56 protein-coding genes (1 of these 56 running past the window's edge) are annotated in these 57671 nt (G+C 69.2%); 27 read left to right on the plus strand and 29 right to left on the minus strand.

Translation table 11 applies throughout. The features are described from left to right. The coding region (locus VHC63_10575; GenBank protein HVV37036.1) for an amidohydrolase family protein at positions 1-839 on the minus strand (839 nt) is incomplete at its 3' end. A 72-nt stretch (positions 840-911) separates the two neighbouring features. On the opposite strand from VHC63_10575, the gene VHC63_10580 reads away from it, so the two are divergent. From VHC63_10580 to VHC63_10600, 5 genes are all read left to right on the plus strand, one after another. Further along, positions 912-1454 carry a hemerythrin domain-containing protein gene (locus VHC63_10580; protein ID HVV37037.1) on the plus strand — a complete coding sequence of 181 codons (543 nt, stop codon included), beginning with the start codon at positions 912-914 and terminating at the stop codon, positions 1452-1454. 73 nt (positions 1455-1527) lie between these two features. Further along, entirely contained in the window at positions 1528-2169 is a 642-nt protein-coding gene (locus VHC63_10585; GenBank protein ID HVV37038.1) for a ferric reductase-like transmembrane domain-containing protein, read from the plus strand. Positions 2170-2194: 25 nt separating this feature from the next. Beyond that, a complete protein-coding gene (locus VHC63_10590; GenBank protein ID HVV37039.1) occupies positions 2195-2983 on the plus strand; it encodes an ATP-binding protein in 789 nt (262 codons plus the stop codon). After that, positions 2980-4002: a PP2C family protein-serine/threonine phosphatase gene (locus tag VHC63_10595; protein ID HVV37040.1), complete on the plus strand. Its 1023-nt coding sequence runs from the start codon at positions 2980-2982 to the stop codon at positions 4000-4002. Before VHC63_10590 ends, VHC63_10595 begins: the two co-directional genes overlap by 4 nt. A 16-nt stretch (positions 4003-4018) precedes the next feature. Beyond that, positions 4019-4321: an STAS domain-containing protein gene (locus VHC63_10600; GenBank protein ID HVV37041.1), complete on the plus strand. Its 303-nt coding sequence runs from the start codon at positions 4019-4021 to the stop codon at positions 4319-4321. Here the strand turns inward: VHC63_10600 and VHC63_10605 are convergent, their stop codons facing one another. Genes VHC63_10605 through VHC63_10615 form a run of 3 tightly spaced genes read right to left on the minus strand, consistent with a single transcriptional unit; the run spans position 4322 to position 5974 of the window. After that, positions 4322-5221, minus strand: a complete 900-nt coding sequence (locus tag VHC63_10605; GenBank protein HVV37042.1) for an MEDS domain-containing protein — start codon at positions 5219-5221, stop codon at positions 4322-4324. A 48-nt stretch (positions 5222-5269) separates the two neighbouring features. After that, positions 5270-5575 (minus strand): MerR family transcriptional regulator, encoded by a 306-nt coding sequence (locus VHC63_10610; protein ID HVV37043.1) that lies wholly within the window; start codon positions 5573-5575, stop codon positions 5270-5272. Between the two features lie 3 nt (positions 5576-5578). Further along, positions 5579-5974, minus strand: coding sequence for an Hsp20/alpha crystallin family protein (locus tag VHC63_10615; GenBank protein ID HVV37044.1), 396 nt, complete (start codon positions 5972-5974; stop codon positions 5579-5581). A gap of 97 nt (positions 5975-6071) precedes the next feature. On the opposite strand from VHC63_10615, the gene VHC63_10620 reads away from it, so the two are divergent. From VHC63_10620 to VHC63_10640, 5 genes are read left to right on the plus strand one after another with little or no spacing between them, the layout of a single operon-like run. After that, the gene (locus VHC63_10620; GenBank protein HVV37045.1) at positions 6072-6950 is read left to right on the plus strand and encodes a phytanoyl-CoA dioxygenase family protein; all 879 of its coding nucleotides are present in this window, start codon (positions 6072-6074) and stop codon (positions 6948-6950) included. 16 nt (positions 6951-6966) lie between these two features. Further along, on the plus strand, positions 6967-7224 hold the full coding sequence (locus VHC63_10625; protein ID HVV37046.1) for a metal-sensitive transcriptional regulator: 258 nt from the start codon (positions 6967-6969) through the stop codon (positions 7222-7224). Next, positions 7221-8426 (plus strand): permease, encoded by a 1206-nt coding sequence (locus VHC63_10630; GenBank protein HVV37047.1) that lies wholly within the window; start codon positions 7221-7223, stop codon positions 8424-8426. Before VHC63_10625 ends, VHC63_10630 begins: the two co-directional genes overlap by 4 nt. 27 nt (positions 8427-8453) lie before the next feature. Then, positions 8454-8900 carry a sulfocyanin-like copper-binding protein gene (locus tag VHC63_10635; GenBank protein HVV37048.1) on the plus strand — a complete coding sequence of 149 codons (447 nt, stop codon included), beginning with the start codon at positions 8454-8456 and terminating at the stop codon, positions 8898-8900. Between the two features lie 22 nt (positions 8901-8922). Continuing rightward, on the plus strand, positions 8923-9549 hold the full coding sequence (locus VHC63_10640) for a hypothetical protein (GenBank protein HVV37049.1): 627 nt from the start codon (positions 8923-8925) through the stop codon (positions 9547-9549). Here the strand turns inward: VHC63_10640 and VHC63_10645 are convergent, their stop codons facing one another. Genes VHC63_10645 through VHC63_10660 form a run of 4 tightly spaced genes read right to left on the minus strand, consistent with a single transcriptional unit; the run spans position 9550 to position 13210 of the window. Beyond that, complete coding sequence (locus VHC63_10645; protein HVV37050.1) at positions 9550-10449, minus strand: alpha/beta hydrolase; 900 nt, start codon at positions 10447-10449, stop codon at positions 9550-9552. Positions 10450-10458: 9 nt separating this feature from the next. Further along, positions 10459-11259 carry a phytanoyl-CoA dioxygenase family protein gene (locus tag VHC63_10650; GenBank protein ID HVV37051.1) on the minus strand — a complete coding sequence of 267 codons (801 nt, stop codon included), beginning with the start codon at positions 11257-11259 and terminating at the stop codon, positions 10459-10461. Next, the gene (locus VHC63_10655; GenBank protein HVV37052.1) at positions 11256-12266 is read right to left on the minus strand and encodes a hypothetical protein; all 1011 of its coding nucleotides are present in this window, start codon (positions 12264-12266) and stop codon (positions 11256-11258) included. The genes VHC63_10650 and VHC63_10655 overlap by 4 nt, the downstream gene beginning before the upstream one ends. Then, the gene (locus VHC63_10660; protein HVV37053.1) at positions 12266-13210 is read right to left on the minus strand and encodes an MBL fold metallo-hydrolase; all 945 of its coding nucleotides are present in this window, start codon (positions 13208-13210) and stop codon (positions 12266-12268) included. The genes VHC63_10655 and VHC63_10660 overlap by 1 nt, the downstream gene beginning before the upstream one ends. A gap of 30 nt (positions 13211-13240) precedes the next feature. Here VHC63_10660 and VHC63_10665 point away from each other — a divergent pair, with 30 nt between their 5' ends. Further along, entirely contained in the window at positions 13241-13696 is a 456-nt protein-coding gene (locus VHC63_10665; protein HVV37054.1) for an SRPBCC family protein, read from the plus strand. On the opposite strand, the gene VHC63_10670 is transcribed toward VHC63_10665, so the two are convergent. The 4 genes from VHC63_10670 to VHC63_10685 all read right to left on the minus strand — a co-directional run bounded on the left by VHC63_10670 (position 13693) and on the right by VHC63_10685 (position 16796). Then, positions 13693-14475: a hypothetical protein gene (locus VHC63_10670; GenBank protein ID HVV37055.1), complete on the minus strand. Its 783-nt coding sequence runs from the start codon at positions 14473-14475 to the stop codon at positions 13693-13695. The genes VHC63_10665 and VHC63_10670 overlap by 4 nt on opposite strands. Before the next feature lie 97 nt (positions 14476-14572). Next, entirely contained in the window at positions 14573-14878 is a 306-nt protein-coding gene (locus VHC63_10675; GenBank protein ID HVV37056.1) for an antibiotic biosynthesis monooxygenase, read from the minus strand. Further along, positions 14878-16095 carry a formate-dependent phosphoribosylglycinamide formyltransferase gene (gene purT / locus VHC63_10680; GenBank protein ID HVV37057.1) on the minus strand — a complete coding sequence of 406 codons (1218 nt, stop codon included), beginning with the start codon at positions 16093-16095 and terminating at the stop codon, positions 14878-14880. The genes VHC63_10675 and purT overlap by 1 nt, the downstream gene beginning before the upstream one ends. After that, on the minus strand, positions 16092-16796 hold the full coding sequence (locus VHC63_10685; protein HVV37058.1) for a DNA alkylation repair protein: 705 nt from the start codon (positions 16794-16796) through the stop codon (positions 16092-16094). The genes purT and VHC63_10685 overlap by 4 nt, the downstream gene beginning before the upstream one ends. Before the next feature lie 46 nt (positions 16797-16842). On the opposite strand from VHC63_10685, the gene VHC63_10690 reads away from it, so the two are divergent. Beyond that, positions 16843-19248 carry a PD-(D/E)XK nuclease family protein gene (locus tag VHC63_10690; protein ID HVV37059.1) on the plus strand — a complete coding sequence of 802 codons (2406 nt, stop codon included), beginning with the start codon at positions 16843-16845 and terminating at the stop codon, positions 19246-19248. Then, positions 19245-22223, plus strand: coding sequence for an ATP-dependent DNA helicase (locus VHC63_10695; GenBank protein ID HVV37060.1), 2979 nt, complete (start codon positions 19245-19247; stop codon positions 22221-22223). The genes VHC63_10690 and VHC63_10695 overlap by 4 nt, the downstream gene beginning before the upstream one ends. Before the next feature lie 175 nt (positions 22224-22398). Here the strand turns inward: VHC63_10695 and VHC63_10700 are convergent, their stop codons facing one another. Continuing rightward, positions 22399-23244, minus strand: a complete 846-nt coding sequence (locus VHC63_10700; GenBank protein HVV37061.1) for an MBL fold metallo-hydrolase — start codon at positions 23242-23244, stop codon at positions 22399-22401. Between the two features lie 74 nt (positions 23245-23318). Between VHC63_10700 and VHC63_10705 the strand changes: the two genes are divergently transcribed. Together VHC63_10705 and VHC63_10710 are read left to right on the plus strand one after the other, a co-directional pair. Beyond that, positions 23319-24347 (plus strand): Gfo/Idh/MocA family oxidoreductase, encoded by a 1029-nt coding sequence (locus tag VHC63_10705; GenBank protein HVV37062.1) that lies wholly within the window; start codon positions 23319-23321, stop codon positions 24345-24347. Next, positions 24344-25804 carry an NAD(P)/FAD-dependent oxidoreductase gene (locus VHC63_10710; protein ID HVV37063.1) on the plus strand — a complete coding sequence of 487 codons (1461 nt, stop codon included), beginning with the start codon at positions 24344-24346 and terminating at the stop codon, positions 25802-25804. Before VHC63_10705 ends, VHC63_10710 begins: the two co-directional genes overlap by 4 nt. Positions 25805-25941: 137 nt before the next feature. Here the strand turns inward: VHC63_10710 and VHC63_10715 are convergent, their stop codons facing one another. Continuing rightward, on the minus strand, positions 25942-26961 hold the full coding sequence (locus VHC63_10715) for a hypothetical protein (protein ID HVV37064.1): 1020 nt from the start codon (positions 26959-26961) through the stop codon (positions 25942-25944). Continuing rightward, positions 26958-28346 carry an MFS transporter gene (locus VHC63_10720; GenBank protein HVV37065.1) on the minus strand — a complete coding sequence of 463 codons (1389 nt, stop codon included), beginning with the start codon at positions 28344-28346 and terminating at the stop codon, positions 26958-26960. The genes VHC63_10715 and VHC63_10720 overlap by 4 nt, the downstream gene beginning before the upstream one ends. A gap of 81 nt (positions 28347-28427) precedes the next feature. Here VHC63_10720 and VHC63_10725 point away from each other — a divergent pair, with 81 nt between their 5' ends. The 4 genes from VHC63_10725 to VHC63_10740 are packed head-to-tail and all read left to right on the plus strand — an operon-like array spanning position 28428 to position 37096. Continuing rightward, positions 28428-29747: a hypothetical protein gene (locus VHC63_10725; protein ID HVV37066.1), complete on the plus strand. Its 1320-nt coding sequence runs from the start codon at positions 28428-28430 to the stop codon at positions 29745-29747. Then, entirely contained in the window at positions 29744-31357 is a 1614-nt protein-coding gene (locus VHC63_10730; GenBank protein HVV37067.1) for a hypothetical protein, read from the plus strand. Before VHC63_10725 ends, VHC63_10730 begins: the two co-directional genes overlap by 4 nt. A gap of 2 nt (positions 31358-31359) precedes the next feature. Next, a complete protein-coding gene (locus tag VHC63_10735; protein HVV37068.1) occupies positions 31360-35097 on the plus strand; it encodes an ATP-binding cassette domain-containing protein in 3738 nt (1245 codons plus the stop codon). Then, a complete protein-coding gene (locus VHC63_10740; GenBank protein ID HVV37069.1) occupies positions 35054-37096 on the plus strand; it encodes a prolyl oligopeptidase family serine peptidase in 2043 nt (680 codons plus the stop codon). The genes VHC63_10735 and VHC63_10740 overlap by 44 nt, the downstream gene beginning before the upstream one ends. A gap of 48 nt (positions 37097-37144) precedes the next feature. Here the strand turns inward: VHC63_10740 and VHC63_10745 are convergent, their stop codons facing one another. Then, a complete protein-coding gene (locus VHC63_10745) occupies positions 37145-37717 on the minus strand; it encodes an HAD family phosphatase (GenBank protein HVV37070.1) in 573 nt (190 codons plus the stop codon). Positions 37718-37738: 21 nt separating this feature from the next. Between VHC63_10745 and VHC63_10750 the strand changes: the two genes are divergently transcribed. Beyond that, positions 37739-38401, plus strand: coding sequence for an SOS response-associated peptidase (locus tag VHC63_10750; GenBank protein ID HVV37071.1), 663 nt, complete (start codon positions 37739-37741; stop codon positions 38399-38401). A 24-nt stretch (positions 38402-38425) separates the two neighbouring features. On the opposite strand, the gene VHC63_10755 is transcribed toward VHC63_10750, so the two are convergent. From VHC63_10755 to VHC63_10770, 4 genes are read right to left on the minus strand one after another with little or no spacing between them, the layout of a single operon-like run. Further along, positions 38426-39175, minus strand: coding sequence for a maleylpyruvate isomerase N-terminal domain-containing protein (locus VHC63_10755; protein ID HVV37072.1), 750 nt, complete (start codon positions 39173-39175; stop codon positions 38426-38428). Continuing rightward, entirely contained in the window at positions 39168-39941 is a 774-nt protein-coding gene (locus VHC63_10760; protein ID HVV37073.1) for an inositol monophosphatase family protein, read from the minus strand. Before VHC63_10760 ends, VHC63_10755 begins: the two co-directional genes overlap by 8 nt. Before the next feature lie 11 nt (positions 39942-39952). Then, a complete protein-coding gene (gene dxs / locus VHC63_10765; protein ID HVV37074.1) occupies positions 39953-41830 on the minus strand; it encodes a 1-deoxy-D-xylulose-5-phosphate synthase in 1878 nt (625 codons plus the stop codon). A gap of 26 nt (positions 41831-41856) precedes the next feature. Next, a complete protein-coding gene (locus VHC63_10770; protein ID HVV37075.1) occupies positions 41857-42909 on the minus strand; it encodes a polyprenyl synthetase family protein in 1053 nt (350 codons plus the stop codon). Between the two features lie 23 nt (positions 42910-42932). On the opposite strand from VHC63_10770, the gene VHC63_10775 reads away from it, so the two are divergent. Together VHC63_10775 and VHC63_10780 are read left to right on the plus strand one after the other, a co-directional pair. Further along, positions 42933-43739, plus strand: a complete 807-nt coding sequence (locus tag VHC63_10775) for an adenylate/guanylate cyclase domain-containing protein (GenBank protein HVV37076.1) — start codon at positions 42933-42935, stop codon at positions 43737-43739. Positions 43740-43748: 9 nt separating this feature from the next. Further along, on the plus strand, positions 43749-44234 hold the full coding sequence (locus tag VHC63_10780) for a glutathione peroxidase (GenBank protein ID HVV37077.1): 486 nt from the start codon (positions 43749-43751) through the stop codon (positions 44232-44234). 110 nt (positions 44235-44344) lie between these two features. Here VHC63_10780 and VHC63_10785 read toward each other — a convergent pair whose 3' ends face one another. Both VHC63_10785 and VHC63_10790 read right to left on the minus strand, forming a co-directional pair. Beyond that, positions 44345-44674: a hypothetical protein gene (locus VHC63_10785; GenBank protein ID HVV37078.1), complete on the minus strand. Its 330-nt coding sequence runs from the start codon at positions 44672-44674 to the stop codon at positions 44345-44347. 59 nt (positions 44675-44733) lie between these two features. After that, the gene (locus tag VHC63_10790) at positions 44734-45525 is read right to left on the minus strand and encodes an SDR family oxidoreductase (protein HVV37079.1); all 792 of its coding nucleotides are present in this window, start codon (positions 45523-45525) and stop codon (positions 44734-44736) included. 28 nt (positions 45526-45553) lie between these two features. Here VHC63_10790 and VHC63_10795 point away from each other — a divergent pair, with 28 nt between their 5' ends. After that, positions 45554-46327: a hypothetical protein gene (locus VHC63_10795; protein ID HVV37080.1), complete on the plus strand. Its 774-nt coding sequence runs from the start codon at positions 45554-45556 to the stop codon at positions 46325-46327. Between the two features lie 16 nt (positions 46328-46343). On the opposite strand, the gene VHC63_10800 is transcribed toward VHC63_10795, so the two are convergent. Together VHC63_10800 and VHC63_10805 are read right to left on the minus strand one after the other, a co-directional pair. Next, positions 46344-47135, minus strand: a complete 792-nt coding sequence (locus VHC63_10800; GenBank protein ID HVV37081.1) for a phosphatase PAP2 family protein — start codon at positions 47133-47135, stop codon at positions 46344-46346. Next, positions 47132-48070 (minus strand): lysylphosphatidylglycerol synthase transmembrane domain-containing protein, encoded by a 939-nt coding sequence (locus VHC63_10805; protein HVV37082.1) that lies wholly within the window; start codon positions 48068-48070, stop codon positions 47132-47134. The genes VHC63_10800 and VHC63_10805 overlap by 4 nt, the downstream gene beginning before the upstream one ends. 43 nt (positions 48071-48113) lie before the next feature. Between VHC63_10805 and VHC63_10810 the strand changes: the two genes are divergently transcribed. Next, the gene (locus VHC63_10810) at positions 48114-48707 is read left to right on the plus strand and encodes a hypothetical protein (GenBank protein ID HVV37083.1); all 594 of its coding nucleotides are present in this window, start codon (positions 48114-48116) and stop codon (positions 48705-48707) included. Next, on the plus strand, positions 48707-49543 hold the full coding sequence (locus tag VHC63_10815) for an alpha/beta hydrolase (protein HVV37084.1): 837 nt from the start codon (positions 48707-48709) through the stop codon (positions 49541-49543). Before VHC63_10810 ends, VHC63_10815 begins: the two co-directional genes overlap by 1 nt. Here the strand turns inward: VHC63_10815 and VHC63_10820 are convergent. The 5 genes from VHC63_10820 to VHC63_10840 are packed head-to-tail and all read right to left on the minus strand — an operon-like array spanning position 49540 to position 55781. Next, on the minus strand, positions 49540-50184 hold the full coding sequence (locus VHC63_10820) for a hypothetical protein (protein HVV37085.1): 645 nt from the start codon (positions 50182-50184) through the stop codon (positions 49540-49542). The genes VHC63_10815 and VHC63_10820 overlap by 4 nt on opposite strands. Further along, entirely contained in the window at positions 50181-51575 is a 1395-nt protein-coding gene (locus VHC63_10825; GenBank protein ID HVV37086.1) for a hypothetical protein, read from the minus strand. Before VHC63_10825 ends, VHC63_10820 begins: the two co-directional genes overlap by 4 nt. 33 nt (positions 51576-51608) lie before the next feature. After that, a complete protein-coding gene (locus VHC63_10830) occupies positions 51609-52997 on the minus strand; it encodes a hypothetical protein (protein HVV37087.1) in 1389 nt (462 codons plus the stop codon). Positions 52998-53013: 16 nt separating this feature from the next. After that, positions 53014-54015, minus strand: a complete 1002-nt coding sequence (locus tag VHC63_10835) for a hypothetical protein (GenBank protein HVV37088.1) — start codon at positions 54013-54015, stop codon at positions 53014-53016. Continuing rightward, positions 54015-55781, minus strand: a complete 1767-nt coding sequence (locus VHC63_10840; GenBank protein HVV37089.1) for a hypothetical protein — start codon at positions 55779-55781, stop codon at positions 54015-54017. The genes VHC63_10835 and VHC63_10840 overlap by 1 nt, the downstream gene beginning before the upstream one ends. Positions 55782-56100: 319 nt before the next feature. On the opposite strand from VHC63_10840, the gene VHC63_10845 reads away from it, so the two are divergent. Further along, positions 56101-57054 (plus strand): MoxR family ATPase, encoded by a 954-nt coding sequence (locus VHC63_10845; protein ID HVV37090.1) that lies wholly within the window; start codon positions 56101-56103, stop codon positions 57052-57054. A gap of 25 nt (positions 57055-57079) precedes the next feature. Then, positions 57080-57671: the start of a DUF58 domain-containing protein gene (locus VHC63_10850; GenBank protein HVV37091.1), read on the plus strand. The gene runs 728 nt beyond the window's last position; only the first 592 of its 1320 coding nucleotides appear in the window; the start codon lies at positions 57080-57082; its stop codon lies off the right edge, out of view.

The raw sequence follows: 57671 nt of genomic DNA on the forward strand, positions 1-57671 counted from the left end.
CCGCCCGCGTCGGTGCCCGCGAAGACGGGCACCCCCGCCTCCGCGGCGCGGCGCACGACGTCGGCCGCGGTGCGGTGCAGGTCGCGCATGTGTGCCGCGTACGCCGGGTACCGGGAGGCGCGGTCGGCGATCGACGGGAACGTGTCGACGTTGATCAGCGTCGGCACCAGCGCGGTCCCCCGGCGGGCCATCTCGTCGATCAGCTCGTCGGTGAGGCCGGTGCCGTGCTCGATGCAATCGATTCCGGCCTTGATCAGGCCGGGCATGGCGTCGTCGCCGAAGACGTGGGCGGTGACGCGGGCGCCGTGCGCGTGGGCCGTGTCGACGGCGGCTTTGAGCACGTCGTCGGACCACAGCGGGGCGAGGTCGCCGACGCCGCGGTCGATCCAGTCGCCGACGAGCTTGATCCAGCCGTCGCCGCGCGCCACCTCGTGCTCGACGGTGTGCACCAACTCCGACGGCTCGACCTCGAGGCCGATTTCGCGAGTGTGACGCTTCGGGCGCGCGATGTGGCGGCCGTGCCGGATGATCTGAGGCAGGTCGTGGCGGTGGTCGACCCAGTGCGTGTCGACCGGCACGCCGCAGTCGCGCAGCGTGAGCGCGCCGGCGTCGCGATCGGCGATCGCCTGCTCTTCGACCTCCTCGTCGCTCGCCGCGCCGTGCGTGGTCAGGCCGACGTGGCAGTGGGCATCGACCAGGCCGGGTACCAGCCATACGTCGTCGGCGACGAGGGTGGCGTCGCGCACGGGTTCGAACGTGACGTGGCCATCGGCGACGTACACGTCGCGTTGGCCGCCGTCGGGAAGCACGACGCCACGGAAGTGCAAAGACTCACGCATCGCGCCGAAGCGTACGGGTCAGCGCGGCACGGCGCCGGTTAAACATCGCGCCGCGCGGGGTACCTGCCGTCCATGGACGCAGTGACTTTTCTGACCAAAGAACACGAGAAGGCGAAGGCACTCTTCGACCGGATCAAGGCGACCGACGACGTCAACCAGCGCCAGCAGCTGACGGCGCAGGTGATCAAGGAACTGCGGGCGCACACCAAGATCGAAGAAGAAGTGCTCTACCCGCTCGTGCGTGAAGACCTCAAGGGTGGCTCGAAGATGTTCGAAGAAGCCATGCAGGAGCACCAGGAAGCCAAAGAGGCGATGAAGGAACTCGAGTCCATGTCGCCGACGGATCCGGAGTGGATGGACAAGTTCGACATCCTCATGCACGGCGTGCTCCACCACGCCGGCGAAGAGGAGACCGAGATGTTCCCGATGCTCCAGGAGTTGCTGTCCGAGCAGCGCCTCAACGAGCTCGGCGAGCAACTCGAGGCCGACGAGCGGGGCCTTCTCGTGATCGACCTGTCGAAGGACGAGCTGCTCGCGCAGGCCAAGGCAGCTGATATCGACGGCCGGTCGAAGATGGACAAGGCCGAGCTTGAAGAGGCGCTCGGGCACCGCTAGGCCCTGAGGCCTCACAGCAACTTCGCAGACGACGCGCAGGGCGGCACCAACCGGGTGCCGCATCCTGCGTGCGATGCACAACCTCCCCTGGTACATCGCCCGCTCGAGCGGCCTCGTCGCCTGGGTCATCCTTGCCGCCTCGATGGTGTGGGGCCTGTCGATCTCGTCGCGGGCCGCCTTCGGCCGCCGGCGTGATGGCACGCTGCGCCGCCCGCACCCGGCGTGGCAGCTCGACCTGCACCGCTACCTCGGCGGCCTCGCCACCGTCCTCGTGGTCCTCCACGTCCTCGCGGCGATCGCCGACAGCTACCTCCACTTCACCATCGCCGGCGTCCTCGTTCCCTTCGCCAGCGCGTGGCGTCCCGCGGCGGTGGCGTGGGGAGTGGTCGGGCTCTATCTGCTCGTGGCCGTCGAGGTGTCGTCGCTGGCCAAGAAGCACATGCCGAAGTCGACGTGGAAGGCCATCCATTTCGCCAGCTACCCGCTGTTCCTCGTCTCCACGATCCACGGCGTCACCGCCGGTACCGACGCCCGCGGCTGGATCGTGCGGCTGTTCGTGTCGGCCACCTTTGCAGTGATCTCCGGGCTCACGGCCCTGCGCGCGCAGCCTCCGGCGCCTAAGGTTTTGCCGGGTGGTCCACGTTCGGCCGAGGTAGACGCTGACGCAGCTACGACAATCGCAAACCTTCGTCGCCCGGCCTCTCTCGACGCGTGAGGCGCGGCGGTTCGTCGGTGACTGGCTGACGGAACACGGCTTCGACTCGTTCGCCGCCCGCGCCTGCTTGTGCATCTCAGAGCTCACGGCCAACGCGGTGTTGCACACCGCACGGCCCTTCACCGTCTCGGTGCAGGGTTCCAGCGGGCGGGTGCGGATCGAAGTCGTCGACTCCGCGCCCCACCTCACCCCGGTGCGGGTCCCGGTGCGCGGGACGGCGGCCGATCTCACCGCGCTGAGCGAAACTGGGCGCGGCCTGCAGATCGTCAGCGCCATCGCCAACCGGTGGGGCGTCACGCTCGCCCAGAACGTGAAAGCGGTGTGGTGCGAGTTCTACGGCGACGAGCCGGCCGCGCCCACCGAACCCGTCGTCGACGACGAGCGCCCCGCCACGCCCAAGGCCCCCAACGTGCACCGCTTCGAGTTCCTCGGCTTGCCAGTGCGCGCCGCCATCGCCAGCGGGATCAACGTCGAGGAAGCGATCCTCGACGTCCAGTCAGAAGACGCCCGGTTGACCTCGCCCGAAACGCGGGAATTGCTCGCGCTCGTCGATCGCACGGCCTCGTTGCGCCTCGCCGGCCGCCACGCCGCGCTCGACGCCTCGGCTCGGAACGAGGTGGAGTTCGACCTCGAAGTGGAGACCACGAGCGAAGAGATGGCGGCGACGGCGCGTCTCAACGAGGCGTTGGCGGCGCGCGGCGCGCATCGCCCGAGCGACGAAGTGACGCGCTTCCGGCGTTGGATCGTCGAGGAGACGGGCCGCCAGCGCGATGGCAAGCCGCCCTCGCGCTACGGCGAAAGCGGACCGCCGTGAGTCCGCCGCTCGAGTGGCTGTGGGATCAGGCCGGCGCCGGCTACGGCGTGTTCGCCCTCGACGGCTCGGTCGTCCGCATGAACGAGACGCTGCGGGAGTGGTGCGGTGTGGCGCCGGCCGACGCCTTGGCCGATCTCGCCCGCACCGTCCGGGCCGAGGGCCGCGTGGTCGACGCCGAAGTGCGACTGGCGGGTCCTGGCGGCGAGGTGCGCGTCGTCGTCACCGCCATCCTCGAGACCGACGACGCGGGGACGCCCGTCGCCATGCACTGCGTGGTCCGCCGGCCGGCGTCGTCGAAGCAGGACACCGACGAGCTCATCCGGGCGCTCCAGCAAACGCTGATCCCGCCGGCGCCGCCGGCGGTGCCCGGCCTCGACGTCGCCGCCGTGTACCACCCGGCGCAGGGTGACGTCGGCGGTGATTTCTACGACGTGTTCGAGGTAGCGGAGGGCGACTGGTGTGCCGTGCTGGGCGACGTGAGCGGCAAGGGGATCGAAGCCGCCATCGTGACGTCGACGGCGCGCCACGCCGTGCGCAGCGCCGCGCTGCGCGAACCCGTCCCCAGCGGACTCATGGCGGCGCTCAACCGAGCCCTGCTCGCCAAGGGGTCGACGCGCTTCTGCACGGTGGCGCTGTTGCGCGTGCAGCACCGCGACGGATCGTGGGTGGCGACGCTCACGTCGGGCGGCCACCCGTTCCCGCTGCTGGTGCGCCACGGCACGGCGACGCGCCTCGGCCGCGCCGGCTCGTTGCTCGGCATGTTCGCGGACGTGTCGTTTCACGACGTGTCGATCAAGCTGGCGGCGGGCGACGCCCTCGTGCTCTACACCGACGGCGTGACCGAGGCTCGGAACGCGGCGGGAGAGTTCTACGGCGAGGAGCGGATGCACGACGCCATCGCGTCGGCCGGGTCTTCGGCGCAGGCGATCGTCGACGCGGTGGTGTCGAGCGTGCTGGCGTTTCAGGAGGGTGCCGCCGATGACATCGCCCTTGTGGTTATCCGCCGGCCGAGCCTGTGAAACAATGCGGCCGCCCATGGAACCGCTCGTCGTCCGCCTCCAGACGCTCAACGGGAAGCATGCCGAACTCGCCCTGAAGGGCGAGCTCGACGTCGGCACCTGCGACGCCGTGCGCGATCAGCTCGTCGAGCTCGTCGACAAGGGCGCCACCGACATCGTGCTCGACCTCGCCGATCTGTCGTTCCTCGACTCGAGCGGCCTGCGCGGGCTCATCGAGGGTGTCCACCGCGGCGCGCAGCTGCGCCTACGCCACCTTCAGCCCGCGGTGCAGCTGGTCTTCGACATCGTCGAGATCCCCGGCGTCACCATCGAGCGTTAGCTAGCGCGACAGCGGCAGTTCGGCCCACACCGTCTTGCCGACGGCGTGGCGCTCGATGCCCCAGCGGGTGCTGAGGGCGGCGATGGTCGCGATGCCGCGCCCCGACTCGGCGGCGTTGCCCGCCATCGGCAGCAGCCGCGGCGTCAGCGCGCTGCTGTCGCGCACGCCGACGCGCAGCCGGTCGGCGCTGAGCGCCACGGACACGGCGAACACACCGCCGGTGTGGTGCACGGCGTTGGAGCACAACTCGGAGGTGACCAGCAGCACGTCGTCGACGGTCCGGCCGTCGTGGCCGATGCAGGCGCGCACGAAGTGACGCGCCTCGCGCACGGCCTGCGGCGTGGCCGGATACACCCGCATGCTGACGGCCGATCCGTCGTCGCCGATGTGGATCTCGCCGTGCAGCTCGCACACGGTGCGGACGGGACCTTGCAGGTCGGCGTCGATCGTGAGGGCGGACGGGTAGGCGCACAAGAGCGTGAACTCGCACGTGTCGCGCAGGTCGCACCACAGGGCTTCGATCTCGATCGCCTCGCGCACGCCGCCGTCGGCCCACAGCAGCGCGACCATCTCGCCGAAGATGCGCACGGTGCCCTTGGCGGCGGTGGTGCGTACGAGGTCGCCGATGGTGGCGTCGAACGCGGCGCGATCGATCGTGCCGTTGTGCTGGAAGCGCGCGAGCGCGGTGGCGGCGTCGAAGCTCGACAGCCGAGCGGAGTCCGCGCCGGTGGCGGCGATGCCGCGTTCGATGTCGGCGAGGTGATCGGGCGTGCCGACCAGCAGGACGTATTCGCCGGCGCGCAGTCCGTCGACGGCAAAAGTGACGACGCGGTCGATGAGTTGCTGACGTTCGTCGTAGAACGCCACGAGGTGGTCATCGGGCGCGGTCCTACATTCCATTGCAGGTTTTTGGTTCCCCGGATGACGGTTTCCCAAACCCGAAATGAATCAGCCCTTCGGCCGTCGGCTGCCCCGGGCGGCATCGAGTTGGCGGCGCAAATCGGCTACTTCGGCCTCGAGGGAAAGAATCCGGCGAATCCCCGGGAGCGTCATGCCCTCGCCGGCCATGCTCCAGACCTGCTGGACCGTGGCGATCTCGGCGCGGCTGTACCGGCGCTGGCCGCCGTCGGAGCGCGCGGGGGTGACCACCTGCTCGGTGTCCAGCCGACGCAGGAACGCCGGTTGAACACCGAGCATCGACGCGACCTGCCCCACGGTGTAGAGCGGGGCGGCTTCGTCGTCGAAGGGCAGCACGAGTTAGTTCGACGCCGCCGCGCCGACGAACGCGTCGGCGGACACCTCAGCGGAGTGGGTGTCGATGGCGTCGGGCGACGCGGCGCCTACCGAAACCGGAATGCGGCGCGGCTTGGCCTTGTCGGCGACCGGAAGACGCACGGTCAGCACACCGTCGGCGTAGCTGGCTGCGAGACGGTCGGTGTCGAGCGAGTCACCGAGGAAGATCGTGCGGGTGAACACGCCGTGGGGGCGCTCGCGGGCGATCCAGTCGACACTGGCCTGCTCGCTGCGGCTGCGCTGGGCCTTCAGCGTCAGCACGTTGTTCTCGACCGACAGGTCGATGGCGTCAGCGGCGACGCCGGGAAGGTCGAACTGGATCACGAACTCGTCGCCCTGGCGATAGGCGTCCGAACGCATGAGCACTGCGAAGGCTCCTTTCTGGTGAGTCGAGTACCTACGTATCGAGATAGTACAAACCTATAACTCAAATTGCAAGGTTGGTAGCGTGCGGCTTATGGCCGAACTCCAGCGTTTCGACGTCACGACCGACCCCGCCGCGGTGTGCGCGGCCATCGCGGCGGACGGCGGCGTCATCGTCGAGAACCTGCTGAGCCGCGAGGTGGTGGCGCGGGTGAACGCCGAGGTCGAGGACGAGGTGGCCCTCGCCGATCCCGACCAAGAGATGTTCAACCCGATGCTCAAGCTCTTCCACGGCGCCCAGACCAAGCAGGTGGCGGGCATGCCGGGCCTCTCGCCCACGTTCGCCATCGACGTGATGTGCCACCCGATGCTGCTGGCCGTGGCCGACCATTTCCTGTCGCCGTCCTGCGCCCGCTTCCAGCTCAACCTCGGCCATCTCATCCAGCGCGGCCCGGGCTCGGAGGACCAACTGCTGCATCGCGACGAAGTCGTGTGGAGCGACGTGCCCCGTCCGCACCCCGAACTGCAACTGGCGTCGGTGATCGCCTTCGTCGACTTCACCCGCGCCAACGGCGCCACCCGCGTCGTGCCCGGCAGTCACAAGGCGCCCGAGCGCGAGCTGTCGGCGATGGAGCAGCTGATGACGCCGCCGCCGACGCCCGACGAGATCGCCTATGCCGAGATGCCGGCAGGCTCGGCGGTGGTCTACCTCGGGGGCACGATTCACGGCGGCAGCGCCAACACCACCGACGTTGCGCGCCGCGGGGTGCACCTCAGCTACTGCCTCGGGTGGCTGCGCACCGAGGAGAACAACTTCCTCTCCACGCCGCCCGAGGTGGCGGCGAAGCTGCCGCGCCAGGCGCAGGAACTGCTCGGCTACAGCGTGCACGACAGTATGCCGAGCGGCGGCGGGTACCTCGGCATGGTGCGTATGCAGGATCCGGCTGAACTGCTGGCGCGGGGCGAACTCTAAGATACCCTAGGGGGGTATGCCCCAGGGTTACGCCGACGACAAGCAAACCATCCAGAAGCGACTGCGCCGCATCGAGGGTCAGGTCCGCGGCCTCCAGCGCATGGTCGACGAGGACAAGTACTGCATCGACATCCTCGACCAGGTGTCGGCGGCGACCAAGGCGCTCCAAGCCGTGGCGTTGCAGTTGCTCGACGACCACCTGACGCACTGCGTCACCAACGCCGACAAGGTCGCCGAGGCGTCGGCCGCGATCGCGCGCCTGGTGAAGTCGTGAGCAGCGTCTTGGACAGCCTGCGCGAGGGCTTCTTCATGTTCTGGGAGACGCTGTGGGCGCTCGTGCTCGGCTTCGGCCTCTCCGGCATCGTGCAGGCGTTCGTCTCCAAGGACCAGATGCAGCGGGTGATGGGCGACCACCGCCCGCCGGCGGTGCTGCGGGCGTCGGGCTTCGGCATGGTGTCGTCGTCGTGCTCGTACGCCGCCACCGCGATGGCGAAGTCGCTGTACCAGAAGGGCGCCGACTTTGTGACCGCGCTGGTCTTCATGTTCGCGTCGACCAACCTCGTCATCGAACTCGGCGTCGTGCTGCTGATCCTGCTTGGCTGGCAGTTCGCCGCCGCCGAGTTCATCGGGGGCGCGGTGATGATCGTGCTGTTCGTGCTGGTCGGATCGGTCGCGTTCCGCGGCGTCACGTCGGGCGGCGCCGCCCAGCCCGACGACGCGCCCTTCACCCGGGGGTCGTGGGGCGACGCCGCCAGCTACGCCATCGCCGATCTCACCATGCTGCGCAAGGAGTTGGTGATCGGTTACGGCGTCGCCGGCTTCCTCGCGGTGTTGGTGCCGATGCACGCGTGGAACGACGTGTTCCTCACCGGCCACGGGTTCTGGACGACGCTCGAGAACGTCATCGTCGGACCCTTCATCGCCTGCATCAGCTTCGTGTGCTCGGTGGGCAACGTGCCGATGGCCGCGGCGCTGTGGCACGGCGGCATCAGCTTCGGCGGCGTGGTCGCCTTCGTCTTCGCCGACCTCATCTCGCTGCCGCTCGTGCTCATCTACCGGAAGTACTACGGGACGAAGCTGGCACTGCGGATCTTCGGCGTCTTCTATCTCGTGATGGCAACGGCTGGTCTGGTCGTGGAGGGCGTCTTCGCCGTCTTCGGCGCGGTGCCCACCGAGCGCCACACCGAGATCGTGCCGACGCACTTCCAGTGGAACTACACGACGTTTCTCAACATCGCGTTCCTGCTCGCCTTCGCCGGCATGTACTGGCTGTACCGCACGCGAGCGCGCGGCGAGGGCTTCGCCATCGATCCGGTCTGCGGCATGCAGGTGCAGACGGCCAACGCCCCGGCGCACGCGCGCCACGACGGCCGTGACTACTGGTTCTGCTCTGACCGGTGCCGCGAACGCTTCGCCGCGGGCCGAGACGAGCAGGGTCCAGTGCAGATCCGGCAGGGCCGAAAGCCTCTACTTTGACGTGCGTCGAGCTCCAACGCTGGGGTCATGGAAAAGACCCAGCGGGTGCGGGCTGCGGCGGCAGCGGCGGTGTGCGTGATCGCGGCGGCAAGCGCTGCGTGCGCCGGCGATTCCACCCCGCCGGCAGCCACCGGAACGCAGTTGCATGCGACGGAGAAGGAGTTTTCGATCTCCCTCGACACGCACACGGTGCACGCCGGTGACATCAAGGTCACCGTCACCAATCACGGTGCGCTCACCCACGAGTTCGTGGCGTTCGGGACGAAACTCGCCGACGATCGGCTGCCGCTCAAGGACGGCGACGTCGACGAGAACGGCGCCGGCGTCACGCACTTCGATCCCGAGGCCGAGAACATCAGGCCCGGCGCGTCGAAGACGATCACGTTGCATCTGCCCGCCGGTCAGTACGTCTTGATCTGCAACATCCCTGGTCACTACAAGGCCGGCATGCACACCGAGCTGACCGTCAGCTAGCACCTCCGCCCTACGATGCGGCGTGGCTGACTGGCAGACCATCAGCGCGCTGGCAACCGCGGGCGGCACGCTCGTGCTCGCCGTCGCCACCTTCGGCGCCATCCGCTCGGCCAACCGTTCGGCGCGGGTGTCCGAGCGTGCCCTGCTCGCCGGCATGCGGCCGCTGCTCGTCCAGTCGCTCAACACCGACCCGGTGCAGAAGGCGCTGTGGAGCGATCGCCATGTGGCCAAGGTCGAGGGTGGGCGCGCCGTCGCCGAGCACGTCGACGACGTCATCTACCTCGTGATCAGCGTGCGCAACGTCGGCGCCGGCATCGCGCTGCTCCACGCCTGGAACATCTGGCCCGACGTCTACCGCGGCGACCCGCTCGCACCCGAGGCGTTCCGACGGCTGGCCATCGACTCCTACGTCGGGTCGAACGCCGCGGGCATCTGGGAGTCGGCGCTGCGCGATCCGAGCGAAGAGGCGTTCATCGGTATGGCGCAGCGCATCCGCGAGCGTGAGCCGTTCACCGTCGATCTCCTCTACGGCGACCAGGAAGGTGGGCAGCGCACGATCACCCGCTTCATGGTGCTGCCCTACGGCGACGACGGCTGGTTCGCTCAGGCGCCGCGGCACTGGAACATCGACAACCCCGCGCCGCGGTAATCAGGCGACGACGCGCTCGATCCACGCGAGCACCGCGGCCTGCACTTCGTCGCGGTTGATCTCGTTGAGCAGCTCGTGGCGCGCCTCGGGGTAGTAGAGCGCCGTCACGTCCTGCATGCCGTGGTCGCGGTAGCGCTGTTCGAGCAGGCGCACCGTCGACGCGTTCTCCGACACCGGGTCCATTTCGCCGGTGATGAACAGCACCGGCAGGTCCTTGCGCAGCGACGCCTCGTTCTGCCACGCGTTGTGGAGGCACGCGAGCATGCCGCGGGCGAAGCCGAGCGACAGCGGCATGTCGTCGCCGCAGAACGGATCGGCGATGTACTTGTCGACTTCGTCGGGGTCACGGCTGAGCCAGTCAAAGTCGGTGCGCACGGGTGCGAACTGTTCGTTGAAGGTGGCGAAGGTCGGCGCGGGGGAGTCGGCGCCGGCGTCGGGAATGATCGCGTCGAGCAGCTCGAGCGTGCCCTTCACGTCGCCCATCGAGCCGGCTGACCCCGACAGCACGAGCCCGTCGATCTCGTCGCCGTACTTCTGGATGTAACCCTGGGCGATGAACGACCCCATCGAGTGGGCGAACAGCACCACCTTCACGCCGGGCACCGCGGCGCGGGCGAGCTGCACGAGCTCGTGTTGGTCGTCGAGGATCGCGTCCCAGTCACCGGGACCCGCGATGCCGATGCCGGTCGTCTTGGCGGTGTTGCCGTGGCCGCGGTGGTCCTGGGCGAACACGGCGTATCCGTGTTCGGCGAGGAAGGTGGCGAAGCGGTCGTAGCGTGCACCGTGCTCCGAGGCGCCGTGCGCGATCAACACGACGGCCTTCGGCTCGCCCGCAGGCATCCAGCGGTAGTACGCGACGTCGACGCCGTGCGCGTCGGTGAAGAAGGCAGTGGCGGGCATCGCTCGAATCTAGCGACGGACGGGTTCGCTGATGTAGCGACGCGGGTGGCGGCCGTCGACGTAGCCGACGAAGGCGGGGAAGATGTTGTAGCCGAGCAGTTCCTGGAGCCGCTCGGGTAACTCGGCGACCGTCTCGCGGGGCACGGCGAGGATGTGGTTCTCCTGGGCCCGCAGCCACGAGGCCACGTACTCGAGGATGACGCCGAGACGCGGCTTGCTCGTCGTGTTCGCCCCGCCCGAGTGCCAGGCGTTGCCGGGATAGAACATCACCGAGCCCGCCGGCATCTCGGCGTAGACGAACTTCTCCTTGCCCGTCGGGATGCGGTCGGTCCACTTGTGGCTCTTGGGGATCAGGCGGGTGGCGCCGTTCTCGCGGGTGAAGTCGTCGAAGGCCCACATGGTGTTGACGACCACCGGCCGGAAGTCGTTCGGCAGCGGATACACCGACTGGTCCTTGTGCAGGCCCTGCGCCTTCTCGCCCGCGCCGATGAAGATGCCGACGGGCGCCGAGAGTTGGTAGTAGCCGAGGATCTCGTCGAGCACGCCGAGCAGCAACGGGTGGATCGCCCACTGGTCGAACAGGCGCGTCTTGGCGAACAGCGCGTAGATGCGTTGGGTGGCGAAGCCCTCGAAGTCGTTGCGACCCGTGGGCGTGTAGCCGAGGATGTCGAGCAGGTCGGCCTTCGTGTCCTTGACCTGTTTCTTGGTCAGCATGTGCTCGACGATGCAGTAGCCCTCGGCGCGCATCGCCTTGACCACGCCCTCGACCGTTGCCTCCTTGGCGCCGAAACGCGTCTGGACGGGGCTCATACCGGCGTGGGCTCGGGGAACACGATGTATTCGTCGATGATCATGAGCGCCAGCTCGGACTTGCTCGGGATCGGTCCGAGGATGCGCTCGCGGGCGCGCAGGTCGGCGATGAAGCGGTTGAGCACGACGTCGACGTTGAGGTCGTCGGTGTTGGACCGCCAGGCATCGCGCTGGGCCGCGTCTTCGAAGCAGTACGCCTTCCACGACACCGAGAAACGCAGTTCGTCCCAGCGGTAGCGCACCACCTCGTTGCCGTCCTCGGCGACGACGACCCATTGCTTGTCACCGACGTAGGTGAGGTGCATGCCGGGCTTGAGCGGCGGCATGTCCTCGGAACTCGACGCGATGCGGTCGACGCCGTGGAACACCGAGTCGGCGTCGAAGACCAGCGCGGTGTTGGCGTGGACCTGGTGGGCGACGGCGGGCGCGTCGGCGCCGTCGGGGTAGTAGGCGAACTCGCCGCCGTCGCAGTCGTGGAACCAGGCGACGCCGGTGGCGATCGGCATGTTCCAGGGCTCGAACATGCCGGAGTGGTGCATGGCAACGAGCAGCCACTGCGGCATGACCTTGCGGTTGGCGCCGCGGAACTCGGGCACGTCGGTGTGGGTGGCCAGTTCCTGGCCCGGCACCATCAGGTTGGCGAAGACGATGGCCGGTTCGATCAGCGGCCGGCCGTGCACCTGGCGCGCCGCGTCGACGAACGCGGCGTGGTTCAGGAACGGCTCGATGCCCTCGATCAGCACCCGCTGGCCGTAGGCGTACTCCTCACGGAAGTAGTTGGTGCGCCGCGCCAGGGTCTTGAGGTCCTCGTGGCGGCCGAAGCGACCGCCCGTCTTGACGAAGTTGAGCACGCTGTCGTGGCGCTGGCCGATGCCGCGCCCGATGTCGGACTCCACGTGCTCCTGCGAGTACATCCCGTAGCGGCCGAAGCGCTCGCACAATTCGACCATGGCGCCGGGCCCGTCCGGAAACAGCGGGTCGACGACGACGGCGGGGTAGTGGGCCACTAGCGGGCCGCCTCGTACTCGGCCATCTGGGTGAACAGGGTCATGACGTTCTCCGGTTGCATCGTCGGGTCGAGGTCGCGGTAGATGTTGTGGACGTTGACCACGATGCGGCCCTTGTCGCCGAGGTCGGCGAACGGGCCGAGGTCGATGTCGTTGGCCGCGTCGAGGTAGTGCATGCCCGCGGCGTGGCGGGTGGTGGCCTCGTCACGCACGAAGGCCAGATAGTCGCGGGTTTCGCGCACCCCGGCGGGATCGGTCACGGGGCCGTGGCCGGGCACGACGACGGTTGGGTGCAACGAGCAGATGCGGTCGCAGGCGGCGATCCAGTTGTCCACCGGGCCCGCCCACATGATGGGCGTGCCCTTGTGGAACACGATGTCGCCGGTGAAGACCACTGCGGCGTCGGGCACGTGCACGATGACGTCGCCGGCCGTGTGTGCCGGGCCCACCTCGACCAGCTCGACGGCGCGGTCGCCCACGGCGATCGACAGCGTGCCGTCGAAGGTCGTGGTCGGCGGTCGCAGCTCCACACCGGCGAAGTTGTAGGGACCGAACGCGGCGGTGATCCAGCGCCCGAGCACCGGGTCCATCTGGGGGGCGGCCGCCACCATCGCGGCGAGCATCGCCGGCGGCGTCTCGTCCATCTCCTTGGCGGCGGCCGCCGACGCCACGACCTCGGCGCCGGGCACCAGTGCGTTGCCGTAGCAGTGGTCGCCGTTGGCGTGGGTGTTGACGACGGTGCCGATCGGTGCCGCCGTGGTCAGCCCGCGCATGGCGTCGAGCATCTCGCCGGTGAGGTCGAGGTCGAACAACGTGTCGACGAGCAGGCTGGCCTCGCCAGAGCGCACGAGTCCGGCGTTGCTCAGCCCCCACCCGCCGTCGGGCAGGAGCCAGGCGTGCACACCGTCGGCGACCTCGTGCAGCCCGCGCGTATAGGGAACCATCGCCGTGAATCTATGACTACCGTGCCGCCCATGGACGAAGAGTCGATCGACATCAACGCTCCGCGCGCCAAGGTCTGGGACTTGGTGGCCGACTTCTCCAACATGGGACGGTGGAGCCCTGAGCTGCGCCGGATCGTGTGGCTCGGCGGCGCCAAGGGTCCGAGCGTGGGCGCCCGCTTCGTCGGTGTGAACCGCCACGGCCCGGTGCCGTGGGCGACGTTCTCGAAGGTCTCGAAGTGCGACGACGAGTCGGCCATCGAATGGGAGGTGTCGACGTCGGGCACCCGCTGGGGTTACCGCTTCGAGGACGCGCCCGGCGGCGGCACCCGCGTCACCGAATACCGCGAGCCGTTCAGGGACACGAACGCGCTCGTCAAGGCGGTGCAGCGCAGCGGCCTCATCGGCCGCAACCGGGAAGACCTCCTGCGCGCCGGCATGCGCACCACGCTCGAGCGAGTGAAGGCCGCCGCCGAGGCTGCCGGTTAGGTCTCTTCGCGCGCTGCGGCGATGAAGCACTGGAGGAGGTAGTCCCAGGCCTCGGGCGTACACGCCGGTTTCGCGCCGTTCATCGCCACCTGCGGGTCGGCCATCTCGCCGAGCATGAAGCGGGCGAACATGCCCGCGTCCATCCACGTGGCCACGGCGCCGTCCATGTGCAGGTTGCCGCCCGCCTGCACCACCCGCCACCGCTCGTCTTCCCACGACAACGGTCGGGCGTCGATGAGGGCGTCGATTTCGTCGACGCCGACCACCGTGCCGCCCGCCGACGGATGCCGGCGCGCCACGAGCTGCTGGAGCACGCGGTCGAACCAGTACGGCACGAGCTGCGCTTCGTTGCCCGGGTCCGTCGGCAAGTCGAGGGCGCGCCGCACGCAGTCGGCGACACGGCCCGGTGTCTGCTGGTCGCGCATCAACGTGCCCTCGGACTCGCCGGCGAAGCGCAGCACCGACGCCTCCTCGCCGTTGCGGCTGGCCACGAAGATGGCGCGGACGCGCCGGCGCTGGCCCCGGCGCGGGCCGGCGTAGTGCGTGCCCCAGCCGGGGGCGATGACGCCGAACACCTCCCAGCCGAGCGGCGCGTCGAAGCCCAGCAGGGCGTCGAAGGGGTGCTCGCCGTCGAGCGACCGCACGGCGATCTCGCCGGTGTTGGTGACCCGCACGATCTGCGCCGACTCACCGGTGGGCAGCTCGTCGACCTCGCCGAGGTCGAGATCGATCATCTGCGCCAGCCGTTCGAGGCTGGCCGTCGACGTGTTGATTGACATGGACACACTTCTCCCCGTGATGGAACACACGGGGGAAGTGCGTGGGGGAAGGTCTACACGAGGGGTGTAACGCGTTCGCTGGCGCGATCGCGCCAGATCACCGGGACCAGTTGCGGTCGCTCGTGACGTCGGCCACGACGATGCGGTACTCGGCGTAGAACGCGTCGCGGCCCTCGCGCTGCGCGGCCCGGTGCTCGACGTCGCGCGCCCACGCCTGGTGCGACTCGGCCGAGTCGAACTGGATGATCGACACGCGCTCGCCGTCGGGCGCGGTGAACGACTTGAACTCGACGAACCCCGGCATCGCGCGCGCCCGCTGCAACATCTCCTCGGCGCGCGCCTCGTAGCCGGCGTCGTAGGCGCCGTCGGCCAGCCGCGACCGGAACACCGTCAGCACCGCCACTAGGAGAATTCCACCCGCACGTGCGCGGCGGCGGCGAGGGCGCGTGCCACGGCTTCGTCGGTCGAAGACCCGGCGGCGAGCGCGACGCCCAGCCGGCGTTTCTTGGGCGCGTCCGGCTTGCCGAAGATGCGCACTTGGGCCGTGGGCACGCGCAGCGCGTCGTCGAGCCCGTCATAGGTCGGCGCGCCCGAGCCACCCGCCAGCACGACGGCCGACGCCCCGGCGCCGCCGGGCGCCACGATCGCAACGTTGTCGTCGGTGATCGGCAGCCCGAGGATGGCGCGGGCGTGGAGCGCGAACTCCGACAGCGGCTGGCTGATCATGGTCACCATGCCGGTGTCATGGGGGCGCGGCGACACCTCGCTGAACAGCACCTCGTCGCCGCGCACGAACAACTCGACGCCGAACACGCCCCAACCGCCCAGCGCTTCGGTCACCCTGGCCGCCACGTTCTGCGCGGCCGCCAGCGCCGCCGCCGACATCGCCTGGGGCTGCCAGCTCTCGCGGTAATCGCCGTCTTCCTGACGATGGCCGATCGGCGGGCAGAAGGTCACGCCGTCGACGTGGCGCACCGTCAGCAATGTGATCTCGTAGTCGAACTCGACGAAGCCCTCGACGATGACCGGCTGCCCGGGCACGCGGGCGTTGGCCCGCGCGTAGTCCCACGCGGCGCGCGCCGAAGCCAGCGCAGTCACGGTCGACTGGCCCTTGCCCGACGACGACATCACCGGCTTGACCACGCACGGCACGCCGATCTCGGCGATCGCGGCGTCGTATTCGTCCTCGCTCGACGCGAAGCGGTACGGCGAAGTGGGCAGGCCGAGTTCCTCGGCTGCCAGGCGCCGGATGCCTTCGCGGTTCATTGTCAGCCGCGTGGCGCGCGCCGTCGGCACGACGCGTTGGCCCTCGGCTTCGAGTCGCTCCAACTCGTCGGTGGCGATCGCCTCGACTTCCGGCACCACGAGGTGCGGCTGCTCCTCGGTGATGACCTTGCGGATGGCGGCGCCGTCGAGCATGTCGACGACGTGGCACCGATGCGCCACCTGCATCGCGGGCGCGTCGGCGTAGCGGTCGACCGCGATCACTTCGACGCCGAGACGCTGCAGTTCGATCACCACTTCCTTGCCCAACTCGCCCGACCCGAGCAGCAGCACGCGGACGGCCTGCTTCGTCAGCGGCGTGCCGATAGGAGTAATGGGGACGAGCGGCGCGGTCACTTCCGTAGTTTGCCGATGTTCTTCAGCGCTTCGCGCTTCGAGAGTCCCGACAACCGGTCGGCGTTCGCCGCGACGTAGCGCTCGACTTCGCCCGGGTTGAGCCACGCATGGGAGCGCAGCGCCCAGCCGATGGCCTTGCGGATGAAGAACTCCTTGTCGGCCATGTTGGGTTCGATGCAGTCGTAGAGGAGGCCGAGGTCGACGTCGCCCTTGGCGGAGACCTGGCAGATGATCGACGCCCGCCGCTTCCACATGTCGGCATCCGTCGACCAGGCGCGCACGATCGGCTCGATCTCGTCGCGGTAGGCGACGAGCAGCGGCCCGATGCGGTGGATGGCGACCAGGTCGACGTAGTCCCACCACGCCCCGTCCACGACGAATTCTTCGTACATCGGCATGCAGCCGGAGGTCTGGAAACGCTGGTAGGGCTTGTGGCCGGTGAGCTCGAGCGCGGCGTAGCGCTCGTCGCGGTATTCCGCCTTGCGCCACAGCGCGAGGCAGGTGGCGCGCCACGTGTCGGCGTCGCCCATCACATGGGCCTTCGACACGTCCTTGGTGATGCGCCGCATGACGGGCACCGTGAGGCCGAGGAACGGCATCGAGGATTTCATGTAGGCCTGTGCGCCCGCGGCGCGTGACGGGTCGGCTTCGGCCCGGAGCGCGGCCCGCAGCTCCTTGATCAGCGCCCGGTCCGCCGCCACCGCCGCCGATCGTACGTGTCACACCCGCCGGGTACCTTCACCTCTCGTGGAGTTGACCGCCGACCAGCGCGCCGTAGTAGAGGCCGATGGTCCGCCGCGCGTCGCCGGACCGGCGGGGGCGGGCAAGACCGCCGCGCTCGTCGCCCGCTGGCGGCGGCTGGCCGACCTCCACGGGCCGGGCCGGGTGTTGTATCTCGTCGCCCATCCGGGCGCGGCCGCCGACGTACGCCGCCGCATGGTGACGGCCTCGGGCGGCACCGGGTTCGGGCCGCTGCTCGTGTCCACGCCGGTGGGTTTGGCGCTCGACCTCGTGCGCCGGAACGTGCCGGCGCGGGCCGACGCCACGGCCGTGGGCGGCGCGGCGCGCCGGGCGGCCATCGCCGACGCCTTCGTGGCCGCCGACTGGCCGACCGCCGGCGCGCTCGCCACCCGGCGGGCGTTCGTCGCCGCGGTGCAGGACGGCATCGACGCCCTGGCCCACGCCGAGGTCTCAACCGAGGCGGCGCTCACCAACGCCGAGGCCGTAGGGGCGCGGGCGCGGTGGGACAAACTCGTCGCCTTTCGCAGGCGCTACGCCGACGCGCTGCGGGCGCACGACCGCATCGACCTAAGCGACGCGTTGCGCATTGCGCTCGACCACGTCGAGCCTGATCGCTTCGCCGAGATCATCGTCGACGACGCCCACGCGCTGACCTTCGCCGAAGCCGAACTCGTCGATGGTTACGCCGCGCGCGGCTGTGAGGTCACCCGCGCGCTCAGGAGCGACACCACCGTCGACGACGCCGTCAACCTGGCGCCGCGGCCGGCGGCCGCACCGCACCTGGTGTGGTGCCGGCATCCCTCGATGGAGGCCGACGCGGTCGTCGGCACCCTGCTGGAGGCGAGGGCCGACGCCGTGGCGTGGGAGGACATGGTCGTCGTCGTCCCGCGTCGCAGCGCGCCGATCGCGCGCGCCGTCACGCGGGCGCTCCAGCGCCGGGAGATCCCGGTGCAGATCCGCCTGGCCGACGGCGACGCCGAACCCGTCGTGCGCCGCCTGCGCGCCGCGCTGGCCCAGGCCGACGGCGCCGCGCCCGCCGGCCCGTTCGTCGAGGACTGGATCGCGGGCGCGCTGCGCGACCTGGCGGCCCAGGCCGACCTCGTCGCGCCCGAACCGACCGTCGACCGGGCGCTCAACGCGCTGTGCGCCTTCGATCGCGCCACGCAACGCTGGGTGGCGGGCCGCGCCGGCACGAGCGCCACCATCCTCGAGTTGGCCACCGCCCTGGCCGAGGACGACTTCACCCTCTGGTACGACGCGCCGGGCGAATCGGGCGTGGCCGTCGTGACGCCCGAAGAAGCCGTCGGCGTCCACTGGCAGTTCGCGGCCGTCGCCGGGTGCGTCGAAGGTGAATATCCGCGCCCGGTCGGCGACGGCGGATGGTTCGACGCCGCGGTCACGCGGCGCGACTTCGCCCTCGACGCGCCGGCGCGGCGCCGCGCCGCCATCGCCGCCCAGCGCGAACGGTTCCGGGTGGCGATGTCGCGCGCGCCGCGCGTCGCCTGCGTCGCCGCCCCGCAACCCGGCGTGCTCGTGAGTCGCTACGTGGAGCAGCTGCCGTTCACCGAAGCGGCACCGGCGTGGGCGCAGCCGCGGCCGTACCCCGCGCGGCCCTTGACCTACACCGCGACGCCGATTCACCCCTCGCGGCGACTGCGGCTGTCGGCGTCGCAACTCCAGACCTTCGAGGACTGCCCGCGGCGCTGGTTCTACGACAGCGTGCTGCGCCTCGCCGACTCCACGTCGGTGTGGGCCGACTTCGGCAGCCTGGTCCACGACGTGCTCGAGCGGTTCCTGTCGCCCGGCTCGACCGTCGAATACTCCTTCGAAGCGCTGCTCGACCTCGCCGACGAGTTGTGGAGCGACGACATCGCCCCGTTCGCGCCGCAGCGCGACCAGGCGCGGCGCGAACTGCGCGACGTGCTGACCACGTGGTGGCAGATGGAAGGCCAGCGCTTCGACCGCGCCGACGTGGTCGAGGTCGAGCACGAGTTCGACGTCGCCGTCGGCGACCACACCGTGCGGGGCCGCATCGACCGCGTCGACTGGGACCACACCACCGACGGCCTCGCCATCGTCGACTACAAGACGGGTCGCCACGCCCCCAAGGAGTCCGAGGTCGCCGACGATCTCCAACTCGCCGTGTACTACCTCGCGGCGTTGCGGTCGCCCGAACTGGCGGCCAAGGGCACCCCGACGCGCCTCGAGTTGCGCTACATCCGGCTCAACAAGACCTTCAGCCAGCCCATCACCGCCGACCACGAGACGCGGGCCGAGGGGCGCATTCTCGACGCCGCCACCCAGATGCTGGCCGAGCAACTCGAGCCGTTGCCCACCGCCGACTGCGACCACTGCGACTACCACCGCCTGTGCCCGCTGCAGCGCGCCGGGCGCGACGTGGGGGCCCGATGAGCGAGTTCGTCCCTACTGAGGAACAGCGAGCCGTCATCGAGCACGCCCCCGACTCGTCAATGCTGGTGATCGCCGGCGCCGGGTCGGGCAAGACCGAGTCGATCGCCCGGCGTATCGAGCACCTCGTCGCGCACGGCGCCGACCCGTCCGAGATCCTCGCCCTCACGTTCACCAACAAGGCGGCCGCCGAGTTGGCCAAGCGCGTGCGCGGCCGCCTCGGCGCCGACACCGACGTGCTCGTGTCGACGTACCACGGCTTCGCGGCGTCGCTCGTCGAACAGCACCTGCTCGAACTCGACCTGCCGCCGCGGACGCGCCTGATCAACCGCGGCCAGGCGTGGCAGCTGTGCCTCGCCGAGTACGACAGCTACACCTTCGAAGAGCGCAGTTCCTTTTTCCCCGCCTCGGTCATCACCGACGCCCTCGCCCTGGCGGCGCGTATCGACGACTTCCTCGTCGACGTCGACAAGGTGCTCGCCGACTGCAAGGCCACGCTCAAGAGCAACGCGTCGCGCCAGCACATTCACAAGACGGCGCGCAGCCGCGCCGAGCTGTGCCAGGTCGTCGAAAGGTACGCGGCGGCCAAGAAGCGCCTCGGTCTGCTCGACTTCGGCGACCAGATCCGCCTCGCCGTCGAACTGGTACAGACGTATCCCGACATTGCCGCCGGCATCGCCCAGCAGCGCAAGTACGCGCTCCTCGACGAATACCAGGACACCAACTACGCGCAGCGCGTGCTGCTCACGTCGATCTACCAGCACGGGGGCGTGGTCTCGGCCGTCGGCGACGACATGCAGTCGATCTACGCGTTCCGCGGCGCGCACGTGCGCAACATCGTCGAGTTCGCCGACCACTTCGCGCCCACGCAGCTGCGGGCGCTCACGCTCAACCGCCGCAGCGGCTCGCACATCGTCGCCTTCGCCAACCGCATCCAGGGGCTCGTCGCCGGGGCGCTGCCCAAGACGCTGTTCCCGCACGACGCCGCCGCGCCCGATGCCATCGAGTGCTTCCTGGCGGCGAGCGAGGTCGAGGAGGCGAATCAGATCGCCACCGACGTCGAAGCTGCCGTGCGCGAGGGCCGCACGACGTGGTCGGAGTGCGCCGTCCTGTGCCGCACGCGTTCGCTGATCGCGCCGATCACCGGCGCATTGGAACGGCGCAACATCCCCGTCGAGGTGATCGGCATCGGCGGGTTGCTGGAGCGTCCCGAAATCGTCGACCTGCTGGCCTGGCTCGAACTGCTCGCCGACCGGCGGCGCAACGTGCCGCTGGTGCGCCTCCTGCGCGGACCTGCCATGCGGATCGGCGATCGCGACATCGCGGCGCTGGCCCGCCACGCCCGCGGCCTCATCGACGAGTCGATCGTGAACGGCGATCGCGCCCCGATGGTGCTGGCCGACGCCGTGCGCGACCGGACGAACGTCGAGGGCCTGTCCCATGCCGCCGTCGTGCGCCTCGACGAACTGTGTGCCATGTGGGACGACCTGGCCGCGGCGGCCGAGCGCGTGCCGCTCGCCGAGTTGTGCGACGAGATCGCCCGGCGCACCGACCTGTGGGCCGTGTGCGACGACACCGCGCGCGAGAACCTGCTGCGCTTCGGCGACCTGGCGCAGCGCTACGCCCCGATCGAAGGCGCGGGCGGCATCGGCGAGTTTGTCGAGTACATCGCCATGGTCATGGAGTCCGAGGAGGAGCTCGGCGAGGCCACGCCGGGCAAGGTCGACGCCGTCAAGGTCATGACCGTGCACCAGGCCAAGGGTCTCGAGTTCGACGAAGTGTGGGTGCCCGGGCTTGCCGGCAAGAAGTTCCCGTCGCCCAGCCGCGGTGGTGACAACCCCGAGTCGTCGGCCGCGGCGCTGCCGTGGTGGGTGCGCGAGGACACCGAGGGGCTGCCGCACTGGAGTCAGGTGTCGAGCGGCGCGGCGATGACCGACATCGTGCGCAAGCGCAACCTCGACGAGGAGCGGCGGCTGTTCTACGTCGCCTGCACGCGGGCCCGCAAACGCCTCGTGCTCTCTGCCGCGCAGTGGTACAGCGGGCCGGCAACGCCGCAGGGCCCGTCCGAGTTCTACGAGTTCGCCGCCGCGCAACGCGACCTCGTGGTGGAGCGCTACCGCCACGACCCGACCGAACGCGATCCGCGCGTCGTGGCCATGGAAGCCAATCAACGCGAGGCGGTCGCCGCGGTTGTGCCGCCGCCGGCGCCGCCCGCCAAGCGCGGGCGCAAGGCGCCGGAGGGCCCAGCCGAGCTCCCGATGACGTTGTTCGACGTCGCCGCTGCGCCCGTGGCCGCGCCGCCACCACCACCGCTGGGTCTGTCGGTGAGCTCGCTCGTGTCCTTCGCCCGCTGCCCGCGCCAGTTCCACTGGTCGACGGTGCGCCCGCTGCCGCGCCGCGCCTCGGTGGCCGCCGCCGTCGGCACGATCGTGCACCGCTGGATCGAGACGCGCCACGGCCCCCAAGGCGTGCTCCTCGACACCGACTACGCCGAGTCGCAGGGGATCGTGGCGGGCTTGCAGCAGTCCTTCGCCGCTTCGCCTTACGCCGCGCTGGTGCCCGCCGCGGTCGAGGCACCCTTCGAGCTGCTCGTGGGCGGCCACATCATCCGGGGCCGCGTCGACGGGGTGTACGCCCACGCCGAGGGCCACGTCGAGCTGGTCGACTTCAAGACCGGCCGCCCACCGGCCGACGGCGACCCCTCGGCGCGTACCCAGCTGCACGTGTACGCCGTGGCGGCCGTCGACGCCTGGGGGCACAAGGCCGACTCGTTGCGCGCCTCGTTCGTCTACCTGCACCGCGACGGCACGCCGGCGACGACCGTTGACGTGCCGCTGTCGCCCGAGATCGTCGACACCGCCCGCCGCGAGCTGGCGGCGAGCGCCGGCCGTATCGACAACCACGACGCCGCCACCAACCCCGGCGCCTGGTGCACCCGCTGCGATTTCGCCGCGGTGTGTCCTAGTGCCGCTTCCTGAGGTTCGTTCCGGGTCCTCTCGGGAGTTTGGGGACGCACAAGACTCACGCCCGTTTGTCGGGGTGAAACCGGTGCTCGGAGCCGAATTCGCCCCCAGAAAGCGTCGCCAAAGTGCCGTTACGGGAAAGCGGCCGACCGGCTGACGTTGCCGGGCATTGCTGCTCGAGAGAAAACAGTCAGTGCCGCTTCCTGAGGTCGAGTGAGAGACCTTCGGCCGCCGCGATCACCGGCACGGCGTGGTGCTGGTTGACGGCGACCACGGCGTCGAGTTGGTCGTCGGTGCGCGATGGGTCGTGGTGGAACAACACCACCTTGCCGACCTTGGCGCGCTCGCCGAGTTCGATGGCGTAGTCGATCGTCGAATGACCGAAGTGGGCGCGGGCGGGGAACTCGGCGCGGGTGTACTGCGCGTCGTGGATCAGCAGGTCGACGTCGTCGGCGAGCTCGAGGGCGGTGGCGTGGAACTCGCCTTCGCCGTGGGGGCCGGGTCCGTAGTCGAGCGGCCAGTGATCGGAGAGATACGCGATGGTCGAGCGGCCGTCGGAGATACGGAACCCGAAGGTGCGCCCGCCACGGTGGGGGATCTCACGCGCCTCGACGTCGAAGCCCTCGATTTGGTGATGGCCTTCTTCCATCGGCTCGAAGGCCCAGTGGCCGCGTAGCTCGGTCGGCGGGATGGGGAAGTGGGGCGGGCTCATCACGCGGGTGAGCACTTCGATCGGATCACCCTGCGCGGGTTGGTAGACGACGCCATAGGCGTCAGGGTTGTCACCGGCGGGAAAGAAGGGCAGGCCGTGCGTGTGGTCCCAGTGCAGGTGCCCGAGCAGGATCGATCCGCGGAAGGGCTGGCCGTGCAGGTCGGCGGACAGCCGGCTGAGTCCGGTGCCGGCGTCGAGCACGAGCGTCGGCAATTCGTCTTCGGCCGCGGTGATGGCGACGCACGACGTGTTACCGCCATAGCGGGCGAAGAGGTGCCCGGGAGCCGGCGTTGAGCCCCGTACGCCGCAGAATGTGACTCGCAAGGAGACAAACGTTATGCGCTCGAACACCTAAGTTTGGCGAAGGTGTCAAAAGTCACACGGGGACGGGGGAGACGATGACGATCCGGCTGGGGTTCTACGGTGCCGGCCTCATCAGCGGTGTGCACACGTGGATGCTGCGCGACGTCGACGTGGCGCACAAGATCGTCGCCGTCTGCGACCCCGATCGCGAGCGTGCCAGCGTGATGGCGCAACGTTTCGGGGCCGACGTCGTCGACGAGGACGCCCTGCTTGACATGGTCGACGCCGTGTTCATCACCACGTGGACCGCCGAGCACGAACGGCTGGTAGCGAAAGCGGCGGCCAAGGGCCGTGCCATCTTCTGCGAGAAGCCGCTCGCCTTCGACGCCGCGGCGGCGACGCGCATGGCCGAGACCGTCGAAGCGGCCGGAGTCGTCAACCAGGTCGGTCTCGTGCTGCGGACGTCGCCGGCGTTCCGTGTCCTCAAGCAGCTCGTGAACGACCCGCGCGCCGGCAAGACGATCGCCGTCGTGTTCCGCGACGATCAGTACATCCCGAACCAGGGGTTCTATGCCTCGACGTGGCGGGTCGACTCGTCGCTGGCCGGGCGCGGCACCCTGCTCGAGCACTCGATCCACGACGTCGACATGCTCCAGTGGATCTTCGGCCCCGTCGCCGCCGTGTCGGCGACGTGCCGTTACCACCACGGCTACGACCGCATCGACGATCTCGCCGCGGCCCGCCTCGAGTTCGCCAACGGCACGGTGGTGCAGCTGACGTCGGTGTGGCACGACATACTCGAGCGTGGCAGCCTCCGCCACGTCGAAGTGTTCTGCGACCACCTCTACGTCAAGCTCGAAGGCGACCGGCTCGGTCCGGTGCGGTGGCAGTTCACCGGCGAGGCCGAGCACGTCGTCGACGGCGAGGACACCCTCGCGTTCCTGCACGCCGCCGGCGACGACATGCCGTCGCTCGAGCAGGACTTCCTCGCCGCCGTGCGCGACGCCGGCGCGGCGACGCCGACGCTGCGTGACGCCATCGCCGCGCATCAGATCGTCGACGCCCTGTACGCCTCAGCCGACGGGGGCGGCAACGTCGTGACCGACGTGTACCGCAACCGGTGATCACCCGGCGCCAGTTCCTCGGCGGCGCCCTCGCCGGGGTGGCGGCGGCGCGCGTGCCGCGGGTGTTCACCGCGGAGCCCCGCGCCGTGACGGCGCGGCGCGTCGCCGTCATCGGCGCCGGCCTCGCCGGGCTCACGGCCGCACTCGACCTCGTCGAGGTGGGGTGGGACGTCGTCGTGCTCGAGGCGCGCGACCGCGTCGGCGGGCGCGTCTTCACCGCGTACGAACCGTTCTCGGATGGGCTGCACGCGGAACTCGGTGGCGAGTCGATCGACGAAGGCCACCACGCGCTGCTGAACCTCGTGCACCGGTTCGGCCTGCTCACCGATCGTCGCCCACCGCAGAAGCCCTACGACGCCGTCGTGTATCGCAATGGGGCGCGCACGCGGCTGCCGCTCATGCTGGCGCGCCGCAACGGCGGCGTGTTGCGCGACGTCCTGCGCTATTACGACGCCGAGTCGGCGCTCGGCGACGGCGTCGATCCCACGTACCCCGAGCACTCGCGCCGCGCCGAGCAGCTCGACGCCACGTCACTGGAGCAGTTCCTGCGCGCCCAGCGGTTGAGCCCCGAGGCCGAGTTCCTGATGCGCGTGCAGCTGCGCGGCCTCTACAACGCCGAGCCGCGCGACGTGTCGTTGCTGTTCATCGCCCAGCAGGCGGCGCAGTCCGCGACCGAGGCCGTCACGCCCGTCGACGACGACATCTTCAGCGAGACCCGCCGCATCCGCGGCGGCAACAGCCGGCTACCCAAAGCGATGGCGCACGCCCTCGGGTCACGGGTGCGGCTCAACCAGGCGGTGCGCCGCGTCGAGCATCGTGCCGACGGCGTGCGCGTCACGACGGCGGACGGCTCGGTCATCGACGCGGCGTGGGCGGTGGTCGCCGCGCCGCCGCGGCCGCTACGGGCGATCACGTTCGCGCCTGCGCTTCCATCCGCACTGGCCGCGGCGGTCGCCGGTCTCGACCTCGGTGACGCGGTGAAGGTCGTGCGCGAGTACAAACGGGCGTTCTGGACGCCGGAGGCGTACTCCGGGTTCACCGTCAGCGACCTGCCCTTTGCCATCGCGTGGTCGGAGACCGACTCACGGGCGGCGGCCTTGCGCGGCGTCATGGCGCAGTTCGTCACCGGCGACGCGGCGCGCCACGCGGCGTCGCTGTCGGACGCGGCGCGTGTCGCGGAGTTCACCCGGCAGGTCGACATCGTGTACCCCGAGGCCCGGTCGCTCGCCACCCGGCGCACGGCCACCCACGCGTGGCACAACGACCCGTTCACCGGCGGTGGCTACGCCGTGTTCAAACCCGGTCAGATGGCGCCGTTCTTCAACGCGTTCCGCCACGGAGCCGGGCGCCTGCGCTTCGCCGGCGAGCACACGTGCAACCTCGCGGGCTACATGGAGAGCGCGGTGCGCAGCGGCCACCGCGTCGCCGCCGAAATCGGCTCCCCGCTGGCCGGTTAGCGAAGTAGTCAGCGGGGATTCCGGGCCGACGACGAGAACGCCGTGGCTGCCAGCTCAGGAATCTCGGAAGAGGATCCAGGCCCGGAAGTCGCCCGCTGCGTTGGATCCACATACCCGCCGGCACCGGCGGATAAACGTCAGTCTCCGGGCAAGTTGTCGGAGCGGCGGACCGGGAAGAAGTGGTGGTGGTACGCCCCGGTGCACTCGTAGATGGCGGTACCGACGCGACCGTCGCTTGTCTCGACGCTGACCTCGCTCAGCCCGCCGCCGACGGGGCCGTAGCGCTGCGCCCACCGGCCCGCCGTCGTGTCGATCGCGACCTTCTGCCCGTCCTCGAAGGCGAAGTCGACGTGGCCGGCGATGCCGGTGACCTGTTCGCCGTCGCGTTCATACGAGACGGCGTTGCCTGATTCGTCGATCCAGTCGAGGTCGTAGGAGAAGTCGGTGAGGGGGACGGGCGCGCCCCCGTCGGCCGGGCAAAAGGCGCCGTCGCGGAACACGAGCGAGCCGTCGGGCATCTCCCAGTTCCACACGCCGATCATCCCGTCGGGCAACTGGATCGCCAGCCACATCCACATCGGGCAGCGGGCGTGATCGCGGATACCCCACGAATGGTCGCGCTGGCCCCACCAGTTCTTGAGTTCGATGTCGCGGCCCTGGTGGCGCACGGTCCCGTTGAACCACCCGCTCTGGATCATGTGGCTCTGGTCCCAGATGGTTTCGTCGCGGTACTTCATCGTGCCGCGGCGCAAGGCGTAGTGCGGCGTGCGGGCGCTGAACGTGAGGTCGAGGGCGACGGGCGCGGCGGGGTCCTCGTCGACGTGGAGTTGCACGGTCTTGAACGGCTCGACGATGTCGATCTTGACCGGCCCGGCCACCAGCGCGTGGGGGTCGTCGCCGAGGTGGCGGACGTGGCGGCCCCACGTGTGGGCGTCGCCGATGCGGCCGAGTTGCAGCGCGTCCATCTCGCCCCGCGTCGGGAACGACGCCAGCGTCAGGATGACCACGTCGTCGAGTCGCTCGGGGTTGTGCACGATGAAGAACAGCGATTCGCGCCAGTGCGGATGATCCGTGAACGGCGTCGGGAACGGCTCGGGGATCTGGTGGCACAGGCCCTCGTCGAGAGCAGTGAGCTTGGGGCGAGGGATTTCGGTCACTTGTCGCTTTCTTCGTCGATCTCGAGCACAACGGCCGGCGTCACATGGTCGTCTACCACGACGACGTGCGCCGCTTCGTACTCGGCGCGGGCGGCTTCGGCCTCGGCGTGCGACTTCAGCATCGCCGCCTGTACGTCGCCCTCGACGTACTTGTGGGCGCTGTAGGCCACCATGCCGCCGACGAAGAACCACGGCGCGAGCACGCCGACACCCCAGCGCAAGCCGTGGGCGTCGGCGATCTTCGCCAGACCGAGCCCGTAGAACACCACGACGCCGAGCACGAGGAAGATGGCACCGAAGCTGAACGCCAGGCTGCGTTCGCGGGCGGGGCTCACCAACGCCTGGATGGCGGCGAGGGGCGCGGAGAACATGCCGATGATGTAGTTGGTCGCCATGGCGAACGCGAGCGACAGCGGGAGCCACGGCGACGCGGCGAACAGGGCCACACCTCCGCCGATGGCCGCCAGCACGATGCCGATGCGCTTGACGGGCACGCCCATTCCCTGGGCGAACCAGCCGGCGGTGCGCTTGCCGCCCTCTTGAATGCCAAGGTACGCGAACACCGCGGACACCGACCCGAGCGCCCCGCGCTCCATGACGCTCAGGTGGTACACCTTCTCGAAGTAGAGGGCGATATAGCCCACGAGCGGGATGATCCCGGCGCCGATGAAGACGGCGGCGACGAACGAGCGGCGCAGTGTCTTGACGCCCCACAGCACCTTGGCCGCTTCCCAGAACTTGGGCGGTAGCGCGAACTCGCGCAGTTCACCGCCGCCCACGTCCGTCGCGCCCCGCACCGGTTCGTCGAGGCGCGTGGCGATGATCGTGACGATGAGGACGGGGATGAACAGCAAGAAGAACGCGGCGCGCCAGCCGAACTGCCACGCGATCAGTCCGGCGACCGCGGGGGCGATGACAGCGGCCACCTGCACGGCGTTGGCGTGATTGGCGTACACCGTCGGACGGGCGTCAGGCGTGTAGTAGTCGGCCAGCAGCGAGTTGTGCACCGGCACGTTGGCCAGCAGGCCCACGCCGTTGCCGAAACGGGCGAAGGTCAACAGCGCGACGGTGCCGGCGATACCCGTCCCGAAACTGAAGATGCCGGCGACGATGCCCGAGTACACGACGAGGCGCGTGCGGTTGACGCGGTCGCCGAGGTAGCCGACGGGCACCGCGAGCAGCACGGTCACCGACACGTTGATGATGATCAGCTTGGTGAAGTCGTCGACCGAGAGGTGAAACGCATGGCGGATCTCGGGGGCCAGCGTGCCGAACGCGGAGGTGTCGAACTCGTCGAAGAAGTACAGCGCCGAGAGCACGACCAGCGGGAAGATGAGTTGACCCTTGGTGTCGCTTTCGAATTTGCGGCGTAGGTACGACAGCATTTCAAATCCCCCCGGTATCTGAAACGCTCAACCTAGCGCTAACGTTCGTCTGGAAACGGGGGGACCGACAAGGTGCGACGAGTGCGAGCAGTCGCAGTCGGCTGGGGGATTGCACTCACCGCCGGCGCGGTGGGAATGACACTGGGGCCCATCACGGGAGCCGGCGCGTCCGCGGCCACGAGCGAACCGAGCTTCGGTCATTCGTTCGCCCAGACGCTCCAGCTCGACCCGCGCACGGCCGGGTTGTCCTACGCCGTCACCTTCGGCGCCGCCCTGGCCGACCACACCAACAACGTCGCCCGCGCCCAGGCGCAGATGGTGAACTTCGGCGTCATCGGCACCGCGGCCACCACGGCGTCGTGCCCCAACTCCGAACCGCCGATCGACCCGAAGTACCTGCCGAAGCCAACGCGTGTCGACTCGCGCGAGCCCGGCGCCGAGGACGGCAAGACCACCAAGAACGGACCATTCGAGGAAGACGCCCGGGCGTCGTCGCGGCCATTCGCCGACGCGGCCTCGACCATCGCGCCGCTCGACCTCGCCGGCGTGATCACCTTCGCCAACTCGAAGGCGGAGTCGACCAGCGGCGTCGACACCGCGGGCCGGACCATCGCTACCGGGCAGGTCGACGTCGGTTCGGTCTCGCTGGTCAACGGCCTGGTGAAGTTGGAGGGCTTGCACTGGCGGTCGGCGTCCGAGCCGGGCAAGGCCGACCCGTCATCGAAGTTCTGGATCGACCGCGTCGCCATCGCGGGCGTCCCCGTGCCGCAGTCCGACGCCTTCGCCACGCTCGACCGCGTTAACACGGCACTCGCCCCGCTCGGTCTGGTGGTCTCGCTGCCGAAGATCCACACCGACAACGACACCACCTTCGTGGACCCGCTGCGCATCGGGATCGTGCCGAGCGCGACGCGCGACCAACTGGCGCGGCCGGTCATCAACGGCGCGCAGCCGGTGCGCCAGGCGGTGTTTCAATACCTGCTCGACCACACGCCGTGTGCGTACTCGCCGGCGTCGATCATCCTCGTCGCCGACGTGCTCACGCTGGCGGCCACCGGCGGCGGCTCGATGAACGTCAACATCGGCGGCACGCAGGCGCAGACGAAGGACCTGCCGCCCGTCACCGGCTTCGACTTCGCCGCCGGCGCGGCGCCGAGGACGAACGTGAGCGCGGCCGACATTGCGACCACGCCGCCGCCCGCCGAGTTCGTGTCGCCGCCGGCGTTGTACCTCGGTGATGCCCCGAAGGAGCCGCCGGGCCGGACGCGGGCCGCGCTGCCGGCGGTGCGCACCAAGCCGGCCGACAACGCCTGGTGGGTCGCGCTCGCCGTTATCGGGCTCGGTGCGGTGCTGGTCGAGGGTGAGTTGCGGCTGCGCCGCCGGCGCGAGGTCGCGTCGTGACTGCGCCGCGCTCGCCGCGGCCCACGAGCATCCTGCGCGGCTACGGGCCGTTCTTCATGCTGGCGATGCTCGTGCTGATGATGGCGGTGTTCGTGCCCTCAAAGGTCCAGTCGGTACGCGACCAGTCGCTGTCGGCCGACCAGGCGCCCGGAGACACCGGCAGCGACGTGACGGCGCCGGGCGAAACTGCCACCACCGTCGCCGGCGCCACCGGCAACGTCGCCGCCAAGGCGACGCCGCCGCGCACCAACCCGTGCACCGACCGTGCGCAGCAGATTCCGGGCGATCCGTACTCACCCCCGTGCGCCACCTTCAGCGGGAGCAACGGCGGCGCCACGACGCGAGGTGTCACCGGGACCGAGGTCCACCTTGCCATCCGGCAGACGTCGGACGCGTCGCTCGACGACGCCATCGCCGAAGTCGTCGGTACCGACATCGCCGACACACCCGACGACGTGAAGCGCACCCTCGACGTCCTCGCCGAGTACTTCAACAAGCACTTCCAGTTCTACGGACGCCACATCGTCCTCGACTACTTCCAAGGCCAGGGTTCGCTCGCCGCCGAACTGCTCGGCAACGGTCGTGACAAGGCCGAAGTCGACGCCACCCGGGTCGCTACCGAACTCAAGTCGTTCGCCGATCTCACCGCACTGACCGAGCCCTACGCCGACGCGCTGGCGCGCCAGAAGGTCATGAACTTCGGATCGCTCCTGATGTCGCGCGAGTGGTACACGCAGCGGCGGCCGTATTCGTGGAGCCCGCTGCCCGACTGCTCGACGGTGGTCGAGGACGCCACCGAGTACGTCCTCAAGCGCCTGTCGGGTGGCAACGCCGACCTCGCCGGCGGCGACATCAAAGGCAAGCCGCGGCGCATCACGATTATCGCCCCGGAGAACGCCTGGTACCAGGAGTGTGTCAAGGCGGCCGAAAAGGTCTTCGCCGCCGCCGGTCACCCTCTCGAGGTCGATCCGATCGCGTACCAGCTCGACATCTCGACGTTCTCCAACCAGGCCACGAACATCGTGGCCAAGCTGCGCAGTGAGAACGTCACGACGATCCTGTGCGGTTGCGATCCGATCTTTCCGATCTTCCTCTCAGGTGACGCATCGCGCGACAACTACTTCCCCGAGTTCGTGTCGGGGTACGAACTCGACATCGTCGGTCAGCTGTGGGACGCCGAGTTCACGAAGCACTCGTTCGGTATCAGCCCGCTCGGACCGAACGTGAGCCAGCCGCCGTACTCGACCATCGGGTACGCGGCGTACAAGTCGCTGCGCAGCGACGAGCCGGCGCACTCCGTCGACTCGCTGTACTACCAGATGTACCTCTTCGCCATCGGCGTGCAGCTGGCTGGGCCGAACTTGACGCCGGCCACGTTCGAGAAGGGCATGTTCACCTACGGCGATCACCTTGGGCCCGCGGGTTTGTGGAACTTCGGGCCCGGTGACTACACGCCGATGGACGACTTCCACGAGATCTACTGGGACCCGAACAAGATCTCGCCCTACAACTCCAAACCTGGTGCCTGGGCTGATCCGGAGCCGGGGAAGCGCTACCGCCACGGCGCGAATCAGATGACGCCCGGCCCGCCCAAGATCCCGCAGAGCTGACGGTGACGGGCGCGACGTCGCGACGCGGCCGGCTCGTCGCCGCGGTGCCGGTGCTGTACGCGCTGGCGTACGCACTCCCCGGAACGGGACCAAAGCTGGCGCGCACGGCGCCGCCGGCGGTGGTCGCCATCGGGGTGATCTTCGGGACCGTCACCGCCCTCGGCGCCATGGCGCTGATCCTGACGTATCGCAGCAACCGCTTCGTCAACTTCGCCTTCGGCTCCATGGGCAGCCTCGTCGGTGTACTGGCCATCGGGATGTACCGCCAGCACCACGTGCCGTTCTTCGTCGTGCTCCCGGTCGGCGTGGCGCTCGGCGCGGTGATGGGCGGCGCCGTCGAATACGTCGTGCTGCGCCGATTCCGCAACTCGTCGCGCCTCGTCCTCACCGTCGCGTCGATCGGATTGACCCAGGTGCTCGGCGGCTTCGAGATCATCGGGTCGCGCGCCATCAACTTCGTCTCGGTGACCGGCGCCTTCAAGGTGCCCCTCGGGCTGTCGATCGACCTCGGCGTCAAGACGCTGGGCGGCGACGAGATGCTCATCGTGATCGTGGCGCCCTTCGTGCTCGTCGGGCTGCTGTGGTTCCTGGCGCGCACCGATGTCGGCGTCGCAGTGCGCGCCGCGGCCGAGAACGAAAGCCGCGCCCTGCTACTTGGGGTCCCCGTGCGCCGCAACACGACGATCGTGTGGGTCCTCGTCGGTGGTCTCGCCACGCTGACGTTCATCCTCAAGGCGCCGTTCTCGGGGGTGACGCCCGGCGTGGCGAGCAACGGCCCGCAGGTGTTGCTGCCGGCGCTCGCCGCCGCGGTGGTCGCCCGCATGGACTCGTTGCCCACCGCCCTCGTCGCCGGCATCGGCCTCGGCATCCTCGAACAGGTCGTGCGCTGGAACTCGACGGGATCGCCGTCGGTCATCAACGTCGTGTTCCTCGTCGTCATCGTCGGCGCACTCGTACTCCAGCGCAACGCCTTCTCGCGGGCGACCGAGGGCGGCGAGGCGGCGTGGTCGGCGACGGGCCTCATCCGCCCGATCCCCGACGCGCTGCGCCGGCTGCCCGAGGTTCGCGTCGCCCGGGTGGCGTTGATCGTGGTGGCGGGTGCGGGACTCGTGTTCGTGCCCAAGCTGTGGTCGCCGAGCACGCAGCTGCTGGCGGCCTTCGCCATCGTGTGGGCCATCGTCGGCGTGTCGCTCGTGATGCTCACGGGCTGGGGCGGCAACATCAGTCTCGGCCAGTTCGGCGTCGTGGGCGCCGGCGCCATGGTGGCGGGCAACCTCATCGCTCGCAACAACATGGACCTGCTGTTCGTGCTGATCCTGTCGGGGTTGACCGGCGCCGTCGTGGCGCTGGTGATCGGACTGCCGGCGCTGCGCATACGCGGTCTGTTCCTGGCGGTGACCACGATCGCTTTCGCCGTCGCCCTCGACGGCTACTTCCTCAACCTCAACAACTTCCCGCAGTGGATTCCTTCGCAGGTACCCCGGCCCCTGCTCTTCGGCCGCTTCGACCTCGAGAACCAGTACACGATGTACTTGCTGTGCGTCGCCGTCCTCGGCGTGTGGCTCGTGGTGGCGGCCAACCTGCGCCGGGCGCGCACCGGCCGCAGCCTCATCGCCACACGCGACAACGAGCGCGCCGCGTCGGCGGCGTCGTTGTCGGTCGTTCGCCTGAAGCTGAGCGGCTTCATGCTCGCCGGCGCGGTTGCCGGCGTCGCCGGGGCGCTGCACGTGCAGCTGCTGCATAGCCTCAGCCCCGGCAGTTACCCGGTGACCGACAGCATCACCGTGTTCTCGACCACCGTGATCGGCGGCTTGGGCTCGCTCACGGGTGCGGTGACCGGCGTGCTGCTGTTCCGGTGGATCGAGTCGATTCAGGCGCTGGGGCAGCTGCGCCTCGTCGTCACCGGTGCCGGTCTGCTGTTCGTCCTCCTGGCCTTACCCGGAGGCATCGGCCAAGTCCTCGTCGCCGTGCGTGATCGCGCCCTGCGGGCGGTAGCGGCGCGCCGCGGGCTCGACGTGCCGGAGTTCGGCAACGCGCGCCTCGACGAGTCGTCCGCGCTGGCCGACACGCCGGTGCCGGCCGAGCCGACGCGTGCCGCGCGGCCGATCGTCGACCCGATCCTCGCATGCACCGGGCTCGACCTCGCCTACGGGCAGCGCCAAATCGTGTTCGACCTCGACTTCGCCGTCGGCCGCGGCGAGATGGTGGCGCTGCTCGGTACCAACGGTGCGGGCAAGTCGACGCTGCTCAAGGGGATCTCCGGTCTCCTGCCGCCGACAGGCGGGAGCGTGCACTACGACGGCGACGCGATTACGGGCGAGGCCGCGGATCGCACGACGAGGCGGGGCGTGTCGCTGATGCTCGGCGGCGCGTCCGTGTTCCCGACGCTCACCGTGGCCGACAACCTGCGCATGGCGACATGGCTGTTCCGCAAAGACGTGGCGCGCGTCGACGCCGCGCTGGCCGAGGCGTACGCGCTGTTCCCGGTTTTGGGGGAGCGCAAGCGGCAACTCGCCGGCGACTTGTCCGGCGGCGAGCAACAGATGCTGGCGCTCGCCGGCGCGCTCATGGGCCGGCCGCAACTGCTGATGATCGACGAACTCTCGCTCGGTCTCGCCCCAACGGTGGTCGCCGAGTTGCTCGACGTGGTGCGCGCCGTCCACGCCCGCGGCGTGACGGTCGTCATCGTCGAGCAGTCAGTCAACGTTGCCTTGGAGTTAGCCGAGCGCGCGGTGTTCATGGAGCGCGGCCAGATTCGTTTCGAGGGCAAGACGCGCGACCTGCTCGCTCGCCCTGACCTGTTGCGCTCGGTGTTCATCGCCGGCACCGCCGAGGTACCAGCTCGCACACGCGCGTCGGCGGCAACGTCCGCGGACGCCTCGGCACCGGCGCTCGAAGTCCGCGGCGTGGCCAAGCGCTACGGCGGCATCACGGCCGTCGACGACGTGGACTTCGTCGTGCAGCCCGGCGAGATCGTGGGCGTCATCGGCCACAACGGTGCGGGGAAGACGACGCTGATGGACTGCATCTCGGGCTTCACCCCGCTCGACGGGGGCACCATCCGCGTGGGGGGCGTCGAGGTGAACGAGACCGGGCCGCGCCAGCGCGCCGGGCTCGGGCTCGGGCGCTCGTTCCAAGAGGCCCGCCTGTTCCCGACGCTGACGGTGGCCGAGACCCTCGCCGTCGCCTGCGAGCGTCACGTGCGGTCGCGCAGCATTCTCGCCGACGCGCTGCAACTGCCGGCCGCCGTCGAGGCGCAGGTCGACGTGCACGCCACCGTCGAAGAACTCGTCGCCACGATGGGCCTGGCGCCCTACCGCGGCAAGCTCATCGGCGAGTTGTCGACCGGTACCCGCCGCGTTGTCGACCTCGCCTGCATTCTCGCCCAGCAGCCAGCCGTGGTCCTGCTCGACGAGCCGTCGAGTGGGGTGGCCCAGCGCGAAACCGAGGCGCTCGTCGGACTGCTCGAACGCGTGCGCGCCGAGACGGGCTGCGCCATGGTGATCATCGAACACGACATGCCGCTGCTGCGCGCCGTGTGCGACCGCATGGTGGCGCTCGAGCTGGGCCGCGTTATCGCCACCGGCACGCCCGAGGAGGTGCTGGCGCACCCGCGGGTGATCGAGTCGTACCTCGGTACGAACGCGGCGACGATTTCGCGGTCGGGAGCGCGCCGCAAGCCCGTACGATCCGGCGATGCCAAGCCCAAAGGTCGTGTACCCACCGGCACGACGCGCTGACGTCGTCGACGACTACCACGGCACCAAGGTCCCCGATCCGTACCGGTGGATGGAGGAACGCGACGACAACCCCGAGCTCGACGCGTGGCTGGCGGCGCAGGACGCGCTGTGCCAACCGTGGCTGGCCGCCTTGCCGGGACGGGACAAGTGGCGCGCCGCGCAAGCGCGGCTGCTGCCCGGCACGATCGGCCCGCCGGCCGTGCGCGGCGAGCGGTTGTACTTCAGCCGCCGCGAACCGGGCGAGCAGCACGCCAAGCTGTTCCTGCGCGAACCCGACGGCTCCGAGCGCGTGCTGTTCGATCCGATGGCCGAGGACGCGTCCGGACTCACCACGCTCGACGTGGTGTCGGTGTCGCCCGACGGCGATCGCATCGTCATCGGCGTCTCGTCGGGCGGCGACGAGGACACCGCTATTCGCGTGCTCGACGTTGCCACCCTCGCGGTGGTCGACGGACCGATCGAGCGCACGCGTTACACGTCGGTGGCGTGGCTGCCTGACGGCTCGGGTTTCTTCTACGTGCGACGGCTCACTCCCGAGCCGTTCAACCGTCGCGTGTGGCGCCACGTCGTCGGCGCGTCCGCCGACGACGATCAGCTCGTCTTCGGTGAAGGACGCGATCCGTCGACCTACTACAGCGTCGACCTGTCGAACGACGGCCGGTGGCTCCTCATCGCGGCGAGCATCGGGACCGAACCCCGCAACGATCTCTACATCGCCGACCTCGCCGGCGATGCGTCGGTCAGGCCCGTCGTCGAAGGCGTCGACGCCGAGACCTACGGCAGCGTGATCCTGGGCCGGCTGTACCTGCACACCTCTCTCGACGCGCCGAAGAAGCGGATGGTGGTGACCGATCCAACGCGCCCCGGGCCCGAGAACTGGACCGATGTCGTGCCCGAAAGCGACGGCGTCCTCGTTACCGCCGAACCGACCGAGGGCGGCATAGTCGTGGCCCGCGAACAGCACGCGGTGACGACGCTGGCCGTGCGCGATCCCGCCACCGGCGACGAGCGTGCCGTCGCTCTGCCCGGCGCCGGCACCGCGATGGTGATGGCCCAGCGCGATCACAGCGCCAACGCCTGGATCCACTACACCGACTTCGTCAACGCCGGCACGGTGTTGCACCTCGCGGTCGACACCGCGACGGCGACGACGTGGGCGACGACGCCCGGCGCATTGCCGCCGTCGTCGGACGTGCTCGTGCGCCAGCACACCTACCAGTCCCACGACGGCGTCGACGTGCGCATGTTCGTCATCGCCAAGGGCGACGCGTCGGTAGGTCCGCGCCCGACGATCCTCTACGGCTACGGCGGGTTCAACATTTCACTGTCGCCGGCGTACTCGTCGCTGATCCAGACCTGGGTCGACGCCGGCGGCGTGTACGCGTACGCCAACCTGCGCGGCGGCTCAGAAGAAGGCGAGGAGTGGCACCGTGCCGGCATGCGCGAGAACAAGCAGAACGTATTCGAGGACTTCATCGCGGCGGCGCGCTACCTGAAGGCCGAGGGGTGGACGACCACCGGACAACTAGGTATCTACGGCGGCTCGAACGGCGGTCTGCTCGTCGGCGCCACGCTCACGCAGTGGCCCGACGAGATGAGCGCCGTGATCTGCTCGGCGCCGCTGCTTGACATGCTGCGCTACGAACACTTCGGTCTCGGGATCACCTGGAACGACGAATACGGGACGGCCGACGACCCCGTCGAGTTCCAATGGCTCTACGGCTTCTCGCCATATCACAAGGTGCGCGCCGGCGTGGCCTACCCGTCCGTGCTGTTCACGTCGTTCGACAACGACTCGCGCACCGACGTCATGCACCCGCGCAAGATGTGCGCCGCGCTCCAGTTCGCCACATCATCGGACCCCGACGCCAAGCCGATCCTGTTCCGGCGCGAGGCCGACGTCGGCCACAGCGTCCGGTCGACCGAGCGCACCCTCGACCTCGGCGCCGACCAGCTCAGCTACTTCGCCCACCAGTTGGGACTAGCCCCGCCCCGCTAACCCCACGCCTTCTGTGAAGGAATTCCCGTGCTCCGCACGGAAATTCCTTCACAGAAGTGCGGCGGCGGTGAGTTCCGTCCGCAGCGAAGCGGCGTCGGTGAAGAGGATGGCGTTCCAACCGCACTCGCGGGCACCGGCGACGTTGGCGGCGTTGTCGTCGACGAACCACGTGCGCGCCGGCGTGAGGCCGAACTGTTCCGCCGTGTGTTCGTAGATCTCACGGCTCGGCTTGAGCAGCCCGACGGCGCCCGACACGACCACGCCGTCCAGCTCGGCGAACACCCGCTGCACCTCGGCCGAGCGCGGGGCGTTCTCCATCGACGAGTTGGTCAGCCCGAACACGCCCACGCCCCGCGCCTTGAGCTCGCGCACGATGGCGAGCACGTCGGCGTCGACCGCGCCCAGCGTCTCGAGCCAGCGCTCCTGGAAGACGGCGACTTCCTCGGCGTGGTTCGGGTGCGCGGCGGCCCAGCGCGCCGCCACGTCGTCGAAGGGCACGCCGCGGTCGAGCTCGGCGTTCCAGGCGTGAAAGTCGGCGCCCTCGACGAAGGCCGCGCTGACGACACGAAGCGGGTCCCACTCGATCAGCACATTGCCCAAGTCGAATACGACGGCGTCCATCTCGGTTAACACTAAGGAACCATGTGTGGGCGTTACGTATCGGCGACCGCGGCCTCGAAGCTGGCCGAAGAGTTCCACGTCGACGAGGTCGTCGCCGAGGATCTGGGCGAGCGCTACAACGTGGCGCCGACCCTCGACGTGTACACGATCGTCACCACCAAGGAAGGCCAGCGCCGCATGGGCGCACTGCGGTGGGGACTCGTGCCCGGCTTCGCCAAGGACGAGTCGATCGGCAATCGCATGATCAACCTGCGCGCCGAGACCGTCACGTCGAAGGGCGGGTTCCGGCGCCTGCTCGACCGGCGGCGCTGCATCGTGCCCGCCGACGGCTTCTACGAATGGCAGAAGCCGGAGAAGCAGCCGTTCTACATCACCTCCGCCGACGGCGGCCCGCTCGCCTTCGCCGCGCTGTGGGACGTGTGGAAGCCGAAGGACCTGCGCACCGTCACCTTGATCACCGGTGAACCCAACGACCTCGTCGCCAAGATCCACGACCGCATGGTGGTGTGCCTCCCCGAAGAGGCGTGGGACCCGTGGCTCGACCCGACCGTCGGCGCCGAAGAAGCGGCGAAGCTGCTCGTGCCGCTCCCGTCAGAGAAGATGCGCGCCTATCCCGTCACCAAACTCGTGAGCAACGTGAAGAACGAAGGCCCCGAACTCCTCGAGCCCCTCGCCGGCCACTAGCCCCTTACCGATTCGTGGTCGGGGTCAGATGGCGGCGGCCGCTTGGAAGCGAGACCACACGTCGGGCTCGCCGAAGACGGCGACGCCCACCTCTTCGGGGTCGACGCGCCCCCAGATCGTGAGCAGCAGGTCGCTCGCCTCGCCGGTGAGCGCCACGTCGCCCTTGCCGTGTTCGCGGGTGACGGCGGGCGCGTGGTCACCGCAGCGCACGAGCCACTCACCTGCAGCGTCGCCGGCGGCGTGGAGGTGGATCGTGAGCTCCCCGATGCGAATCGGTGTGCGCCCGTCGACGCGGGGGACGAACAGGTCGAAGTACTCGTCGATGCCGTCGACGGCGATCGCCGGATCGAGCGCCTCGGCGACGCCGGTCGCCGCCATCTCGGCGTCATAGCGGTGGACGGCGAGTTCGTGCGCCTGCCGGCGCACCCACGTGCCGATCGTCTGCGGGGCGTTGGGGAAGAACGTCCAGCACGCTTCGTCGTCGGGACGAGCGCGCAGCGCCGCTTCGAGCGCCGCCGCGCCTTCGGCGAACCAGTCGGCGAACCGCGCGCGATCTTCGGGCGCGCTCGGCCAGCCGCCCGTCGGTTTGCCGCCGCTCTCGATGCCGGCGGTGATGTAGCGCTGCAGCGTGCCGAGGTGTTCGACGAGCGCGCCGAGATCCCACTCGGGGCAACCGTCGACGGGCTGGGTCAGATCGCCGCCGGCGCGCACCGCCGCTTCGAACAGTTCGGCGTCGCGGTGCAACGAGTCGAGGAACTGCTCACGGCTAGGCACGCAGCGCCTCCACCACCGCATCATGCAGCACGCCGTTGGTGGCGATGCAGGATCCACCGCCCGGACCGGGGTTGCCGGCGAGATCGCTGAAGCGCCCGCCCGCCGCTTCGACGATGACCGACGAAGCCGCGAGATCCCACAGCGTCACCTCGGGCTCGACGGCGATGTCGACGGCGCCCTCGGCCACGAGCATGTGCGACCAGAAGTCGCCAAAGCCGCGCGTGCGCGCGCAGCGCGCCACCAGCGCGTCGAAGGCGTCACCGCGTGCGGGGCCGTGCTGCCGGAACGTGGTGTAGCTGTCCGACGACAGGAACGCCTCCTCGATCGTCGCGGTGTCGCTGACGTGGATCGCCTCGCCGTTGCGCCACGCGCCCTCGCCGCGCACGCCCCACCACCGGTAGCCGAGGGCGGGCGCCGACACGACACCGACTTCGAGCGCGCCGTCGCATTCGAGCGCGATCAGCGTCGCCCACACCGGCACGCCGCGCACGTAGTTCTTGGTGCCGTCGATCGGGTCGATCACGAAACGCGTGCCGCCGCTGCTCGCCTCGAGCACGCCGAACTCTTCGCCGATGATGCCGCTGTCGCTGTGCTTCTTCGAGATGAGCTTGCGCAGCTTCTCCTCGACCTCGCGGTCGGCGACGGACACCGGCGTGTCGTCGGGTTTCGCCTCGACGGGCAGGTCCTTGGCGCGGAACCACTTGGTCGAGATCTTGTCGGCCGCGTCGGCCAGCGAGAGCACGAAGTCGAGTTCGGAATGGGCCACGGCCCTGAAAACTACGCCAGGCTGGAGGCGTTGAGCGCCGCTCGCACCGTGTCGGCGACGCCGGGGCCGTCGAGACCCAGGCGCGACAGGATGGCGTCGGCTTTGGCCTGCGGGATGTACTCGTCGGGCACGCCGAGCGTGATCACCGTCGGTGCGCCGGCGCCGCCCAGCGCGTCGAGCGCGGTGGCGATCGACGAACCGATGCCGCCGGTGCGGAAACCGTCTTCGACGGTGACGACGACGCTGTGCACGACCGCGTCGGCGAGCATCGCCGGGTCGAGCGGCTTGACGACGCGGGGGTCCCACACCGTCGCCTCGATGCCGTCTTCGGCGAGGAGGTCGGCGGCGGACAGCGCGGCGGCGAGCATCTTGCCGACGCCGATGATGGCGACCTGACGCGACTCGCCCGAGCGCCACCGCTTGGCCTCGAGGCCGGAGCCGACGTCGGACGCGTCGACCTGACGGGCGACGCCCTTGGGGAAGCGGATCACGCACGGGCCGTCGAGTGACAGCGCGGTCTTGAGCATCGTCGGCACTTCCTGCACCGACGACGGGGCGAACATCGTCATGCCCGGGATCGTCTGGCACAGCACCATGTCGAGCACGCCGTGGTGCGACGGCCCGTCGTCGCCGGTGATGCCGGCGCGGTCGAGGGCGAACACCACCGGCAGGCCGTGCAGGCCGACGTCGAGGTTCGCCTGGTCGAAGGCGCGGCTGAAGAACGTCGAGTACAGCGCGACGACGGGACGCAGCCCGCCCATGGCGAGGCCCGCCGCCATCGTCACCGCGTGCTGCTCGGCGATGCCCACGTCGAAGTAGCGATCGGGGAACTGGGCCTGGAACGGCAGCAGACCCGTCGGGCCCGGCATCGCTGCGGTGATCGCCATCACCTGCGGGTGGTCCTTGGCTTCGGCGACGATCGCGTCGGCGAAAGCCTGCGTGTAGGGATGCAGCGTCGACTCGCCCGGCCCCGTCGCGACGTCAAAGGTCGGCGCGTCGTGCAGGCACTTCTCGTCGTCGTCCTCCGCGGGCGGGTAGCCGCGGCCCTTCTGCGTGAGCACGTGCACGACGATCGGCCCGTCGAAGTCGGCGGCGTTGTGCAGCGCCTCTTCGAGCAGGGCGACGTCGTGGCCGTCGATGGGGCCGACGTAGCGCACACCGAGCGCTTCGAAGAACACGACTGGTTCTGCGACCTCGCGCATCGCGGCGGTGACGCCCTTCCACGCCTTGGCCATGTACTGACCGAACACCGGCAGCTCGCCCGCCATCTGCTCGCCGAAGCGACGGAGGCTCAGGTACTGCGGGTTGAGACGCAGGCGCGACACGCTCTCGCTCAGCGTCGACACCGTCGGCGCGTACGACCGGCCGTTGTCGTTGAGCACGATCACGCACCGGGTGCCGGAGTGGCCGAGGTTGTTGAGCGCCTCATACGCCATGCCGCCCGTCATCGAGCCGTCGCCGATGATCGAAACGACGCGCCGGTCCGTCGACCCGCTGCGCGCCACCGACGCGGCCAGGCCGTGGGCGTAGCTCAGGATCGTCGACGCGTGACTGTTCTCGACCCAGTCGTGCTCGGATTCGGCGCGGTTGGGGTAGCCCGACAGCCCGCCCTCCTGGCGCAGGTGTTCGAACATCTTCGCCCGGCCGGTGACGATCTTGTGCGCGTAGGCCTGGTGGCCGGTGTCCCACAGGATGATGTCGCGGGGTGAGTCGAACACCCGGTGGATGGCAAGGGTCAACTCGACGGCGCCGAGGTTCGAACCGAGGTGGCCACCGGTGACGGAAACGGCCTCGACGATGAACTGGCGGATCTCGGCGGCGAGGTCGTTCACCTCGGCCAACGACAGCTGCTTCAGGTCGGCCGGGGAGTTCACGCGCTCGATCAACATTGCCCGCTCACGATACCCCGCACGCCCTAAAAGTCCCGCTCAGCGACGAAACGGGCGAGGGCGTCCAACTCGTCCCGGGCCTCGGGGGTGATCGGGGCGACGGCCAGGGCGGCGAGGGCGGCGTCGACCAGCATCTCGACGCGGCGCTCGGTCTCGGCCCGCGCGCCCGTGCGTTCGAAGATCTCCTGGAGCGCCGTCACCTCGTCGGGCGACAGGTCGGGCGCGCCGTACCGGCTTGCCAGGAGGGCGGCGTCGTCGTCGGTCGCCGCGTCGCGGGCCAGGGCGAACATCGTGGTGGGCTTACCCTCCCGGAGGTCCTCGCCAACAGGTTTGCCGGTGAGCGCCGCGTCGCCGAAGGTGCCGAGCAGGTCGTCGCGCAACTGGAAGGCCTCGCCGAGCGGATCGCCATAGGCGGTGAGGGCCCCGGCGAGGTCGAGTCGTTGGGCCAGCGCCGCGCCGAGGTGCAGCGGTCGTTCGACGGTGTACTTGCCCGACTTGTAGCGGCAGATGGTGCGGGCGGTGTCGACCGACACGTCGCCCCGCGCCGTGCCGACGAGGTCGAGGTACTGGCCGACGTTGACCTCGAGACGCAATTCGTTGAACACGTCGATCGCCGCGGGCGGCGCGCCCCGCAGCATCTGGTCGGCGTAGACGAATGCGAGGTCGCCCACGAGGATGGCGGCGCCCTCGCCGAAGCGACGCGTCTCGCCGCGCCACGTGCGGTCGCGATGCGCGCCCTCGAACTGCACGTGCACCGTCGCGTTGCCGCGGCGTCGCTTGGAGTTGTCCATCACGTCGTCGTGGATGAGGGCGAACGTGTGGAGCAGTTCGAGTCCGGCGCCGGCGTCGATGACGGACGGGTCGGCCTCGTCGCCGCCGGCGCCGACGAAGGCCCACAGGCAAAAGGCGGGACGCAGCCGTTTGCCGCCGGCGAGCACGAACTCGCGCAGCGAGCGGAGCGGTTCGAGCAGGGCGTCGTCGACGGCAGCCCAGCGTGCGATCTCACCGTCGAGGACTTCCTCGATCCGGGCGTCGACCCGCTTGGCGATCTCGCCCAGGCTCGAGGGCGCCTCCTGCATCACGTCAGTTTACGATCGACGACGTGGCATCTCCCAAGGCGACTGGTCGCGCCGCGGTTCAGAGCTTCCGGCGCAGCGTGGCCAAGAAGCTGGTCGAGACGCTGCGCGAGCGCGACCCCGACGTGCTCGACGGGTTGATGGACTCGGGCCTGGTCAGTCGCGACTTCGTCGACGAGCCCGACGCCGGTGCGCCGTTCCGGACCGCACCACCCCTCGACGTCGTCGAGCGCCTGCTCGAGCGCTCCATCGAGCGCAAGCCGTCGCTGATCGCCGCGCTCGGTCTGAGCACGATCCAGTTGCTGTCGAACAAGGGCGAGGAGGAGGAAGGCGCGGCGGGGACGACAACCCGGCTCACCGTGGCCTTCACCGACCTCGAGGGCTTCACCCGCTTCACCGAACGCAACGGCGACGACGTGGCGAGCCTGCTCATCGTCGAGCACCACCGCACGGTGGGCCCGATCGTGCGCAGTCGCGGCGGCCGGATCGTCAAGCGCATCGGCGACGGCCTGCTGCTGACGTTCCCTGAACCCGAGGCGGGCGTGCTGGCCTGCCTCGAACTTGTCGCGTCGCCGCCGGCGCCGCTGCGGCTGCGCGCCGGGTTGCACGTGGGCGACGTCGTCGTCACCCGCGACGACGTGGTCGGACACGTCGTCAACGTCGCCGCGCGCGTCACTGAGTCGGCCAAGGGCGGCGAAGTGGTCGTGACCGGCGACATCCGCGCCGCCGTGGGCGACGGTTTGCCGCGCGTCGCGTTCGGCCGGGCGCGGCGCAAGTCGTTCAAAGGACTCGTCGAGCCGATCCCCGTCTGCAAGGTGACGCAGTCGGCATAGAGTCGGCTCATGGCACTTCAGGACATTCCGCTCAAGACGCTGCACGGCGAGGACACGTCGCTGGCTGATCACGCCGGTAAGGCGCTGCTGATCGTCAACGTCGCCAGCAAGTGCGGCCTCACGCCGCAGTACACCGGCCTTGAGGCGATGCACGAGAAGTACAAAGACCGCGGTTTCTCCGTCATCGGCGTGCCGTGCAACCAGTTCGGCGGCCAGGAGCCGGGCTCGGCCGACGAGATCGAGACGTTCTGCTCGACGAGCTACGGCGTCACCTTCCCGCTGCTGGAGAAGGTCGACGTCAACGGCGAGAACCAGCACCCGCTCTACGCCGAATTGACGCAGGTCGCCGATGCTGAGGGGAAGGCCGGTGACGTCGTGTGGAATTTCGAGAAGTTCCTCGTCACGCCCGACGGGTCGGTGACGCGCTTCCGCCCGCTGGTCACGCCCGAAGACGACGACCTCGTGAAGGCCGTCGAAGCGGCGCTGCCCAACTAGTCCACAGGCGCGAAGAAGGGCGCCGGTGGGGGGATACCAGGCGCCCTTCTTCTGACCTTGGGGGAGGGGTTGCTTCGTTGCAACCGTCCCCGCGGCGTTCGTATTCCGAACTAGGAGGCGGCGGCGGCCGGCGCGGCCGGTGCCTTCTTGGCCGCCGGCTTCGGCGCCTTCTTGGCCTCGCGCAGCGAGAACGCCTTGGTGGCCTCGAGGGCGACGGCCTTGGCGCTCTTGAGCAGTTCGGCGCTCAGCTCGAAGGCCTTCTCGACGACGTCGTGCGCCGTCGGGAGGTTGTCGATGCCGCGCACGTTGTCGAGCTTCGGCAAGACGGGCTGCACGCGCTCGCTGACGGCCTTGATGGCGTCGATGGCGAACTCCTGAGCCTGCTTGACGGTCTTCAGCGTGCGGGCGTTGAACTCGTCTTGAATCGTCGTGGGGGTCATGCGCTAACTATAGTTAGCAAACGCTAACTCTGTCAAGCCCCCTCCGCGCACTTTCTAGGTCAGCCGGAGCGGGTGGAGATGCCGCCGTCGCAGGCGATGACGGCGCCGGTGAGGTAGGCGCCGGCGCGCGACGACAGGAAGATCGCCAGGCCGGCGACGTCTTCGGGCGTGCCGATGCGGCCCATCGGCACCCCGCGGGCGACGGCTTCCTCGCCGCCGTCGGCGTCGAGGATGAACGCCATCATCTTCGAATAGAACGGCCCGGGGGCGATGGCGTTGACCGTGATGTGGTCGCCCGTGAGGTTGTGCGCCATCTGGCGGGTGAGGTGGTGAACCGCCGCCTTGCTCGCGGCGTACGCGTAGTTCTGCGTGCTGGGCACGTTGATGCCGTCGACCGAACCGATGTTGATCACGCGTGCCGGGTCGTCAGCGGTCGCGGCGGCGCGCAACTGGGGCAGCAGCTTCGACGTGAGCTGGAACAGTCCCTTCACGTTGATGTCGAGCACCTTGTCCCACGCTTCGTCGGGGAAGTCCTCGATCGACGCGCCCCACGTGGCGCCGGCGTTGTTGACGAGAATGTCGACCTTCGGGGTGCGCTCGGCGATGATCGCGGCGAACGCCTTGGCGCCCTCTTCACCCGCCACGTTGAACGGGATCGACACGCACTTGCCCGGTCCCATCTCGTTGAGCTCCGCCGCCGCCTCGTCGCACGCCTCGGCCTTGCGCGCGGTGATGTACACGTCGGCGCCCGCGCTCACGAAGCCCTCCGCGATCATCCGCCCGATCCCGCGACTTCCCCCCGTCACGACCGCCGTCTTGCCGGCGATCGAGAACAGCCCGTTGATATCCATCCGGCGAATCTACGAGACACACTGGGGCGTGCGCGTCGTCGCCGTCCTTCTCGTCTGCGTCGCCGCGATGGCGGCGTGCGCCCGCGAGACCGATTCCGGCGTCGGCGTGCCGATTCGGGTGGTGTTCAATCACGACGGCGAAGTCGTCGAGCCGCCGATCGCGAGCGTCGCACGCCGCTGGACACACAAACAGGCGCTGGCGGCGGTCACCCACGAGTTTCCCGACGGCACGACGCAGGTTTGGTTCGGCTCGTACCAAGGCAAACCCGCGTGGCTGGCGATCACCGTGGCGCGCGGCTACACGTTCGGCGTCTACGCCGATGGTGAGACGCCGCTGCATCTCCTCAGCGGACAGATCGTGGCCCGAGGCAAGCCGCCGGTCGTCAACGCGGCCCCGGCGCGGCGCACGTACGACGGCCGACTGCACGTCACGTTCGTCACGGCCGGTCCGGGCGCGATCGGCGCCACGCCGAGCAGGTGGATGGTCGAGCCGGCGCCCGCACGCGTGCATCCGATCCAGGCGCGTGCCGTCGCCGAGCAGCGCGCGCACACGGCGGTCGTCAACCTCGTCGACGCCAACACGCGCGTGTATTTCGGCCTGTTCACCGGCATCGACAACGCCGGCGGAAGCCACGCCAAGACGCCGGCGTGGCTGGTGATCGGCAGCCACCTGCGCCTGCTCAGCGAGGGTCCCGGATCGCCGCCGGACTACGGCTACGGCGTCACCGCGTTCAGCGACGATCTAACGCAGCCGTGGGTGTCGGGCCGCATCCAGCTCGTCCAGCGACCCTTCGCCTACTGATGTCCCGACGGGGGGGTCAGGCGGCGGGCGACGCGCGGAGGCCGAGGCGGCGGTGCACGACGTTCGTGAGCAGCTTGCCGCCGATGAGGTAGCCGAGGCTGAGGGCGATGGCGCCGCCGAGGGCGTCGGTCCAGTAGTGGTTGGCCGTCACCACGATGCAGAACAGCGTGATGAACGGATACAGACCCATGAGGATCTTGCCCCACAGCGGCTTGATCATCGGCACGAGCACCAGGGCGCACCACGACGACCACGCGAAGTGCAGCGACGGCATGGCCGCATACTGATTCGAGATCTTCGCCATCGTCCCCGAGTCAAACGACCACAGCCCGCCGATCTTCTGCAGCGTGTCGACGAAGCCGTAGTGCAGGCCGTGGTCGGCCAGCAGGCGCGGCGGCATCAGCGGGTAGGTGGCGAAGCCGAGCAGGGCGATGGCGACGGTGACCGCCAGCGTGTTGCGCCACACCGGGTAGCGGTGCGGCGCTCGCTTGAACATCAGCGTGATGGCGATGATCGTGACGATGAAGTGCGCCGAGCCGTAGAACACGTCCCAGAACTGGATGAACCAGTGCGCCCCGATGAAGGCGTGCTGGATGCGGTGCTCCTGGAACAGCCCGAGGTCCTTCTCGAACCGAATGACCTCTTTGGCGTGGTGCAGCGCCGCCGTGGTCGAGTTGTCGGACAGGCCGAGGTTCCGCACGGCGGTGTAAACGCCGTAGAAAATGCCGATCGTCAGCAGTTCCCGCCACCAGAACAGGCGCGGAACGACGGGTTCGTCGGTGGTGGGTTCGACAGTGGCAGTAGTCATGCGGCGTCTGCCGAAACTTTACGGCGGGAACTGCCCGCGGCGAACGCGGGCGCGCCGATCAGGCTGACGATCAGCATCGAGCAGTAGTAGATGAGGCCGAGGCCGATGGCCTGCTCCTTGGTGACGCCGAGCGGGTGCAGGAACAGATACAGCGCCCCCTCACGCACGCCGAGGCCGCCGACGGTGAGCGGCAGCGTCTGCAGGATGGCCACCGCGGGGAAGAAGGCGAGGATGGCGGTGAAGCCGACGTGGATCTCGAGCGCCTTGCTCTCGAGGAACACCGCCACGAGCACGCTCGCCTGGTAGGCGACGCTCGCCAGGATCACCTCCAGGGCAAGGGCCGGGTGCCGCCGGAAGTGGTCGACGCCGAGGTGGATCGCCCCGGTGAAGCGCCGCCAGCCGGCCGCCCCGCTGAAGCGGCGCCCGACCCGCGGGTTGCCCACGGCCACCAGGACGCCACCGAGGAGCAGGAGCGTGACGGCGCCGACGCCGGCGTCGACGGCCGTCGCGTGGCCGAGCTGGCGCAGCGTCGGGTTCACCGCCAGGCCGCCGAAGGCCAGCGCCGGCAGCACGATCCAGCCCGACATGCGCTCGAGCAGCACGGACGCAAACGGCGCAGCGGTGTCGCCCGTCTCGGCACCGAGGCGGGTGACGCGCAGCACGTCGCCGCCCACCGTCGAGGGCAGGAAGTTCCCGACGAACAGGCTCGCCAGGTAGTGCCGCGTCAACTGAAGGAGCGAACTGTCGACGTCAAGGGCCGCCAGCACGCGCTGCCAGCGGAAGGCCGACAACACGACACCCAACAGCGTGAAGGCCAGCGCCACGGCGACGAGCACGAGGTTGTGGGCGTTGCGATCGGGCAGCACCTTGCCGAGGTGCACCCGTCCCGCGAGCACGACCGCGATGACGACGGTGGCCACCAAACGAGCCGCCACGATGACTCGTTGGCGCGAGAACACGGCGCGTAAGTTACTTGGCTTGTCCCGTGTCATTGCCGTTGTGTTCCTTGCGCTCGTGGCGACCGGTTGCTCGGGCAACGGTGACGCCGGCCCGACCGCCAAGCCCGAAGCCGTGGTTGCGAACGCGCCGCAGATCACCATGGCGCTCGGGAACGCGCGCGTCGTGGGCGCGGCGCCCGGCGTCACGGCGACCGGACGCGTCGACTTCGCTACCGGTACCGACACGCTCACCGTCGCAGGCCTCAAGAAGGACGACCCGCCGTTTGGCGTGACCGAACCCGCCGCCATGATCGACCTGCTGCGCGGCGTCGTCGACGTCAAGGCGTACGGCGGCGCCGAAGTGCAGGGCGAGGGCACCAAGCGCTACGAGGTCGACATCAACCTGCCCAAGGCGATCGCGGCGACGCCCGAGGCGCGCCGGCCTGATCTGCAAAAGCTCAACGGCGTCGTCGGCGCGGACGAGAAGCTGTGGGCCGACGTGTTCATCGACAAGTCGGGACGCGTCCGGCGCATCCTCATCCCGGTGCACACCGCGTCGAACCGCCCCTACGGTGAGGACCAGACCGAACCACAGGAAGTCAGCGTCGACTACTCCAACTTCGGGAGCGCCTGATGATCACCCGCACCGTGAAGGCCAACGACGTCGAGCTCGCGCTCGTCGAGCAGGGCATGGGCAACGCCGATCGCGTGCTGCTCGTGCACGGCTTCGGCGGCTCGAAGGAAGACTTCACGCACTACCTGCCGCGGCTCGGCGCGCTGGGGTGGCACGCGGTGGCGCCCGACCTGCGCGGCCACGGCGACTCGTCGAAGCCCGACGACGAGTCGGCGTACTCGCTGGCGCAGCTCGCCGATGACCTGCGAGCCCTGCTCGACGCCCTCGGCTGGGACGACGCCGTCGTGCTCGGCCATTCGATGGGCGGCATGGTGGTGCAGGTGTTCGCGCTGGGGCACCCCGGGCGCGTGCGGTCGCTCATCCTCATGGACACGAGCCACAAGTTGCCCGACCACGTCGACCCGTCGATGGTGGCCGCCGGCCAGGCCGTGGTGCGCGAGGGCGGTACCGATCTGCTGGTGTCGATCGGCGAAGGCGCCACCGAACCCGGCCCGCTCGACACCCAGCCCTATCTCGACATGTGCGCGGCGGACCCGGCGTACAAGGCATGGTCGGACTTCAAGACGCGCAACACCGCGGGCCCGGCGTGGGCCGCGCTCGCCGGTGACATGGCGTTACAGGAAGACCGGCTGGAGAAGCTGCGGTCGCTCACGATGCCGACGCTCGTCGTCGTGGGCGAGATGGACCACGGCTTCATGCCCCAGTCGATCGCCATGAGCGAAGCCATCCCCGGCGCGCAACTCGCCGTCATCCCCGGCGGTGGCCACAGCCCGCAGTTCGAGGCGCCCACCGCGTGGTGGGACGTCGTGCGCGCTTTCCTCGACGCGGCGCGCTAACCCACCGAGTGGGCCGGCGTCGGTCCCTTGGCGATGAAGGTCCCGGCGATGCGGGTGACGTCCAGATCAACGGGCCGCAGCTCGAACTCCGCGGTGATGCGGTTGCTCTCGGCACTGATCACCGTCGGCGCGCCGACGGCGTGGGCGAAGAGCTTGACCGTGAAGCCGCGTACGCGCAGCGCCGCTTGCAGCTCGGCGGCGGTCTTGACGAACGAGCTGCCCTTCGCCGTCGACACACGCCGCACCTCGCTGCACGACGGGCGGCATCGGCCGTTGCCGATTCGCACCTCGTGCACTTTCACGCCCGGCAAGCCGAGGTGGTCAGCGAGGACGCTGAGCCGCGCCGGTGACGGCGTGGCTCCGTGCGCCGCCAGCGGCATGCATGCGATGCCCACGACCATGGCGACGGCCGTCACCGCGGTGCGCCACGCGTGGGCGCCGGCGAACAACCACGCGGCGATCGCGGCTGGGACCGGCACGCACAGCCCGAGTGCGAGTCGCGCGTGTTGCAGCCCGCCGACGGCGAACGTGCGGGCGAGCACCGTGCCGGCGACGATGCACGCCCCGCCGCCGATCGCGGCTGCGGGCACACCGCGCCAAACCCGCGGCGGCTCGTCAGGGATGTCGAGGATGCCGGTCAAAAGACCGCGCTGTGACGTCTCCGCACGAACACGAACCCGGCGCCGAGCAAAACCGCCGGCGCGATCAGCAGCCCGATAACGAGGACGATGCCTGACGGAGGTGCCGCCGTCGCCGCGGTATCGCGCAACGCGCTGCGGTTGAGTTGCAACCCATCGGCGTTGAACTGCTGCGTCGTGCCGAGGCCGATACCGGCGATGTCACTGTCAGGCTCGACCGGAGCCAGCGCGATCGTCGGCACGTCGCCGCCCGAGTTGTCGGTGGGCGTGTTGATCGGCGTGATCTCACCGTCGGGCGATTGCGTGATCGGCGTGCCCGTCAACGGGTCGAGCAGTTCGAAGGGCTTCGTGAACACTTCGTCGCTCAGGAACGCGGTGAGCTTGTAGCTCGTGGCCGTGCCGCCGGCCGATTGGATGACGAGGTCGTACTCGTCCTGCGTCGCCACGAACCCGAGTTGTTCCGGCACGTTCTCGATGCTGGTGCCGCCGATCCCGTCAAGGGCGTGGTCGGGCGCGTCGTAGACGTACATGTTGAGGTCCGGGACGGGCCGGCTCACCAGACCCGTCGCTACCGCGTTGAGCGCCGGCACGGTCACCGCGCTCCAGTCGAGCTGGATGACGACGAAGTTGGTGGCGTCTTTCGACAGATTGCGGTTGAGCTTGATGCGATACACGTCGCACAACTGCTCGTAGCCCGGCTGGCTGCGGCAGGCGTCGGGGAAGAAGTCGAGGAGCGGCTGGCCGGCGACGATCACGCTCGAGTACTCGTGCTGGAACGGCGCCGCGTGCGGGGTGAGCACGATGTCGGGCGTGACGGACCCGCTCGCCAGCGTGGCCGACGCCACGTAGGACACGGTGAGCTTGTAGCCCGTGACCGCGCCGGCGTAGGCCTGCACGACGATGTCGTACTCGTCCTGGTCGGGCACGATCTTGATCTGCTCCGGCGACGTCTGGCCGGCGCCGCCGACCTTCGTGGAGTCGAAGGCGCTCGTGGCGTTGTCGAACAGGAACAAGTCGAGGTCCGGTACCTGGGCCAGCGTCGGGTCGCCTTCGGCCTGCCACTCGAGGGTGACGCGCAACTGGAAGTTCTTGTCAGGCGTGCGGTTGACCTTCAGCCGGTGCGCCGCACACGTCAGGCCGATCGCCGCGTTCTTGCGGCAGTCGTCGGGATGCGACTTCACCTCCGCGCTTCCGATCAGCGTTCGTGAGAACTCCATCGGCACGGTGTCGCCCGGGTTGACCACGAAGTCCGGCTTCACGCCCGGCGTGACGCCCGCGCTGGCGGAGGTGGGGGCGAGCACGATCGCGCCGGCGCCGAGGCCCGCCAGGGTCGCAGCGAGGACGAGCACGACGGTGGACGCGCGGCGAGAAACAGAACGGAGCAGCCCCAGCACGGAGTCCAAGTGTAGAGAAGCCTGCGGCGGGAACTAAATGAGCGCTTCGTGGCGGCGGCGCAGCGCCCAGAACCCCGCGACCAACACGAGCAGCGGGAACAGCACCAGCGCGAGCACCAGCACGAAGCCCGACGGCGCCGGACCCGTCGCCGCAGTGTTGCGCAGCGCACTGTGTCCGAATTGCACACCGTCGGGGTTGAATTCCTGCGTCGTGCCGAGCCCGATGCCGGCGATCTGGGAGTCGGCGTCGACCGGGGCGAGCGGCAGCGTGCCGATCGCGTCGCCCGAGTGGTCGGGGATGAGGCCGGCCAGGTTGTTGCTGTCGTCGAGCGGTGCGCTCCCGACGGGTTGACCGGTGAGCGGGTCCAGCACCTCGAACGGCTTACTGAACAGCTCGTCGGTCATGTAGGCCGTCAGCTTGTAGCTCGTGTCGGCGCCGAGGTCGCACTGGACGACGACGTCGTATTCGTCTTGGGTGGCCGTGAAGGCGGCGCGCTCGGGTTCCGTGGAGTCGTTGCCGCCGATGGCCTGGTAGCCCAGTTCGTGCGTCGGCGTGTCCCACACGTAGATGTTGAGGTCTGGCACATAGCCGAGGCCGAGGCCGGCCGCGACGAGCGCGAGGTCGGGCAGCATCGTGCCGTCCCAGTCGAGCTGGAGGACCACGAAGTTCTGCGCGCCCTTGGCCGTGCTGCGGTTGAGCTTCAACCGGTACACGTCGCACAGGCCGTTGTACGCCGGGTTGTTGCGGCAGTCGTCGGGATGCTGGTGGACGACGGGATACAGCGCCGGCTCACCGTTCTCACCCGCCAGCACCGTCGAGTACGTCTTGGCGAACGGGGCCTGATTCGGGCTCAGCACGATGTCGGGGGTGACGTTGCTGATCTTCGACCCGCCGTTCTCGTAGTACACGGTCAGCTTGTAGCCCGTAATGGCGCCGGCGAAAGCCTGGACCACCACGTCGTATTCGTCCTGGGCCGGCACGAACTTGGCCTGCTCGGGCATGGTGCTGCCGGCGCCGCCGACCTGGCCGTCGTCGAGCGACGAGTTCGGGCCGGTGAACACGAACATGTCGACGTCGGGCACCGAGTTGATGCTGCCGGCGGCCGCGGTCCACTCGAGGACGATGCGCAGCGTGTAGCCCGCCGCGCGGTTCACGTGGATGCGCCGAGCGTCGCAGGTGAGGCTCTCGACGGGATCGGTGCGGCACGCGCTGGGCGGGTTGGTAACCGCCCCGCCGTTGCCTACCAGCGTTTTGGAGAACGACTGCGTCTTGGTGTCTCCGGGGTTGACGGTGAAGTCCGGCGTGTGCGGCGCGAGCGCGTCGGCCTGGGCCCGCGTGGGCGCAAGGGTGAGTGCGAGTACCCCGGCAAACGTCAGCAGTAGCGACGTGACGAGCGCGATGAACCGACGCTGAGTTGTCACTGTCCCAAATGTACCGTCAGGTGAGCAGGGCTTGACGGCGCCTTCGAAGGGCGAAAACGCCAACCGCCGCGGTCGCGAGCGGGACGGCCACGAGGCCCAGGACGAGCGCGACGCCCGAGGGCGGTTTGGCAGTGGCCGCGACGTCACGCGTGCGCGGCGGTAACGCGAAGCCGTTCGGGTTGAACTCCTGCGTCGTGCCGAGGCCGATGCCGGCGATGTCCTGATCGGGGGTCACCGATGCTTCGGGCAGCGCGATCGTCGGGGCTTCGCTCGACGTGTCCGCCGGCGGCGTGAAGGTCGGCTCGGGACTCGACGTGTCGCTCGGCGCCGCGGTGTTGCCGAACTGGTCGAGCACTTCGTGCGGCGCTGTGAAGATCTCGTTCGAGAAGGTCAGGTGCAGGTCGTAACCCTGGTTGACACCGGCGTCCGCCTGGACGGTGATGTCGTAGATGCGCTGCTTGGCGGTGAACCCGCCGCGCTCGGGTTCGTTGAACGACGCCGCGCCTGTCGGCTCGTCGTTCGGATCGCCGGGACCGGTGACGGGATCGAGCGTGCCCGGCGCGTTCTCGCCGAGCCAGTGGTCCTCTTGGTCCCACACGTAGACGTCGAGGCCGTTGACCGGCGGTGGGTTGAGTCCGAGCGCGACGAGGGGCAACGACGGCAACTGCGTCTGGTTGAAGTCGGCCTCGATGAAGACGGTGTTGTCCGCCCTCGGATCCGGGTCCAGGTTCAACACGATCCGGTACGCCTTGCACGTGAGCGGCGCGACGCTCTCGTCGAGCGACGCCGCTTTGCCGCGGCACGCGCTCGGCGGATAGATCTCCTGGTCGCCCACGAGCGGCGTCGTGTTCTTGAGCACGATCGACTGACCAACCGACAGCGTCGCCGTCGGCTTCACCGACGGAGCCAGCGGTTCGGCGGCAACGCCGCCGGAACCGGCGACCAGGACCAGGCCGACGGTCGCGACGAGCGCGACGCACCCGGTGATGCAAGCGATGCGCGCCGCGGCTCGTCGCACTAGGGGTTCCTGGCGGACAGGAACGTCAGCGCGTGGCCCCCGTAGCCGTTACACGGATCGTTCGGTGACTTCGTCGTCGTGAACTCTTGTTGCGGGAAGGTGCCGTACAAATACCGCTTGGCGTTTTGCACCATGCGCCAGCAGCCGGCGTTCTGCGAGTTCGGTGCGGTGGCGTTGGCGTCCCACCACATGGCGACGCCGTCCTTCACGCAGCTGTAGTCGTCGGTGTTGTAGAAGCACGCCGGCGTGCCGGGGTCGTCGGACGCGATCTTCGGGATGGCGTGGTAGCCCTTGTCGATCGACGTCGGGCCGAGCTTCGGCCCCGCCACCTGGATGCCGGTGAAGAGCTGGCGGAAGCGTTCGTAGAGGTCACAGGCGCGCGACCGGATGTCCTGGTCGGGGGCGGAGGGATCGGCGTCCTTGTAGGCGAGGAAGCAGGGCTCCTCTTCGAACTTCACCTTCTTCGTCTGGTAGGTGACGACCACCGCGTGGCCGCCGAAGGCGCGCGCGTTCTGGTACTGCGTCGACACGAACCCGTCGGTTTCGGCGTCGCCCAACTGGACCCACTCGGGGAAGTAGTTCATCTGCGCGGCCGCGTCGCTGAACTTGGACTCCATGCCGCCGGGCCAGATGATCGTGGTCACCGGGCCCCCGGCTTGTCGGGGGTCGGAGAACTTGGCCATCTGCGTTCGGCCGTACGTCTGGTCGGTCTGCGGGTCGTTGTTGTCGGCGTAACAGCACGTGTCCCACGTCGCGTTGGGGATGTTCGCCTGGTCGATCGGGCACTGCTGCTTGATGTTGGTCATCACGAGGTCCTTCAGCTTCTGGAGCTCGGGATGCAGCTTGTCGGTCGAGTAGATCAGGCCGTACTTGCGCTTCTTGCCCACGAGGTCGCCGCCGGCGAACGTCGTGGTGTCCGATGCGTTCTTGATCTGCTTGCAGAAGAAGTCGGCGTACTCCTGCGCCTGGTCCTCGAGCGTGGGGGAGTAGCCCCACACCAGCTTGGGATACTGCTGGTAGAAGCTGCGCTGACGGCCGAGGAAGGCGCCGAAGTTCAGCACGCCGCGCTTGGTCATTGCTTCGAGGTAGGCATCGTTCGATGCCAGCGAGTCGGAGATGACGGCGAAGGGCTGGATCTTCTGGTAGTTGTCCGCCGCGTCGGCGCGCTTGGTTTCGGGGCCGTCGTCGGAGCGGCTGCCGTAATAGACCCAGAAGTGGGCGTGGCGGCAATAGAGCTGATAGCGGTCCTCGAAGTACTTCGCCCAGCCCCGCGTCAATCGCGCGTAGATGTGCTCGTCTTGCGCTTCGGGTTGATCGAGGTCGTAGTACTTGTTCGCCGGCCGGCTCTCGTCACCGCGGCTGGTGCCGGTGTCGACGATGCCGGAGTCCTCGTAGAGGATGATGCGGATCTCGTTGCCGGTGACGCCTTGATAGGTGGCGCCGCCGTTCTGGTTGCAGTTCGGATAGTCGGGCACGCACGGCGGGGCGAGCGGATCTTCGGTCTGTTTGGGGCCCTTGGGCGTCTGGACGCAACGCTTCGTGCTGCGGTTCTTGCCCGGGTCGCTCTGCTGCGTGCCTTGGTCGCCGCCTTCGGCGCCGCCGGTGTTGATCGACGAGCTCTGGCCGAGCCCGAATTGGTCGAAGTTTCCGATTGGCGGCGGCGTGGTGTCGTCCTGGGGCGGCACCGGCGCGTATTCGAGCGTGGTGGAGGGGTTCGTCTGCGGGAGATTCAGCGCGCTCGGAAGAACGATCAGCGCGATGAGCAAACCACCGATGAGAAGAAGTAGCGGGGCGCCTTTTCTCGCGTTTTGCGATCCAGCGCGCCCCGGCCCAGCTGTTGCCGCCATGGCCACGAATCGTAGCGATGAGGTCAAACGTCGCGGCATCGCGTGTGTTGCGGCCGCGTGAATCGAACGGACGGACCAGGTTCGCACGAGAAACCCGACGTATGCTGGCTTGCCTGGGGCGCAGCACAAGCGTTCCCGTTCACGTACGTAGACCCTGAAGTGAGGACGCTCCCGCGCCATGGCACCTCGTAAGACCGCTTCCCGTGCAGTCGCGACCGCTCGCAGTTCGAGCGCTTCGTTGAATGCTCAAACGTTCAAGAAGAACTTCGACAAGATCGTCGACAACATCGAGACGGTGTTGAAGGGCAAGCCCGACGTGGTCCGCCTCGCGCTCGTTGCCATCCTGTGCGAGGGCCACATCCTGTTCGAAGATGTGCCGGGCACCGGCAAGACGGTGCTCGCCCGCGCCATCGCCCAGTCGATCGACGCCACGACGCAGCGCGTGCAGTGCACGCCCGACATGCTGCCGGGTGACATCACCGGTTCGTCGATCCTCGACCAGAAGACCGGCAAGTTCGAGTTCCACCCGGGTCCGGTGTTCGCCAACGTGTTGCTGGCGGACGAGATCAACCGTGCGACGCCCAAGACCCAGTCGTCGCTACTCGAGGCCATGGCCGAGCGCCGCGTGTCGGCCGACGGCGTCACCTACGACCTGCCGCGACCCTTCCTCGTGCTCGCCACGCAGAACCCGATCGAGCAGGCCGGCACGTTCCCGCTGCCCGAAGCGCAGCTCGACCGCTTCCTGTTCAAGATGTCGATGGGCTACATGGACCGCGGCGCCGAGTTCGACGTGATGTTCGCCAACTCGGGTCAGCTCGCCATCGAGGACCTCGGGGCGGTCACCGACACCAAGGAGATTCAGCGGATGATGGCCTACGCCGGCGATGTCGAAGTCGGCGACGACGTGGCGTATTACATCGTCGACTTGGTGCAGGCGACGCGCAACGACGCCCACATCGCCATGGGCGGTTCGCCGCGAGCCACCATCAACTTGCTCAAGGCGTCGCGCGCGCTGGCGGCGAGCGACGGGCGCACCCACGTGTATCCCGACGACGTGCGCACCGTGCTGCCCCACATCATGGCCCACCGCATCGTGCTCAACCCCGACGCCATCCTGCGTGGTGAAGACGTCAGCAACGTCCTCGACCGGGTGACCAACCAGGTGAAGCCGCCGGTTTCCGCCAAGAAGTAAGTCGTCAGGGGCGCACCGCTACTCCATGCCTACCGGCACCCAGAAGCTGTCCCTCGGCCGTCGGCTGCGCGCGCGCTACGACGCGCTCAGCGATGCACTCGCGCCCGGCGCGCTGCGCAAGCGCACCGAAGAGATCAAGCGCAAGACCGGGCTGCGGGTCTACGGCGTCGTCGCCCTGATCGGTGCGGTGCTCGTGTGGCTCATGGCCCGGGTCGTGGCCGGCACCGCGATGTATCTCTTCGCCTACGGCCTGGTGCTGCTGTTCGGCATCTGCTTCTTCCTGGCACCGCGCAACCTCAAGCTGAAGGGCGAGCGCGCTGGCTTGTTCCCGCGCGCGCACGAAGGTGACCGCCTCGAGGTCGAGGTGTCGCTCGAAGCCCAGCGGGGCGTGTCGACCTTCGTGCTCGAAGAGCGCGTCCCGGAGCGACTCGGCCAGCCCGTGCGCGTGCCGATCACCAAGTTGTCGTCGGGCGAGAAGCTGACCCATCGCTATTCGGTGCGCTGCACACGCCGCGGCGTCTACGACGTCGGTCCACTCGTCGCCGTGAAGGGTGATCCGCTCGGCCTGACCCAGCGCGAGACGCTGATCGCCGAGCCTTTCCAGCTGCTCGTGCATC

The organism is Acidimicrobiales bacterium (assembly GCA_035546775.1).
Classification (GTDB): domain Bacteria; phylum Actinomycetota; class Acidimicrobiia; order Acidimicrobiales; family JACCXE01; genus JACCXE01.

Coding starts and splice junctions, on each gene's coding strand:
- VHC63_10580 (HVV37037.1), top strand. CDS start 912: ATGGACGCAGTGACTTTTCTGACCAAAGAACACGAGAAGGCGAAGGCA.
- VHC63_10585 (HVV37038.1), top strand. CDS start 1,528: ATGCACAACCTCCCCTGGTACATCGCCCGCTCGAGCGGCCTCGTCGCC.
- VHC63_10600 (HVV37041.1), top strand. CDS start 4,019: ATGGAACCGCTCGTCGTCCGCCTCCAGACGCTCAACGGGAAGCATGCC.
- VHC63_10605 (HVV37042.1), bottom strand. CDS start 5,221: ATGGAATGTAGGACCGCGCCCGATGACCACCTCGTGGCGTTCTACGAC.
- VHC63_10615 (HVV37044.1), bottom strand. CDS start 5,974: ATGCGTTCGGACGCCTATCGCCAGGGCGACGAGTTCGTGATCCAGTTC.
- VHC63_10620 (HVV37045.1), top strand. CDS start 6,072: ATGGCCGAACTCCAGCGTTTCGACGTCACGACCGACCCCGCCGCGGTG.
- VHC63_10625 (HVV37046.1), top strand. CDS start 6,967: ATGCCCCAGGGTTACGCCGACGACAAGCAAACCATCCAGAAGCGACTG.
- VHC63_10635 (HVV37048.1), top strand. CDS start 8,454: ATGGAAAAGACCCAGCGGGTGCGGGCTGCGGCGGCAGCGGCGGTGTGC.
- VHC63_10645 (HVV37050.1), bottom strand. CDS start 10,449: ATGCCCGCCACTGCCTTCTTCACCGACGCGCACGGCGTCGACGTCGCG.
- VHC63_10650 (HVV37051.1), bottom strand. CDS start 11,259: ATGAGCCCCGTCCAGACGCGTTTCGGCGCCAAGGAGGCAACGGTCGAG.
- VHC63_10660 (HVV37053.1), bottom strand. CDS start 13,210: ATGGTTCCCTATACGCGCGGGCTGCACGAGGTCGCCGACGGTGTGCAC.
- VHC63_10665 (HVV37054.1), top strand. CDS start 13,241: ATGGACGAAGAGTCGATCGACATCAACGCTCCGCGCGCCAAGGTCTGG.
- VHC63_10670 (HVV37055.1), bottom strand. CDS start 14,475: ATGTCAATCAACACGTCGACGGCCAGCCTCGAACGGCTGGCGCAGATG.
- VHC63_10695 (HVV37060.1), top strand. CDS start 19,245: ATGAGCGAGTTCGTCCCTACTGAGGAACAGCGAGCCGTCATCGAGCAC.
- VHC63_10705 (HVV37062.1), top strand. CDS start 23,319: ATGACGATCCGGCTGGGGTTCTACGGTGCCGGCCTCATCAGCGGTGTG.
- VHC63_10720 (HVV37065.1), bottom strand. CDS start 28,346: ATGCTGTCGTACCTACGCCGCAAATTCGAAAGCGACACCAAGGGTCAA.
- VHC63_10740 (HVV37069.1), top strand. CDS start 35,054: ATGCCAAGCCCAAAGGTCGTGTACCCACCGGCACGACGCGCTGACGTC.
- VHC63_10745 (HVV37070.1), bottom strand. CDS start 37,717: ATGGACGCCGTCGTATTCGACTTGGGCAATGTGCTGATCGAGTGGGAC.
- VHC63_10750 (HVV37071.1), top strand. CDS start 37,739: ATGTGTGGGCGTTACGTATCGGCGACCGCGGCCTCGAAGCTGGCCGAA.
- dxs (HVV37074.1), bottom strand. CDS start 41,830: ATGTTGATCGAGCGCGTGAACTCCCCGGCCGACCTGAAGCAGCTGTCG.
- VHC63_10770 (HVV37075.1), bottom strand. CDS start 42,909: ATGCAGGAGGCGCCCTCGAGCCTGGGCGAGATCGCCAAGCGGGTCGAC.
- VHC63_10780 (HVV37077.1), top strand. CDS start 43,749: ATGGCACTTCAGGACATTCCGCTCAAGACGCTGCACGGCGAGGACACG.
- VHC63_10785 (HVV37078.1), bottom strand. CDS start 44,674: ATGACCCCCACGACGATTCAAGACGAGTTCAACGCCCGCACGCTGAAG.
- VHC63_10790 (HVV37079.1), bottom strand. CDS start 45,525: ATGGATATCAACGGGCTGTTCTCGATCGCCGGCAAGACGGCGGTCGTG.
- VHC63_10800 (HVV37081.1), bottom strand. CDS start 47,135: ATGACTACTGCCACTGTCGAACCCACCACCGACGAACCCGTCGTTCCG.
- VHC63_10815 (HVV37084.1), top strand. CDS start 48,707: ATGATCACCCGCACCGTGAAGGCCAACGACGTCGAGCTCGCGCTCGTC.